The 57,569-nt window shown below is 67.5% G+C and carries 53 protein-coding genes and 1 tRNA gene; 45 read left to right on the plus strand and 9 right to left on the minus strand.

Translation table 11 applies throughout. The features are described from left to right. The 18 genes from AC36XV_RS01620 to AC36XV_RS01705 form a co-directional block, all read left to right on the plus strand. On the plus strand, positions 1–860 hold an 860-nt coding region (locus tag AC36XV_RS01620), incomplete at its 5' end, for a PorV/PorQ family protein (RefSeq protein WP_492201933.1). Positions 861–919: 59 nt separating this feature from the next. Beyond that, positions 920–2,410, plus strand: coding sequence for a GWxTD domain-containing protein (locus AC36XV_RS01625; RefSeq protein ID WP_492201934.1), 1,491 nt, complete (start codon positions 920–922; stop codon positions 2,408–2,410). Between the two features lie 54 nt (positions 2,411–2,464). Beyond that, positions 2,465–4,144: an IPT/TIG domain-containing protein gene (locus AC36XV_RS01630; RefSeq protein ID WP_492201935.1), complete on the plus strand. Its 1,680-nt coding sequence runs from the start codon at positions 2,465–2,467 to the stop codon at positions 4,142–4,144. 101 nt (positions 4,145–4,245) lie between these two features. Further along, positions 4,246–4,779 carry a 2-amino-4-hydroxy-6-hydroxymethyldihydropteridine diphosphokinase gene (folK, locus tag AC36XV_RS01635; protein WP_492201936.1) on the plus strand — a complete coding sequence of 178 codons (534 nt, stop codon included), beginning with the start codon at positions 4,246–4,248 and terminating at the stop codon, positions 4,777–4,779. Continuing rightward, complete coding sequence (locus AC36XV_RS01640) at positions 4,779–6,146, plus strand: hypothetical protein (protein WP_492201937.1); 1,368 nt, start codon at positions 4,779–4,781, stop codon at positions 6,144–6,146. Before folK ends, AC36XV_RS01640 begins: the two co-directional genes overlap by 1 nt. Then, positions 6,143–7,282, plus strand: coding sequence for a 3-dehydroquinate synthase (gene aroB, locus AC36XV_RS01645; RefSeq protein ID WP_492201938.1), 1,140 nt, complete (start codon positions 6,143–6,145; stop codon positions 7,280–7,282). The genes AC36XV_RS01640 and aroB overlap by 4 nt, the downstream gene beginning before the upstream one ends. A gap of 84 nt (positions 7,283–7,366) precedes the next feature. Further along, positions 7,367–8,953, plus strand: a complete 1,587-nt coding sequence (locus tag AC36XV_RS01650; protein ID WP_492201939.1) for a class I adenylate-forming enzyme family protein — start codon at positions 7,367–7,369, stop codon at positions 8,951–8,953. A 120-nt stretch (positions 8,954–9,073) separates the two neighbouring features. Next, positions 9,074–11,068: an NYN domain-containing protein gene (locus AC36XV_RS01655; protein WP_492201940.1), complete on the plus strand. Its 1,995-nt coding sequence runs from the start codon at positions 9,074–9,076 to the stop codon at positions 11,066–11,068. Positions 11,069–11,093: 25 nt separating this feature from the next. After that, the gene (locus AC36XV_RS01660) at positions 11,094–11,693 is read left to right on the plus strand and encodes a DNA-3-methyladenine glycosylase (protein WP_492201941.1); all 600 of its coding nucleotides are present in this window, start codon (positions 11,094–11,096) and stop codon (positions 11,691–11,693) included. 291 nt (positions 11,694–11,984) lie between these two features. Further along, positions 11,985–13,196, plus strand: coding sequence for a Na+/H+ antiporter NhaC family protein (locus tag AC36XV_RS01665; RefSeq protein ID WP_492201942.1), 1,212 nt, complete (start codon positions 11,985–11,987; stop codon positions 13,194–13,196). A gap of 302 nt (positions 13,197–13,498) precedes the next feature. Then, entirely contained in the window at positions 13,499–13,912 is a 414-nt protein-coding gene (locus AC36XV_RS01670; protein ID WP_492201943.1) for a 6-carboxytetrahydropterin synthase, read from the plus strand. Positions 13,913–13,929: 17 nt separating this feature from the next. Further along, on the plus strand, positions 13,930–14,538 hold the full coding sequence (gene folE / locus AC36XV_RS01675; RefSeq protein WP_492201944.1) for a GTP cyclohydrolase I FolE: 609 nt from the start codon (positions 13,930–13,932) through the stop codon (positions 14,536–14,538). 12 nt (positions 14,539–14,550) lie between these two features. After that, positions 14,551–15,231: a hypothetical protein gene (locus AC36XV_RS01680; RefSeq protein ID WP_492201945.1), complete on the plus strand. Its 681-nt coding sequence runs from the start codon at positions 14,551–14,553 to the stop codon at positions 15,229–15,231. 100 nt (positions 15,232–15,331) lie between these two features. Then, a complete protein-coding gene (locus AC36XV_RS01685; protein WP_492201946.1) occupies positions 15,332–15,631 on the plus strand; it encodes a hypothetical protein in 300 nt (99 codons plus the stop codon). 2 nt (positions 15,632–15,633) lie between these two features. Next, entirely contained in the window at positions 15,634–16,080 is a 447-nt protein-coding gene (locus tag AC36XV_RS01690) for a tetratricopeptide repeat protein (RefSeq protein ID WP_492201947.1), read from the plus strand. Further along, the gene (locus AC36XV_RS01695; RefSeq protein ID WP_492201948.1) at positions 16,070–17,956 is read left to right on the plus strand and encodes an AMP-dependent synthetase/ligase; all 1,887 of its coding nucleotides are present in this window, start codon (positions 16,070–16,072) and stop codon (positions 17,954–17,956) included. The genes AC36XV_RS01690 and AC36XV_RS01695 overlap by 11 nt, the downstream gene beginning before the upstream one ends. Further along, complete coding sequence (cutA, locus tag AC36XV_RS01700) at positions 17,949–18,296, plus strand: divalent-cation tolerance protein CutA (RefSeq protein WP_492201949.1); 348 nt, start codon at positions 17,949–17,951, stop codon at positions 18,294–18,296. Before AC36XV_RS01695 ends, cutA begins: the two co-directional genes overlap by 8 nt. A gap of 85 nt (positions 18,297–18,381) precedes the next feature. Beyond that, a complete protein-coding gene (locus AC36XV_RS01705; RefSeq protein WP_492201950.1) occupies positions 18,382–19,236 on the plus strand; it encodes a tetratricopeptide repeat protein in 855 nt (284 codons plus the stop codon). Positions 19,237–19,272: 36 nt separating this feature from the next. On the opposite strand, the gene AC36XV_RS01710 is transcribed toward AC36XV_RS01705, so the two are convergent. Both AC36XV_RS01710 and AC36XV_RS01715 read right to left on the minus strand, forming a co-directional pair. Continuing rightward, a complete protein-coding gene (locus tag AC36XV_RS01710; RefSeq protein ID WP_492201951.1) occupies positions 19,273–20,850 on the minus strand; it encodes a DUF445 family protein in 1,578 nt (525 codons plus the stop codon). Next, positions 20,843–21,790 (minus strand): hypothetical protein, encoded by a 948-nt coding sequence (locus tag AC36XV_RS01715; protein ID WP_492201952.1) that lies wholly within the window; start codon positions 21,788–21,790, stop codon positions 20,843–20,845. Before AC36XV_RS01715 ends, AC36XV_RS01710 begins: the two co-directional genes overlap by 8 nt. 143 nt (positions 21,791–21,933) lie before the next feature. Between AC36XV_RS01715 and AC36XV_RS01720 the strand changes: the two genes are divergently transcribed. Further along, positions 21,934–23,217, plus strand: coding sequence for a dicarboxylate/amino acid:cation symporter (locus AC36XV_RS01720; RefSeq protein ID WP_492201953.1), 1,284 nt, complete (start codon positions 21,934–21,936; stop codon positions 23,215–23,217). 37 nt (positions 23,218–23,254) lie between these two features. Here AC36XV_RS01720 and AC36XV_RS01725 read toward each other — a convergent pair whose 3' ends face one another. Further along, positions 23,255–23,650 (minus strand): hypothetical protein, encoded by a 396-nt coding sequence (locus AC36XV_RS01725; protein ID WP_492201954.1) that lies wholly within the window; start codon positions 23,648–23,650, stop codon positions 23,255–23,257. 120 nt (positions 23,651–23,770) lie between these two features. Between AC36XV_RS01725 and AC36XV_RS01730 the strand changes: the two genes are divergently transcribed. The 8 genes from AC36XV_RS01730 to AC36XV_RS01765 all read left to right on the plus strand — a co-directional run bounded on the left by AC36XV_RS01730 (position 23,771) and on the right by AC36XV_RS01765 (position 30,313). Continuing rightward, positions 23,771–24,757 carry a sugar nucleotidyltransferase gene (locus AC36XV_RS01730; protein WP_492201955.1) on the plus strand — a complete coding sequence of 329 codons (987 nt, stop codon included), beginning with the start codon at positions 23,771–23,773 and terminating at the stop codon, positions 24,755–24,757. Positions 24,758–24,798: 41 nt separating this feature from the next. Continuing rightward, positions 24,799–26,088 (plus strand): LeuA family protein, encoded by a 1,290-nt coding sequence (locus AC36XV_RS01735; RefSeq protein ID WP_492201956.1) that lies wholly within the window; start codon positions 24,799–24,801, stop codon positions 26,086–26,088. After that, positions 26,081–26,278: a hypothetical protein gene (locus AC36XV_RS01740; RefSeq protein WP_492201957.1), complete on the plus strand. Its 198-nt coding sequence runs from the start codon at positions 26,081–26,083 to the stop codon at positions 26,276–26,278. Before AC36XV_RS01735 ends, AC36XV_RS01740 begins: the two co-directional genes overlap by 8 nt. Before the next feature lie 50 nt (positions 26,279–26,328). Next, positions 26,329–27,048: a hypothetical protein gene (locus AC36XV_RS01745; protein ID WP_492201958.1), complete on the plus strand. Its 720-nt coding sequence runs from the start codon at positions 26,329–26,331 to the stop codon at positions 27,046–27,048. Then, positions 27,045–27,563: a hypothetical protein gene (locus AC36XV_RS01750; protein WP_492201959.1), complete on the plus strand. Its 519-nt coding sequence runs from the start codon at positions 27,045–27,047 to the stop codon at positions 27,561–27,563. Before AC36XV_RS01745 ends, AC36XV_RS01750 begins: the two co-directional genes overlap by 4 nt. Then, positions 27,563–28,597 carry an isocitrate/isopropylmalate dehydrogenase family protein gene (locus tag AC36XV_RS01755; protein WP_492201960.1) on the plus strand — a complete coding sequence of 345 codons (1,035 nt, stop codon included), beginning with the start codon at positions 27,563–27,565 and terminating at the stop codon, positions 28,595–28,597. Before AC36XV_RS01750 ends, AC36XV_RS01755 begins: the two co-directional genes overlap by 1 nt. After that, positions 28,581–28,916, plus strand: coding sequence for a hypothetical protein (locus tag AC36XV_RS01760; protein WP_492201961.1), 336 nt, complete (start codon positions 28,581–28,583; stop codon positions 28,914–28,916). The genes AC36XV_RS01755 and AC36XV_RS01760 overlap by 17 nt, the downstream gene beginning before the upstream one ends. A 212-nt stretch (positions 28,917–29,128) precedes the next feature. Then, positions 29,129–30,313 (plus strand): acyl-CoA dehydrogenase family protein, encoded by a 1,185-nt coding sequence (locus AC36XV_RS01765; protein WP_492201962.1) that lies wholly within the window; start codon positions 29,129–29,131, stop codon positions 30,311–30,313. Positions 30,314–30,361: 48 nt separating this feature from the next. Here AC36XV_RS01765 and AC36XV_RS01770 read toward each other — a convergent pair whose 3' ends face one another. Next, positions 30,362–30,667: a hypothetical protein gene (locus AC36XV_RS01770; RefSeq protein WP_492201963.1), complete on the minus strand. Its 306-nt coding sequence runs from the start codon at positions 30,665–30,667 to the stop codon at positions 30,362–30,364. Between the two features lie 126 nt (positions 30,668–30,793). Between AC36XV_RS01770 and AC36XV_RS01775 the strand changes: the two genes are divergently transcribed. The 3 genes from AC36XV_RS01775 (at position 30,794) to AC36XV_RS01785 (ending at position 33,404) form a co-directional block, all read left to right on the plus strand. Further along, positions 30,794–30,867 (plus strand) — tRNA-Arg (locus AC36XV_RS01775). A 333-nt stretch (positions 30,868–31,200) separates the two neighbouring features. Then, a complete protein-coding gene (locus AC36XV_RS01780) occupies positions 31,201–31,878 on the plus strand; it encodes a M23 family metallopeptidase (RefSeq protein WP_492201964.1) in 678 nt (225 codons plus the stop codon). Between the two features lie 32 nt (positions 31,879–31,910). Beyond that, positions 31,911–33,404, plus strand: coding sequence for a serine hydrolase domain-containing protein (locus AC36XV_RS01785; protein ID WP_492201965.1), 1,494 nt, complete (start codon positions 31,911–31,913; stop codon positions 33,402–33,404). A 69-nt stretch (positions 33,405–33,473) separates the two neighbouring features. Here the strand turns inward: AC36XV_RS01785 and AC36XV_RS01790 are convergent, their stop codons facing one another. Continuing rightward, on the minus strand, positions 33,474–34,091 hold the full coding sequence (locus AC36XV_RS01790) for an NADPH-dependent FMN reductase (protein ID WP_492201966.1): 618 nt from the start codon (positions 34,089–34,091) through the stop codon (positions 33,474–33,476). Further along, positions 34,088–35,647 carry a M20/M25/M40 family metallo-hydrolase gene (locus tag AC36XV_RS01795; RefSeq protein WP_492201967.1) on the minus strand — a complete coding sequence of 520 codons (1,560 nt, stop codon included), beginning with the start codon at positions 35,645–35,647 and terminating at the stop codon, positions 34,088–34,090. The genes AC36XV_RS01790 and AC36XV_RS01795 overlap by 4 nt, the downstream gene beginning before the upstream one ends. Before the next feature lie 203 nt (positions 35,648–35,850). Here AC36XV_RS01795 and AC36XV_RS01800 point away from each other — a divergent pair, with 203 nt between their 5' ends. Next, entirely contained in the window at positions 35,851–36,300 is a 450-nt protein-coding gene (locus AC36XV_RS01800; RefSeq protein ID WP_492201968.1) for a copper chaperone PCu(A)C, read from the plus strand. Positions 36,301–36,393: 93 nt separating this feature from the next. Continuing rightward, on the plus strand, positions 36,394–36,939 hold the full coding sequence (locus AC36XV_RS01805; RefSeq protein WP_492201969.1) for an HdeD family acid-resistance protein: 546 nt from the start codon (positions 36,394–36,396) through the stop codon (positions 36,937–36,939). An 84-nt stretch (positions 36,940–37,023) separates the two neighbouring features. Here the strand turns inward: AC36XV_RS01805 and AC36XV_RS01810 are convergent, their stop codons facing one another. Together AC36XV_RS01810 and AC36XV_RS01815 are read right to left on the minus strand one after the other, a co-directional pair. Further along, positions 37,024–38,067 carry an aldo/keto reductase gene (locus AC36XV_RS01810; protein ID WP_492201970.1) on the minus strand — a complete coding sequence of 348 codons (1,044 nt, stop codon included), beginning with the start codon at positions 38,065–38,067 and terminating at the stop codon, positions 37,024–37,026. Then, on the minus strand, positions 38,064–38,750 hold the full coding sequence (locus tag AC36XV_RS01815; RefSeq protein ID WP_492201971.1) for a DUF6962 family protein: 687 nt from the start codon (positions 38,748–38,750) through the stop codon (positions 38,064–38,066). The genes AC36XV_RS01810 and AC36XV_RS01815 overlap by 4 nt, the downstream gene beginning before the upstream one ends. A 260-nt stretch (positions 38,751–39,010) precedes the next feature. Here AC36XV_RS01815 and AC36XV_RS01820 point away from each other — a divergent pair, with 260 nt between their 5' ends. Together AC36XV_RS01820 and AC36XV_RS01825 are read left to right on the plus strand one after the other, a co-directional pair. After that, the gene (locus AC36XV_RS01820) at positions 39,011–41,500 is read left to right on the plus strand and encodes a sulfatase family protein (RefSeq protein ID WP_492201972.1); all 2,490 of its coding nucleotides are present in this window, start codon (positions 39,011–39,013) and stop codon (positions 41,498–41,500) included. A gap of 16 nt (positions 41,501–41,516) precedes the next feature. After that, positions 41,517–43,979 carry a sulfatase family protein gene (locus AC36XV_RS01825; protein WP_492201973.1) on the plus strand — a complete coding sequence of 821 codons (2,463 nt, stop codon included), beginning with the start codon at positions 41,517–41,519 and terminating at the stop codon, positions 43,977–43,979. 49 nt (positions 43,980–44,028) lie between these two features. Here AC36XV_RS01825 and AC36XV_RS01830 read toward each other — a convergent pair whose 3' ends face one another. Beyond that, entirely contained in the window at positions 44,029–44,646 is a 618-nt protein-coding gene (locus AC36XV_RS01830) for a sulfotransferase family protein (RefSeq protein WP_492201974.1), read from the minus strand. A 182-nt stretch (positions 44,647–44,828) separates the two neighbouring features. Between AC36XV_RS01830 and AC36XV_RS01835 the strand changes: the two genes are divergently transcribed. The 11 genes from AC36XV_RS01835 to AC36XV_RS01885 all read left to right on the plus strand — a co-directional run. Continuing rightward, entirely contained in the window at positions 44,829–46,847 is a 2,019-nt protein-coding gene (locus AC36XV_RS01835) for an alkaline phosphatase family protein (protein ID WP_492201975.1), read from the plus strand. Next, on the plus strand, positions 46,844–48,823 hold the full coding sequence (locus tag AC36XV_RS01840; RefSeq protein ID WP_492201976.1) for an alkaline phosphatase family protein: 1,980 nt from the start codon (positions 46,844–46,846) through the stop codon (positions 48,821–48,823). Before AC36XV_RS01835 ends, AC36XV_RS01840 begins: the two co-directional genes overlap by 4 nt. A 15-nt stretch (positions 48,824–48,838) precedes the next feature. Continuing rightward, on the plus strand, positions 48,839–49,030 hold the full coding sequence (locus tag AC36XV_RS01845; protein WP_492201977.1) for a hypothetical protein: 192 nt from the start codon (positions 48,839–48,841) through the stop codon (positions 49,028–49,030). A 43-nt stretch (positions 49,031–49,073) separates the two neighbouring features. Continuing rightward, on the plus strand, positions 49,074–49,898 hold the full coding sequence (locus AC36XV_RS01850) for a hypothetical protein (protein ID WP_492201978.1): 825 nt from the start codon (positions 49,074–49,076) through the stop codon (positions 49,896–49,898). A gap of 150 nt (positions 49,899–50,048) precedes the next feature. Continuing rightward, a complete protein-coding gene (locus AC36XV_RS01855) occupies positions 50,049–51,413 on the plus strand; it encodes a sigma-54-dependent transcriptional regulator (RefSeq protein WP_492201979.1) in 1,365 nt (454 codons plus the stop codon). Positions 51,414–51,418: 5 nt separating this feature from the next. Beyond that, positions 51,419–53,062 carry a sensor histidine kinase gene (locus AC36XV_RS01860; RefSeq protein WP_492201980.1) on the plus strand — a complete coding sequence of 548 codons (1,644 nt, stop codon included), beginning with the start codon at positions 51,419–51,421 and terminating at the stop codon, positions 53,060–53,062. A 191-nt stretch (positions 53,063–53,253) separates the two neighbouring features. Beyond that, positions 53,254–53,589 carry a hypothetical protein gene (locus AC36XV_RS01865; RefSeq protein WP_492201981.1) on the plus strand — a complete coding sequence of 112 codons (336 nt, stop codon included), beginning with the start codon at positions 53,254–53,256 and terminating at the stop codon, positions 53,587–53,589. A gap of 61 nt (positions 53,590–53,650) precedes the next feature. Continuing rightward, on the plus strand, positions 53,651–55,543 hold the full coding sequence (locus tag AC36XV_RS01870) for a TolB family protein (RefSeq protein ID WP_492201982.1): 1,893 nt from the start codon (positions 53,651–53,653) through the stop codon (positions 55,541–55,543). 58 nt (positions 55,544–55,601) lie between these two features. Further along, complete coding sequence (locus tag AC36XV_RS01875; protein WP_492201983.1) at positions 55,602–55,760, plus strand: hypothetical protein; 159 nt, start codon at positions 55,602–55,604, stop codon at positions 55,758–55,760. A 102-nt stretch (positions 55,761–55,862) separates the two neighbouring features. Further along, entirely contained in the window at positions 55,863–56,843 is a 981-nt protein-coding gene (locus tag AC36XV_RS01880; RefSeq protein WP_492201984.1) for an ABC transporter permease, read from the plus strand. Further along, positions 56,830–57,569 (plus strand): ABC transporter permease (locus tag AC36XV_RS01885; RefSeq protein WP_492201985.1); only part of this gene is annotated, 740 nt, incomplete at its 3' end. The genes AC36XV_RS01880 and AC36XV_RS01885, both read left to right, overlap by 14 nt.

Raw genomic sequence — 57,569 nt, forward strand, 5'->3', positions numbered from 1 at the left:
ACACCGACTATTACTGGGCGGGCCTGGCCTTCCCGTTTTCCGACAACGACTTCGGGGTAGGTTTCTTCCTCGGTCACTTCGGTTTCGGGAACCAGCCCATCTACACGGAGGCGGACCCGACCGGAATCTCCGGTGAGACGTACGGCGTGAACGAGACCGTCGCTGGTCTGTCGTTCGCCCATGCGTTCATCGATCGGTTCTCGGCCGGGATGACGTTGAAGTACATCAGCGATGACCTGGCGACGGGCGCCCTCGGTGGCGCATCGGCGTCGACGTTCGCCCTGGACTTCGGCGTCAACTTCCACAGCGAGCTGGGCAACCGGCCGATCCGCCTGGCGTTCGTCGTCCAGAACCTGGGGGGATCGCTCGCTCACGAGGGTGAGGCGCTGCGGTTCCGGGACGTCAACTTCAGTGATGACGACCCCTCCGTGCCGAATCAGCGTGTCGACCCGCCGGCCGCCCGGCTGGTCACGGATCCGTTCCCGCTGCCGAGGTTGTTCCGGGTCGGCCTGAACTACGACATCATCTCGAACGAGACGACCGGACTGTCTCTGATGTCCGAGTTCATCGAGGCCAACAACACGGGCGCCTCGTTCGGTTTCGCCGGCGAGTTCCGCTGGCGCGGGGAGGATGTCCCGATCGGTGTCGCGCTGCGGGCGTCGTACCAGACGCAGCCGGACAACACGGATTCTCTCGGTGCGACGTACTCGACCGACGAGGGCGTGGACGGATTGGGTCTCGGTGGCGGGCTGTTCTACAAGTTCGCCGACCGGTACAAGGTACAGTTTGACTACGCCTACAAGAACTACGGCGTGCTCGGGAGCGCGGATGCGTTCACGGTCACGTTCGGAGTCGATTGAGCGGAGTCGCGCGACGAATGTCCGTACGCACTCCTCCGGGGAGTTGGGAGCTTAGAGGCATGAGCGCTGCCCTTCGGCAGTGGGTGGCGCCATGCCTCATGGTCACGGCCGCGACCATCGCGTCGTGGACGTGGGCTTCCGCTGTCGTGGTCGTTCCTCAGCAAGCGGACGGCGACAGTCTCGAGGTCACGCTCCTCAGGACGTGGGCTCCGGAGGACCTCACGATGGTCGACGGTCTGGCAAACGTGCCCCTCGCGATGCTGGCGGGAGGAACCACGGGCGCCTACCGGTTCGAGCTATCGGTCTTCGATGCGACGGACACGCAGCTCTATCGGGATAGCTGGGAGAGGCAGCTCAGTACGCAGGCTGCTGCATACGTGGAGTCCGGAACTTCCTATCTTCTTGAGCCCTTCCGGTTCGGGGTGCGGCCCGGCGAGTACGAGGTCGAGGTGAGAGCGTATCCGACGGATGCGCCGGATCTCGGCGAGCGGGTGCGCCTGCCCCTTGTCGCGTACGGTGGGCAACCGACGGCGTCGGACCTGTTCCTGGCGTCGCGGGTCGAGCCCATCACTGAAGGTGCAGGAGGCGGGAGCTGGTCAGTGACCCACGGAGGCTTCGGGATCGCGGCGGCAGCTCGCACATCGGTGCTGCCTGCTGAGCCCGACCTCTACTACTATCTGGAGCTGTACGGAGCGGATGAAGAGACAACCCGGATCAGCATCCACGCCGAGGTCGTGTCGGGTGAACGGGTCGTATACCGGACGCCCGTGAGCGACGTGGAGGTCGGTGTGGGCGGGGTCCCGTTCACGGGACACCTGACCCTGGCCGGTCTTCCGCCGGGCCAGTATCGACTGGCCATGCGGATCGGCGGCGACGGTGAGGGAGAGGTCCGATGGGCCTCCTTCCAGATGTTGAGCCCGGATCATGCGGTAGCCGCTGGCACCGCTTCCGGGAGTTACGAGGCGAAGTACTTCGCCTCCCTCTCGGCCGACGAGTTGGAGCAGACCTTCGGCGGCGTCGCGCTCCTGATCACCAACACGGAGCGAGTCACCTTCGAGGCGCTTCCGCCCGATGCGAAGCGGAGATATCTGACGGAGTTCTTCCAGCGTCAGAATCCGGACCCGGGCGCTCCCGGAAACGCGTTTCTGGATGACTATCTGAACCGGATCGCGACGATTCGGGCCCGATACGATGAGAACGTGGGGACGGAAGAGCGAATGCCCTGGTTCACTGATCGTGGCCGCATCTACTTGAAGTACGGCGAGCCACAGGACCGGGTCGTCAACTATGCACCTTCCGATCTCGGAAGTCCGACCTCCACGCTGGGGGCCGGAGGATACGCGGGGGAGCCCCCGTACGAGATCTGGCAGTATCAGACGACCAGTTTCGTCTATCTGTTCATACAGGATGATCGATTCGATCACTGGCGACTGATCTACAGCTCGGACCCGGAGGTCCAGTCTCTGGCCGACTGGTACCAGCGCTGCGGGCCTTCCGCGCTGAACGATCTGCGGACGAACTTCGGAGTTAACGTAAGGTTCACGGAATAACGGATGCCGGCGGAAACCCGCTGTAAACGGTGTCACATCGAGAGAGAGGGTATCATGAGAGTTGGCTTGGTGCGTAATGTCGGGCTCAGCATTACCGCGCTGGCTGTCCTCGCGCTCACGGCTTGCAACGACGACCCCCTGGACTTCGACGTCAAGGACACGACCGGGATCGAGGCGAATCCGACCCAGATGGTCGTGGCGGCAGGGCGGACGGCGGAGCTCGCGAGCCGCGCGGTCAACCAGGGCGGCGAGCCCACCTTCGACGAAATCGCATGGGCGATCGATCCGACGTGCGGACCCGGCGCGATTACGGTGGAGCCGGATCCCAACGCGCTCGAGATCGATCCGCCGGGCGAGTTCCTGGTGACCGGAGGGGCGACCCTCGGACCGACCTGCATCGTGCTGACCTCAGGGTCGAACACGGCGCAGATCGACGTGACCGTGGTCACGAACGCGATCGCGATCACGGAGCCGACCGAGGGCACGGTGCCCAGCGAGGACGGGGTCATCTACCGCGCAGGCGATTCGGATCAGGTCGTGGCCCAGCTCGTGGACAACGACGGGTCGCCGGTCGGTCCCTATACGCCGGAAGACGCGGTGTTCGAGTCGAGCGACACGGACGTGGCCGCGTTCACGGACGAGGTGGGGAACTTCGAGACGGACGCCAGCGGGACCTCGACGCTCAGCGTCACCTGGGTGGGCCAGGAGGCGAACGGTACCGCCGGCCTCGGCGTCGTGCGGACGGACGAGATCGTGATCGAGGTCGTGGCGAACGTCCCGGCCTCCGCCGAGCTGGACAACGGCGACGACTTCGGAGCGATCGCCGGCGGAGCGGAAGCCGAAGCCGAGGTGCTGGTTCTCGACGATCTGGGCAACCAGAACACCGACGAGAACGAGATCAGCGCCTGCACGGCGGTCTCCGATGCACCCACCATCGCCGCGGCGGCTTGCGAGCTCGTTCCGGGCGCCGAGGGCCAGGTCAACGTGATCGTCACGGTCGAGGGCTTGACTCCGGGTGGTGCGAACATCTCCGGGACGGTGACGACCTCTGAGGGCATCTTCACCTACGGACCGGCCACCGTGTTCGTGCTCGCGCCGAGCGTCACCGGGATCGCTCCGGCGGACGGATACGTGGGATCAGCGATCACGATTTCCGGAACCGGCCTGGCCGCGGCGGGCTTCGACACCGAGGTGCTCGTCGACGGTGGGACGATCAGCGGCGATGTCGCGGCACCGGGATTCGTCGTGTCGGCGGATGAGACGTCGGTCGTGGTTCTGATGCCGGACCTCGGGAACGCGGGTGACGAGTTCGAGGTCGGGGTGTCCGTGGGCGGTGTCGTAGCTCCGGAGACCTTCACGTACACGCAGCTGGCCAATGCCGCGCAGGATGAGCCGGCGAACGACAATCCGGCCACAGCGACCCCGATCACGTTCCCGCTCGACCTCGTGGGCTCCTACGAGGGAGCCGATATCGACGACTTCTACCTGTTCAGTGCTACGGCAGGTCAGACGATCGTGATCGATCTGGATTGGGATGATCACAGTGTGGATCTCGACATCCTGATCGTCGACGAGGGCGTCACGGCGTTCGTGTGCTTCGACGGAGCCACAGGCGCCGCGCCGGAGCAGTCGGTCTGCGAGATCCCGGCGGACGGTAACTACCAGCTGTGGCTGAACAACTACTCGGGCGCCGACCACCCGACGTCGTATCGGGTCCAGGCGGAAGTTCAGTAACCTGATCTAACGGCGCTACGGCGCCTGCGATGTGCACGGGAGTCCCGGTTTCCGGGGCTCCCGTGTCTTTTTTCCGGAAGGTGGAGCGATCGGATCGACGTATGGATGCGACCGGAGCGGCGGGGCAGGCGACCGGGACCCCGGTGGCGATCGGTCTCGGCAGCAACCTCGGAGACCGGCTGGCTCACCTCAGGTACGGGACCGCGCGCCTGCGGCGAATCGTGGATGACCTTCGCTGTTCCAGCGTATTTGACACCGTCGCCCGGCACCTCGAGGAGCAGCCCGACTTCCTGAACGCCTGCTGCGTCGGAAGGACGCGTCTTCGCCCGAGGCAGATCCTGTCGGAACTGCAGGATGCGGAGCGAGCCGCCGGACGTTGGAGACGGGGACCCCGGTACGGTCCCCGGAAGCTGGATCTCGACCTCCTTCTCTACGGGGATGTGATGCTCGAAGGTGAGCTCCTTACGATCCCGCATCCGAGACTGCGGGAGAGGGCGTTCGTGCTCCTTCCACTGGCGGAGATCGCCGGGGACTGGCCGGTTCCTGCGTCGGGAGGGAGCGAGGCGACCACCGTTGCGGAGCTGGCGCATCGGATCGATCCTGCCGGAGTGCGAAGAACCGACCTGGAGCTTTGATGAAGAGACGCTCGATTGGGAATTGCCGGCGATGGCCGTGGCACCCCGTACTGTGGGTCGCTCTGGCGGGCGTCGCCCTGATGTCCTGCTCCGGGGCGGATGGGGCGAGCCGTGAGGGCGGGGGGGGCGAGGCGGCAGCGGGACGGCCCGACACCGCATTGCAGCGTCTCGCGGCCGACCTGCTCCCGTCCGCGGAGCTCCATTCCGGACTTCCGGCGCGCGCCCCGATCCGTCTGGCGAGGCGCTCACGGGACGACCTGGAGGCCTTTCTCACGGCCGAGCTGGCGCGACAGCTACCGCCGGCCCGGATGGAGGCCGTCGTGCGCACCTACGCTCGTCTGGGCCTCGTGCCCGACACGATCGAGCTCGAGCCCCTCCTCACCTCGTTGCTTCTCGAGCAGGTGGTGGGCTACTACGACCCGGCTCGCGACACCCTCTACGTGGTCGACCGGGCCGATGCGACCGAAGTGGAGCCGATCCTCGTGCACGAGATCGTCCACGCCCTGCAGGACCAGTACGTAGATCTGGATTCCCTCATGCAGGCGAACCTGGACGCGAACGATCGGGGCACGGCCGCTCAATCGGCGCTGGAGGGCCACGCGACGTTCGCCATGCTGGAGTGGCAGCTGGAACAGCTGACCGGGACCCAGGCGGACCTCACGGCTTTGCCCGGGCTGAAGGGGCTGCTGGGAGAGGACCCCCTGGCGGCGGCCGGACTCGGAATGCCGGTGCTCGAGGCAATTCCTACCGTGATCCGCGAGTCCCTGCTGTTCCCGTACCTGGGGGGCGTCGTGTTCGTGCAGGAGTACTGGCGATCGGCCGGACGGGTCCCGCCTCTCGGATCGCACATGCCCGTGTCCACCGAACAGGTGATCCACCCGCAGAAGTTCGCGGAGGGAGCGACCGACGCACCCCTGATCGTCCGATTCGAGCACCCGGCCCCATCCGGTTGGGAGCCCATCTACTCGGATGACCTGGGTGAGCTGGAGACGCGGACCTTCCTCCGGGAGTTTCTCCAGGAGAGGGAGACGGCGGATCGCGCCGCCGCCGGTTGGGGGGGGGACCGGTTCCGCCTGCTGGACGGACCGGACGGCGAGGTGTTCATCTGGAGCACCGTGTGGGATTCGGATCGCGACGCCCTCGAGTTCGAGACGGGCGTCCGCCGGGCCTTCGAGGAACGGTACGAAGGAGATCCCGCGGCCCGGCAGCGTCAGCTTCTCGTCGTGCGTGGATCGGCGGGACGTCACCCGAGCGTCGTCGTGTGGGACTGGCCGGTGGGCGCACCATGGACGGATGAGCTCCAGGCGCTGGGGGGCATCGACGTGGAGGCGTCGCGCGCCCCGGCGGTCGGGGACGAAGACGATTGACGTCGCTACGGGTTTGCGTGCCGGAGCGGCCACGAACGGAATACGAGATTCGACTCGATCCGGGCGGACTCGAGCGGCTCGGGGCGCTGTGCTCCGGGATCGGAGTCCGCCGGTTCGCGGTGATCGCGGACAGTCACGTGGCCGAGCTGTACGGGAAGCCGGCCCTCGCATCGCTGGCCGCGGCGGATCTCCAGGCCGACCTGTTCACCTTTCCCGCCGGCGAGTGGAACAAGTCGGCCGTGGAGTGGGCTCGCCTGTGCGGTGAGCTCCGGATCGAGGGGTACGGTCGGGACTGCGCCGTCGTCGGACTCGGCGGAGGCGTTTCCGGGGATCTCGCGGGGTTCGTGGCCTCCACCTACATGAGAGGGGTCCCGGTCGTCCAGGTGCCGACCACGCTGCTGGCCATGCTGGACAGCGCGGTCGGAGGCAAGACGGGGATCGACTCGGGACAGGTCAAGAACGCGGTCGGGACGTTCCATCATCCCTCGGCCGTCCTGATCGATCCCGAGCTCCTGGGCACCCTTCCGCGATTTCATCGGATCGCAGGTATGTCCGAAGCCGTGAAGGCGGCTGCCATTCGCGATCCAGCCCTGTTCGAGTGGATCGACCGGAACGCGCACAGCCTGCGCGACGGGAGCGTGGTGGAGACCTCGGAGCTCATCCGCCGGAGCGTGCGCATCAAGGCGGACATCGTCCAGGAAGACCCGGAGGAGCGCGGCGTGCGGGCGATCCTCAACTTCGGACACACGTTCGGGCATGCGCTCGAATCGTTGAGCGGCTTCTCGCTGCTCCATGGAGAGGCGGTCGCCGCCGGCCTCAGGATGGAGGCCCGTCTCGGCGAGCGGGTCGGAGTGACGGAGGAGGGAACGGGTGGGCGACTGGACGAAGTCCTCGGCCGCTGCGGCCTGCCCGAGGTGCTCGAACCGGAGCTCGACCTCGACGGGCTCCTGGCGAGGGCGAAGCCGGACAAGAAGGCGCGGGACGGCGAGATCCGGTGGGTCCTTCTCGAGCGAATCGGCCAGCCCGCGACCGACCCGGACGGCGGTTTCACGCACTCCATTCCGGAGACGGCGTGCCGCACCGCGCTGAGCGCGGCTTTACGGGAAGCCTGCGAGGCCGCAGATTCTCCCCGGTAAGAAGCACAAGGAGCCTGTTCTGAACCGCACATCAAACCCCGCTCGACCGGTGCACCGGTGGGTCCCGTGGAGGTGAGACCCGCCATGTCGGTCGTCTCTTCGGCCTTCCATGCACAGCGGGAGGCACGCCCCGACGAGAACTTCCTGCGTTTCCGGGGACGTTCCTGGACGTGGGCGGAGGTTGCGTCCCAGTCGCACGCGCTCGCCTGCTCGTTCCAGGACCTGGGGATCGAGAAGGGAGACCGGGTGGCGATCACGATGCCGAACTGGCCCGAGTTCGTCATCGCCGCGCTCGCGGCCGCGGAGGTGGGGGCGGTCGTGGTTCCCCTCAATCCTCTCTATTCCGCGCGCGACCTCCAGTTCGTGCTCCGGAACACCGAGGCCGCCCTTGTGGTCACCGCCGAACGGTACGCGGGGGTGGAGTACCTGGAGATGTTCGAGGCGCTCTTCTCGGAACTCCCGGGTCTGCAGTACCTGGTCACGGTGGGCGAGGAGGATCTGTGGTATGACGACCGGATCTTCCAGTTCGAGGACCTCGTCTCCGCGGGCCGCGGGTACGAGCTGATCCCCAGCGAGATCGATCCATCGGATCCCTTCGCGATCCTGTTCACGGCCGGGGCGTCGACCAAGTTCAAGGGGGTCGTGCAGTCGAACGAGGCCATCCTGAGAACCGCGGCCGCGAGCGCCGCAGGGCTCGGCATGACGGAGGACGACACGACCCTGTGCACGGTCCCCCTGTTCAACATCTTCGGTCTGGGCGTCGCGCTGCTGACTTCGATCGTGACCGGATCGGGCCTCGTGCTGCAGGAGAGCTTCGACGCGCTCGACGCGCTCGAGCTGATCGAGTCCGAATCGCCGACGGTCCTGCACGGCGTCCCCACGATGTTCGTGATGCTGCTTCGGGAAGGGCGCCTCGAGGAGCTCGAGGGTCGGTCGCTCCGTACCGGAATGATCGCGGGAGCGCCCGTGTCGCCCGAGCTGGCGGACGAGATCCGGGCGCGTCTGGTTCCGGAGATCGAGATCGCGTACGGCCTGACGGAGACCGGTCCCACGGTGACGATGACCTCTGCGGAGGATGAGGGAGACCGGCGGTCGACCACCGTGGGGCGCCCGCTTCCCGGAGTGGAGGTTCAGATCCTCGATGAGTCCGAGAAGCCGGTCCCCGCGGGTGCCGAGGGAGAGGTGGCGGTTCGGGGGTTCAACCTCATGTCGGGGTACTTTCGACAACCGTCGGCCACCCGCGCCGCGATGACGGCGGATGGGTTCCTGAAGACGGGTGACCTTGGAACTCTGGACGAAGACCGTTATCTTCGTATCGAGGGTCGCAAGCGCGACCTGATCATTCGCGGGGGATACAGTGTCCATCCGCGAGAAGTAGAAGACCACCTCCGATCTCTTCCCGCGGTCGCCGATGCGGCCGTCGTCGGTATTCCGAACGAGGTGCTGGGAGAGTTGGTATGTGCCTGCGTCGTCCTCATCGAGGGCGCGCTGGTCACCGAGGAGGAGATCCGCGAGATGTGCCGGCCGGCGCTCGCGGAGTACAAGCTGCCGGACCTGGTGCACTTCGTGGAGGAACTGCCACGGGCCACGACCGACAGCTCACGGCGCGCCGAGATCGCACGCCGCATGCGGCTCGAGATCGCGGCCCGCCGTGGAGAACAGGCCGACTGAGTTGGAGAGACTCTTTGCACCATCCCCCTCGGGAGAGACCCGGGGGCGAGGTCGAAGGGCCTCTCGCCCGCCCGGAGAGGCGGGTTCTGCAAAGATTCACTGAGCAGTAGAAGAGAGGACATGAACGACCCTTATCTGCGCGCGCCGCACAGACCGGCCGCGTCCGCCGACGCGCATTCACCGCACGCGGCCCTCCTGATCGACTTCGACAACGTCACCATGGGCATTCGCTCCAATCTGGGGCAGGAGCTGCGTAAGCTCCTCGACTCGGACATCATCCGGGGCAAGGTGTCCGTGCAGAGGGCCTATGCGGACTGGAGGCGCTACCCGCAGTACATCGCGTCCCTGTCCGAGGCATCGATCGACCTGATCTTCGCCCCGGCCTACGGATCCACCAAGAAGAACGCCACGGATATCCGGCTGGCGATCGATGCCCTCGAGATCGTGTTCATCCGTCCCGAGATCGGGACCTTCATCCTCCTGTCGGGGGACTCGGACTTCTCGAGCCTCGTTCTCAAGCTCAAGGAGTACGGGAAGTACGTGATCGGGGTCGGGATCCAGGAGTCGAGCTCCGACCTGCTCGTCCAGAACTGCGACGAGTACTACAGCTACAACAGCCTGTCGGGGCTGACGTCGGCCTCCGAGATGGCGAACATCGAGAAGCACGATCCGTGGCAGCTGGCGGCGAAGGCCATCCGCCGAATGACGGATCGCGGCGACGTCATGCGTTCCGATCGCTTCAAGCAGGTGATGCTCGAGCTCGACCCCAGCTTCAACGAGAAGTCGATCGGATTCAGCAAGTTCAATCGATTCCTCACCGAGTCGGCCTCGCGGGGGATCCTCGACCTCAAGAAGGCCTCGAACGGACAGTACGAGGTGGCCCCCGGCGCGCGGATCGGTCAGTTCACCAACGGAGGCGGGGCCGGGGCCAGCCCGGATTCAAACGCTGCGCCCGTGCAGCAGGACAAGGAGTCCGATTCGGGTCGAAGCCGGCGACGTTCCCGTGACGACCGGGGCCGAGGTTCCGGTGGCCGTGGGCGGGACCGGCAGGAGCGATCGGAAGGCTCGAGTCGGGCGAGCTCGCAGGGGGAGGCCCCTCCTGCCGTCGACGAGGACAGGCTTCGCGCCGCGTATGACCTTCTCCAGTCCGTCGTGGCGGATCGGGCCGGCGACGAGGGCTCCGTGCGCGATTCCGAGGTCAAGAGACAGATGGTCGAGCGGGACGCCGACTTCGACGAGGCGGCCCTCGGGTTCAGGAAGTTCTCCCGCTTTCTTCGCCAGGCACACGATGAAGAGGTGATCAACCTCGAGCGAACGCCTCAGGGGAACTACACGGTCGCGCTCGTGGAGGGCGCCGCGCCGCCTCCCCCCGAGAAGGAGAAGGGTGGCGGGGGCGCGGGGCGATCGTCGGAGGAGCGCAGGAGCGGTCGCGGGCGCCGGGATCGGAAGTCGTCGAGCCGGCGCAGCCGGGAGTCGGAGCCGCGAGCCGAACGGACCTCGGATTCCAGCGATGACGCTCCGGACGAGGATGTGACCGGAACGGCGGACGCCGGCCACGCAGGAGCGGCCGACGACTCTCCGGCACTGGAGGCGGCTGCGGAGAGCGCTCCGGCCGGCCCGTCCCGGAGCCCTCTCGCCGGTCGCAAGCGCCGCGCGGCCCCATCGCGTCCTGCGGCCACCGTGGTGCCCGGTCCGGTCGATTCCGAAGAGGCGGGTGAGAGCCCTCCCGCGGAGACGACCGAGCCGAAGTCCGCGCCTCCGAAGCCGTCGACACGGACCATGGGTCGGTTTCGCCGTGGATCGCGGGGGCCGAGCGGGCCGGCGGTGCCGGCCGCCGAGACCGGCAAGGCCAGCGAGGGATCGGGCGCCGGCGATTCGGACGGAGGGGAGTCCCGAGCGGACGGACCGGATGCGTCGGATCTCGTCCAGCGAATGGCCCGCGGCTACCAGGGCGTCGGACGCCGAACGGCCGAGCGCCTGGTGGACGAGTTCGGAGACCGGGTGCTCGAGGTCATCGACCACGAGCCCGAGAAGATCGAGGACGTGCTTCCGAGGGGGCGTGCCCAGGCCGTGATCGAGGGTCGGAAGGCCGAGCTGAAAGAGGACGCCGGGTAGGCCCGTCGATGACGGATCCGTCGACGTGACGGAGGCTCCGCAAGGTGGAGAAAGGGCGCTTCGAGCGCCCTTTTTCGCACGCCCGGCGAGCGTCGTGGCCCCGGAGCTGCTCGGGGCCCTGCTCGTATCGGAGATCGAAGGCAGGCGGACTTCAGGCCGCATCGTGGAAACGGAGGCGTACGAGGGTCCCGAGGATCCCGCCTCGCATGCCGCGGCGCGCATCGGCCGGACGCGCCGGAACGCCGCTCTGTACGGCCCTCCAGGCACCGCGTACGTGCACCTGAACTACGGGGTGCACTGGTGCTTCAACGTCGTCACGGGCCAACTGGGTCAGCCGCACGGCGTGTTGATTCGGGCGCTCGAGCCCATGGAGGGCCGGGAAACCATGCGGGAGAGACGTGGCAGGGATGACCTCACCAACGGTCCGGGCCGCCTGGCCCGCGCGCTCGCCATCGGCCCCGACCTCCAGGGCCACGTCCTGAGTGGGCCCCCGGTGTGGATCGAAGCCGGTCCGGCCGTGCCGGCGGCCGCGCTTGTCCGGACCACGCGCGCGGGCATCTCCAGGGGAACCGATCTACGGTGGAGGTTCTACGACGCGCGAAGCGACTGGGTGTCACGGCGGTGACGGCGGTTCGGCGCGGCGACGTTTGACGAAACCGACCGGGCGACGTTTCTTGGAGCGGTTCCCCATCTCGGGCCACGGGAGGTTGCGATAGAATTCGGCGCCCTGTCTCTGCTGCCGCCGCTGCTCGCCATCGGCCTCGCCATCTACACGCGCCAGGTCTACCTGTCTCTCGCGGCCGGGATATGGATCGGCTGGACCCTTCTCCTCGGCTGGAACCCGATCTCCGGTCTCGCCGGGGCGGTCGATGCGACGGTCACCACGGTCACGGACCCGGGCAACGCCCGGGTGATCATGTTCACGTTCGCGATCGGGGCCCTCATCGCCCTGGTGGAGGCGAACGGCGGCGTGCGCGGGTTCGTCCGCTGGGTCGAGGAGCGGCGGTGGGTGGACGATGGCCGGAAGGCGCAGGTGCTCGCCTGGGTCCTGGGCCTGATCATCTTCATCGAGTCCAACATCACCGTGCTCGTGGCCGGGTCGATCAGCCGCCCCCTGTTCGACCGCTACCGGGTCTCGCGCGAGAAGCTGGCTTACCTCATCGATTCCACTTCGGCCCCGGTCTGCATCCTGATCCCGTTCAACGCCTGGGGAGCGTACATCCTCGGCGTTCTCGCCAGTCTCGGGGTGGCCGAGCCGGTGGGGGTGCTCGTCGCGTCGATCCCGCTCAACTTCTACGCCCTGGCCGCGGCCACCGTCGCCGGCGTCGCCGCGTTCCGCCAGTGGGACATCGGTCCCATGAAGGCTGCACAGCGTCGCACCGCGGAGGGGATGCTGCACTGGGAGCACTCCGTGGCCCTCGCCGATCCCGAGGACATGGCGCCGCCGCCGCGGGAGGGGATGCCGCTCCGGCCGGTGAACATGGTCGTTCCGATCGTCGTGATGGTGCTGATGATGCCGGTGTCGATGTACGTGACCGGCGATGGGGACCTGATGGCCGGTTCGGGTTCCACCTCGGTGCTGTGGGCCGTCCTGACGGCGGTGGGCGTGGCCTGGATCCTCTCCCTCTCGCAGCGGCTGCTCGACCTCGAGGCGCTGAGCAAGACGAGCCTGCAGGGGGCGGGAGCGCTCACCGGTATGGCCCTCGTGCTCCTGCTCGCCATCACTCTGGCCGGAGTCACGGTGGAGATGGGAACGGGAGCCTACGTGGCCGGTATCGTGGGTGGCCGCGTACCGCTCTTCCTGCTCCTGCCGCTGCTCTTCCTGGTGGCCGGCGGGATCGCGTTCGCCACCGGGAGCAGCTGGGGCACGTTCGGGATCATGCTTCCGATGGCCGTCCCGGTGGCCGAGGCGCTCGGCCTGCCTGCCTCTCCCTTCATCGCGGCCGTGCTGTCGGGTGGCGTGTTCGGAGACCATGCGAGCCCGATCAGCGACACGACGATCGTGTCCTCACTCGCCTCCGCCTCCGACCACATCGAGCACGTGAGAACGCAGATCCCCTACGCGCTCCTGGCCGGCGGGGTGGCGGCGATCGGGTTCGCCCTGACGGGCGCGTGGCTGTCCCTGTAGGTCCGGCGCGTCCCGTGATCTCGCGCGGATTTCCCCGCGGGGGGCGATACCCGACGGGTCGGATTGACCCTCACCGCAGGGGCCGTTAGGTTCACGAAGGGCGGATGTGAGGCGTGTTTTTTGAGCCAACACATGGGTGTGAGAGCCATTGTCTCCCGGCGGACGTCAGGCCCGCTCGCGGGAAGACGGAAAACCGGTAGGGATGGCAAACCGTAGCTGACGGGTCTCACAAAAACCCCCTCATGTCAACCTCAGGGGCGGCCCGCGGGTCGCCCCTTTTCTTTCCCGGAAAGGACCACGACATGCCGATCGCCCGCGTCACCCGGCGGGTGCACTTCTCCGCCGGACACAGACTCCACAATCCCCGTTTGTCCGACGAAGAGAATCGGGAAACGTACGGCCTGTGCAACAACCCGGCCGGCCACGGTCACAACTACGACCTCGAGGTGACGGTCGAGGGACCCGTCGATCCGGAGACCGGCTACGTCATGGACCTGAAACGGCTCAAGAACCTGCTCGAGCGGGAGGTGCTCGGAGACGTGGACCACGCCAACCTCAACGTGGATGTCGAGTGGATGGCGGGCGTGATTCCGACGACGGAGAACCTCGCGGTGGCCATCTGGCGGAGGCTGGAGGCCGGCCTTCCGGGGGTCCGGCTTCTCTCGGTGCGACTGTGGGAGACGGACCGGAACTCGGTGGAATACCGGGGCGAGTGAGAAGAGGAGACAGACAGATGACGGATTCAGGGGACCCCTCCGCAGGCCTCGATCTGAGCCAGGTTCCGTACGCCGAGCTGGTGCGCGAGCAGCTTCGACGTCTCGGGGAGGATCCGGATCGTCCGAGCCTTCGCGGCACGCCCGAACGCGTGGCCAAGGCCATGATGTGGCTGACCCGCGGCTATCGCTCCACGGTCGAGGACGCGCTCGGCAACGGGGTGTTCTCGGAGCAGCACGACAACATGGTGATGGTCAAGGACATCGAGCTGTACTCCCTGTGCGAGCATCACATGTTGCCGTTCTTCGGCAAGGTTCACGTGGCGTACATACCGGACGGCCGACTGCTCGGGCTGAGCAAGGTACCACGGCTGGTGGACGTGTTCGCGCGCCGGCTGCAGGTGCAGGAGAGGCTCACGGACCAGATCGCCGATGCCATCCAGGAGGCGGCCCACCCGGCGGGTGTCGGCGTGGTCGTCGAGGCCTACCACCTGTGCATGATGATGCGCGGCGTCGAGAAGCAGAACAGCAAGACGATCACGAGCGCGGTACGGGGCCGCTTCCGCTCGGACAACCGGACCCGGGAGGAATTCCTCCGCCTGGTGACGGCGCCGCAGTTCATCTCCTGAGTCACGGGACCGATGCGGCTGGAGCTGTCCGAGATCATCGCCTGTCCGACGTGTGGACCGCCCCACGTCATGGTGGCCGTCGTGGGGGAGGCGAGCGGCCCCCGGGTACGACGCGGATTCCTCGGGTGCCCGGCCTGTCAGTCGCGATTCCCGATCGAAGACGGTGTGCTCCACCTTTCGAGCCCGGGGGACCCCTCGGCCCGGGAGGAAACGACCGACCGGATCCACCGGACCGGCCCGGCGATGGGTGCTTCTCCGGCCGCCTCTGCGGAGGAGGCGATCCTCGTGGCGGCTGTCCTCGGTCTGGGTGAAGGCCGCGAATGCGTGCTGCTCGGTCCCGGACTCGCTCCGATCGCTGCCGAGGTCGCGTCGATCGCGGCCAATTGGGAAGTCCTGTCCCTGGTCACCGACGCCTGGCCTCCGGCCGGTGGTCCCGAGAACCTGAGTCGCGTGGTGGTGAGCGGGGCCGGGCACGTTCCGGTTCTGAGCGGGCGATGCGCCGCCGCGGCCATGGCTGGAGATTCAGACGGATCTGCGGACGGACGTGTTCGGGCCTATGCCGCGGCGCTGAGACCGCTGGGGCGGCTGGCCATCGTCCGTCCGGGCCCGGAAGCGGAGCGGGAGACGCGAGAGGCCGGCCTGCGTGTCGTCTCGGCCGATCCACGCGTTCTCCTCGCCGCCGTCGAGGCCTGATCGGGTGCGCGCGTTCGTTGCCACGGTTTCGCGGCGTGTCTAGTTTTGCCGGTGCTCGTGCTTCGAGCTGAGCTCCACGAATTCGAACGGAATGGACCCGATGCGGCTTCAGACCCGAGCGTTCGCGATGGCGTCCGGTGCGCTCATCAGCGCGGCGGTGTTCGCGTCCACGCTCCTGGTGCTGGCAGTCTTCGGAGGCGGCGTGGATCCCGGCCTCCTGGCGGGGGTGCTGTTCGGATACTCCATCACCGTCCATGGAGCCTTCATCGGCGCCATGTGGGGGTACGCGTGGGGCTTCCTGCTCGGCGCCATCTTCGCCTTCGCTTATAACATCGCCGTGATTCCTCCCGCGCCTCCCGTTCTGGATTGGGATGGGGCGGAGCCGGGGGAGGAGGGCTGATCATGCCCTGGTGGAGCTTTCTGACCGGGGCTACCGGCAAGGAAGAGAACCGTCCCGACTACTATCGGGAGGGACTCGAGCTGGCGGCCGAGGAGCGGTATCACGAAGCCCTCACATCGCTGCGTCTGGCGCTCCGGGAGCATCCCGGAGACGTGGCGACGCTCGAGCAGATGGCGATCGTCTACACCCGCATGGGGATGACGGACGAGGCCATCAAGATGTATCAGCGCGCGCTGGAGAAGGACCCGAGCAGCGCCGGTGCGCACTACGGGATCGCCTTCCTGTACCTGAACCGCGGACGTGAAACGGAAGCGGCGGTCCATCTCGACGCCTTCCTGCGGTCGGGTGCCGACATTCCCGGCTCCGAGAAGCACGTGAGCCATGCGAGGGAAACACTCGAGCGCCTGCGGGAGGAAGATGCCGGGGAGGCGCCGCCCGATGCCGGCTGACCCCGGGGCGCCGATTCGGCAGGCCGGACGTTCCCACGATTTCGGAAGCGGCACCCTGGTCGACGTCTTCACGCGCGGCCTCGCGCTGAATCCGGACCGCAAGGCGCTCACCGCGCGGACGGAAGACGGCCGGTGGCACCCGCTGACTGCACGCGAGGTCGCGGATCGTGTCGAGAGTCTCTCCCGGGCGCTGCTGGCCGGAGATCTCGAGAGAGGCGATCACGTCGCCATCCTCTCCAACACGCGGCTCGAGTGGGCCCTCGTCGACTGGGCGTGCATCATGTCCGGCCTCGTCGTGGTGACGATCTATCCCACGCTGCCGCCGGACCAGGTGCTGTACATCCTCAGAGACTCGGGCGCCCGGGCGATCTTCGTGGAAGACGGGGATCAACTCGCCAAGGTGCTGCAGGTCCACGACCGGCTGGAGCATCTCTCCGAGGTCTGCGTGTTCGACCCGCCAGACGAGCATGCCGCCACGGATCACGCCGGGATCCGGGTGCGGTCGCTCGACCGCATGCTCCGCGACGGACGAGGCGCCGGGAGGGAGGGCGACTGGATCGAGGCGGCACGCCAGGCGCGTCCCGAGGACACGGCCACGCTGATCTACACGTCGGGGACCACGGCGGAGCCGAAGGGCGTGATGCTCAGCCACCGGAACCTGTATTCGAACACGGTGGCGTGTTCGATGGTGCTTCCGATCAGCGAGACGGATCGCTCTCTGAGCTGGCTTCCCCTGTCGCACGCGTTCGAGAGGACGGCGGGGCATTTCCTGATGTGGTTCACGGGGGCCGAGATCGCGTACGCCGAGTCGGTCACCACGGTCGCGCGGGACATGGTCGAAGCGAGGCCGACCTTCGTGATCGGGGTGCCGCGGCTGTACGAGAAGTTCTACGACGCGGTCGTCGAGTCCGTCCAGGCCGGTGGAGCCCTGAAGCAGTGGATCTTCCGCCTCGCCAAGTGGGTCGGCGACCGCCGCTCGGAGCGCCTGCTGGTCGGAAGACCGGTGGAGCGCTGGCTGGAGGCCGCGTACGGCCTCGCCCATCGCCTGGTGTTTCAGAAGCTTCATGCGCGGACGGGCGGGCGGGTCCGGTACTTCGTCAGCGGGGCCGCACCCCTGTCGGCGAACATCGCCCGGTTCTTCTACTCCGGAGGTCTGGTGGTGCTGGAGGGATACGGCCTCACGGAGACGTCCCCCGTCACGAACGTGAATCCACCGGGCGCGATTCGTTTCGGGACCGTGGGACCGCCGATCGCCGGCACCGAGATCCGGATCGCGGACGATGGTGAGATCCTCATCCGCGGTCCGCAGGTCATGAAGGGCTACTTCCGGCATCCGGAGGTCACCGCCGATGTGATCAGCGAGGATGGCTGGTTCCGTACCGGTGACATCGGCGAGCTCGATGCGGACGGATACCTCAAGATCACGGACCGGAAGAAGAACCTCCTGGTCACCGCGGCCGGCAAGAACATCGCCCCGCAGCCGATCGAGGAGCAGATCCTCCGGTCTCCCTTCGTCGAACAGGCGGTTCTTCTCGGCGATCGCAGGAAGTTCCCTCTCGCCCTCGTCGTTCCCAGCTTCCAGGCCTACAAGTCGGCCTTTCCCGGCCGTCCGCTCTCGGATGCGGATCGGGAAGCCCTGTCGGACCGGGAAGAGCTGCAGCGGCTGATGGACGACGAGGTGTTCGGCCGCGTGGCGGGCTGCGCCCGATACGAGCGTCCGAAGCGCGTGCTCATCGTGGGCCATCCGTTCACGGTCGAAGGGGGAGAGCTCACGCCGACGCTGAAGGTGAAGCGCCGGGTGATCGAGGAGCGGTACGCGGATCGCATCGAGGAGGTGTACCGAAGGGTCGAGGCGGAGGAGGAGCCCTGTGCCTGAGCCCGGAGTCCGGATCATCTTCGTCACCGGCCCGGAAGCCGGGAGCCTCGAGACCATGGGCCGATCGCTGGTGGAAGAGCGCCTCGCCGCCTGCGTGAACGTGATCCCCGGTATCTCGTCCGTGTACCGCTGGCAGGGCGACGTGCAGACCGATTCCGAGGCCATCGCCATGATCAAAACGACGGACGACCGGGTGGAGGCGCTGCGAGAGCGGGTCGTCGATCTGCATCCGTACGACGTGCCGGAGTTCCTGGCCGTGCACGTGACCGAGGGCTCTCCGGCGTACCTGAACTGGGTCCGCGATTCGGTGCGAACGGAGGCGTCCGATGTCGAGGCGTAAGAGGAGAGGCGCCCGGGAGAATCAGGCGCCGGCGTCGGGTGCCGGTCCAGGTTCCGGGCCGGCGGATCCAGGGGAGTCGGACGCGATGGACGAGAAGAGCGATGCGGAGCGGTCGAGCCCGGCAGGGGAGCAGCTAGACCTGACACCCTCTTCCGAAGAGATCGCCGTGCGGGACGACGAGGGGGCGTCAGAGGAGAGCGACCGGACCGAGACCTCCGTGCAGGCGGCCGACACGCCGCCATCCGACGAAGAGCCCCAAGTCGAGGCGGACGACCCGTTCGGCGAGGGCGATCTCGATCGCATCTCGTCGGCCGACCGGGCCGAGATCGAAGCGCTGTACCGACGTGCCCGAGCGGCGGCCGAGGAGGGGCGCCTGGTCGAGGCGGAGAAGGGATATCGGGAGCTGCTCTTCCGTGACCCCGGCCATCTCAAGGCCCGGAACAACCTCGGCTATGTGTACGATGCGCTCGGCGAGCCCGCCCGGGCGCTGGAGGAGTACCAGGCGGCCCTGGCGATCGAGCCCGAGAACGTCCAGCTGCTAAACAACGTCGGCGCGGTGCTCGGCACGCTCGGCCGGTACGCCGAGGCGGAGCAGATCCTGCGTTCCGCCCAGCTTCTCGCCCCGGAGGACCCGGACGTGCACCTGAACCTCGGGCTCGTCTTCTTCCGAAAGGGCCTGTACAACGCCGCCAGGGAGTCGCTTCAGCGCGCGATCACGCTGGACCCGGAGGCCGAGTCCGCCCACTACTACCTCGGAGAGGCCTGCAACCGCCTCGGCCACATCGACATGGCGCTCGAAGCCCTCGAGCGTGCGGTGGAGATACAGCCCGGAAACGGAAGAGCCTGGTACACCATGGGCATCCTGTTCGATCGCAAGCGCGAGCCGGAGAGGGCGTCCGAGGCGTATCGGCGCGCTCGCGAGCTTCTGGACGGGGAGTAGGCGCGGACGGAAGGTCGCTTCGGCCGACTGCGGGGACTAGCCGATGAAGCGGCGCACCACCACCAGCAGGAAGCCGATCCCGGCGCCGAGGAAGTAGCCGAGGCGCACGATCAGGTTGAGTTCCTTCTCGGTGATGGACCGGACGAGCCGTTCCAGCTCGGGAATGGGGAACTCGAGGATCTTCGCCTCCACCCGGTCGGCCACGCGCACGTTGGCGGCCACCTGCGGCACCTTCCCGGTGATCCACTCCCACACGGGGTCGGCGAGCGCCCCCGTGAGCCTCTCGGCGGCGCCCTCCCGTCCGTACCGCTCGAGGGATCCGATCGGCTGGCCGAGAATGCGGTCGGTCAGCCAGATCTTGAACCGATCGAATTGCTCACGGCCCGCCTCCGTACGAAGCCCCGCGGCCACCCACCGGCCGGCCCTTCGAGCCGGGACGAGACGGACGACATCGGCCCAGCTTCGTTCCCCGGCCTTCAGAAGGGCGGTCTCGACGCGATCGAGCAGGAACTCGCGGACCTCCGGGTCCTGCGCGGCGTCGACCGTCCAGGCCGTGATGGAGTCGAGAGCGCTTTCGACCTGTGGATCGCCGGGCCTGCCGAGCACTTCGATCACGGGGCGCCGCAGGAAGTCCACGATCGCCTCGTTGACGCTGCGGGCCATGGCGTCCTGCACCTCGCCTTCCCGCAGGAGGTCGCCGAGACGATCGGCGCCTTCGGCCTCCAGGGTGTCGATCACCCGGTCGACCGTTTCCTCGGTGATGATCAGCTTGGCCACCACCCGCTGATGAAACCGGAGGTCTCGCATGAACCGGTCCAGCAGGTCGTGGATCGCTCCCTCCACGCGGGATCGGGCAGCGGGGTCCTCGAGCAGCCTGCCGAGGCGCTCCATGGCGAGCGGGAGATAATCGCTGATCGCGTGTTCCAGCGCCGCGACCAGTCCGATCGGGAGCAGCTCTTCAAAGGACCGGCCCGGCCTCAGCAATCGGCCGGCGGCTCGCTCCAGGTGGCCCCGCACGGTGGTGGAGAAGGACTCCGAGTCCACCAGGCGGGTCATCCAGTCGCCGGCCTGGCCGCGCAGTGCAGCCACCCGTTCCTCGCCGAGCGATTCGGCGAGCGACTCGTCCTCGAGCGAATTCGCCAGCGTCTCGAGGATGCGTGACGCGTCTTCGGAGAACTCGTCCGAGGCAAGGGAGTCCACGACCCGATCCCGCACGGATTCCAGGAGCGTATCGAGGATGCGGCGGACCTCCACCAGGGCGCTGTCCGGAAGGAGCTCCTCGATGGACGGCTTCTCCCCCGCGAGCAGCTCCTGGACCAGGCCCTCGAGCTGCTCGTCGAAGGCCTCTCGGAGCCGCTCGTCCCGCAGCTCGGCCGCCACGTCGCCCGGAGTGAGAAGGGTCGTCCCGACCGTGTTCCCGATCGTCCGGGCCATGCGATCCCGGTTCTTCGGGATGGCGCCCTGGAGCCACCCGATGGTCCGGCCGAACAGCTTCGGCGGCCGATACGGGTGGAAGAGCATGGTGATCGCCACGCGGTTCGTGATGCCGCCGGCGAGAGCCCCGAACAGTACCGTCAGACCGTCACGGAGCCACTGGAGGACGGGTTCACTCAAGGCTCAGCTCCTGGAGCCCCACGCCCCGCATGGTCCAGGACTGTCCATCGAGAACCAGGGCCGCCTCGACCCGAAATAGCTCGAACCCGGGCGGAGCGGCCGACATCTCCGTCAGCAGCGGCTCGGTTCCGCGGATCTCGGCCAGAAGACCCGCTTCCGGAAGCTCGAAGGACCAGCGTCCGGGCGAGTCGGGAGCCGCTGCGAGGGAGAGCAGCAAGCCATCGTCCCACGCGGTCTCCGTGTCCTCGAACCAGGTCCACGTGGTGACCGGGGCGTCGGGCGCCGTGCTCTCCCTCATGATCAGAATGCCGGCACCGGTGGTGTCGGTGACCAGGAACAGCTGCTCCCTTTCCTCGGACAGCGTCTCGTCCAGACGCCGCGCGCTCTGCCGGGCAAGGAGGAGCCCCGATTCGGCTCCCGATTGATCCAGCAGATCGGCCAGACGAAGGGATTCCCTCTGACCGGCGCTGCTGTTCCAGGTCGCGATCGCCCCGCGCGAGTCGAGCCGCAGTCTGCCTTCCGGCAGGGCGAGGATGACCGAGGACGGGTCGCCGCCCTCCCCCGCCATCACGCGCACCGGACCGGAGGGGAGAACCCGCCACGCGGCCCTCGGGACGGGCAGGGAGTCGGCCAGATCCAGGAGCTGGCTCCACTCCCGACCGCCGAACCAGCCCCGGTAGCGGAGATGGATCGAGGTCGTGTCGGTTCGATTGTCGAAGCGGAGATGCAGCACGGACGGCGCCTCTCCGGTCCCGACGAAGGTGAATTCCGTGTGATACAGGGCGCCGGGGATCGGATCGGAGCTGAGCTTCGGCTCGGGCGGCGCCGCGGTCGGTTCCGGTCCCGGTTCTTCCCCACCGCCGCAACCACCGAGCGTCGCGGCGGAGATCACGGCTGCCCCGAGGGCGAACCGAGCGACGAGTGATCCTGTTCTGTACAAGTCGACTTCCTTCGTTTCCCCGTGCGGCGGCTCTCGTGATCCTGAAAAGGTACCGGAGGTCGCGAGACCTGTCACCGTCCAGCGGCCCGTCCTATCTTGGGCTACCGCCGCTGGGGGCGCCGTTCCACTCAACCGTTTTCGCCATGCAGCTCTATACGAAGATCACCATCGCGTTGATTCTCGGAGTCGTGGCCGGCTTCGTCGCCAACGCCCTCGACATCGACATGCTGACCCGCCTCCTGGTGGCCATCGAGCCGGTGGGGACGGCGTGGATCCGGCTCATCACCATGGTGGTGGTTCCGCTCGTGTTCGCCAGCCTGATCGTCGGCACCGCGAGCCTGGGCGACATCACCAAGCTGGGCCGGATCGGCAGCAAGACGGTCGTCTACTACCTGGCCACCACGGCGGTGGCCGTCTCCATCGGACTGCTCCTGTCGAACCTGGTGCAGCCGGGCAGCCGCATGAGCCCCGAGGCCCTCGAGTCCCTCCGCTCGACCTACATGGTCCAGGGGGCGAGCCAGGTCGAGCTGGCCCAGGACGCGCCGGGTCTCGTCGACGTGCTGCTCAACCTGATCCCGCGCAATCCGGTGGAGGCGCTGGCCAGCGGGGACATGCTTCCGATCATCTTCTTCGCGATCTTCCTCGGGGCCGCCGTGTCGGCGCTGCCGAGGGAACGACGGGACCACATCGTCGGCTTCTTCGACGGTCTCAACGAAGCCTGCATGGTGATGATCCACTGGATCATGAAGCTGGCGCCGTACGCCGTGTTCGCCCTCATCGGTGCGGTCATCGCCCGCTTCGGGCTCGATGTGCTGGGGAGCCTGCTGATCTACGTGGTCGTGGTGATCGTCGGGCTCCTCCTGCACGTTCTGATCACCTACACCTCGGCCCTGAGGTTTCTTGCGCGCCGCCCGCTGCTGGAGTTCTTCCGCTCGATCCGCGGCGTGCAGCTGATCGCCTTCTCCACGTCGAGCTCCAACGCCACGCTTCCCCTGACCATGGAGACCGCCGAGGAGGAACTCGGGATCGAGAAGGAAGTGTCGAGCTTCGTGCTTCCGCTCGGGGCCACCATCAACATGGACGGCACCGCGCTCTACCAGGCCGTGGCGACCATGTTCATCGCCCAGGTGCTGATCGGGGACATCGCGCTGTCCGCGCAGTTCGGCATCGTGCTCACCGCGACCCTCGCGTCGATCGGAGCGGCGGGCGTGCCCTCGGCGGGGATCATCATCCTGGTGGTGGTGCTGAAGGGGGTGCTCGCCGGATCGGGCATCGATCCGGCGGCCGGGATCGCCCTCATCCTCGGCGTGGACCGGATCCTCGACATGTGCCGAACGGCCGTGAACGTCACCGGAGACCTCACGGCGGCGGCCGTGATCGAGCGCTCGGAGTACGACCGGGCTCTGCGAGGAGAAGACAGCCGGTAGGTCGCCGACGGAAGGTCTCGGAAGGTCCCGGCAGGTCTCAGGAGCGGACGCGGGCGCCCGGACCGAGGGCCCGGTCCATGCCCTGCACGAAGTCCCGCACGAGACGGTCCCCGGGCCCGGCGGCCCGCCGCGCATCGGGAACGGCCCGGAGGTCGAGGCGCGTCAGCCCGTTGTCGTCCAGGCTTACCCAGATCGTGAGCAGGGATGCGCTTCCCGGCAGCCAGCCCCGGCAACGGGCGGTGACCATCCCGAGCTCCTCGTCGTGGTGCACGAGCGACCACCGACTCTGCCCCCGCACGGCCTCCAGTACCCGATCCCACACGGCCGCGAAAGATGCCACGTAGAGACGCCCCTCCGGGCCGGCCGGGCGACGGGTGTCCACCGCCTCGCCTGCCGCGGGCTTTCCCGCCTCGCTGGAAGACCTGGTCGTCATGCCGATTCCGACGGATGAGCCGGCGCTCGCGGCACGCGCGCCGGATGTTGCCCGGTTCGGGGGCGCCCCGTACCGTTCCGGGGTCGATCCACCGTGGATGAGAACCTCTGAGAAGGTCGCATGCAAGCCATACTCCCGCTCGCGGGCAAGGGTACCCGACTCCGCCCGCACACGCACACCCGTCCGAAGCCGCTCCTTCGAGTGGCCAATCGCCCGGTGCTGGACTACGTGATCCGCCAGCTCGAGGAGGCCGGTGTCGACGAGATCATCGGGATCACCGGCCACCTTTCGGACACCATCGAACGCTGGCTGTCGGACGAGCATCCGGAACTGGCGTTCCGGGCCGTTCCCCAGGTGGAGCAGCTGGGGACGGCCGACGCGATCCGCCTGGCCGCGCCCTATGTAGAGGGGCCGGTCCTGATCGTGTTCGTCGACACGCTGTTCGACGCGGATCTCGGCCTGATCGAGACGATGCCGGATGTGGACGGCATCGTGTGGGCGAAGGAGGTGGAGGACTATCAACGCTTCGGCGTGATCGTCACGGATGAGGACGGCTTCATGCGGCGCATCGTCGAGAAGCCGTCCGAGCCCATCTCCCGTCTGGCCAACATCGGCCTCTACTTCATCCGGGACTGGCGCCTCATGTTCGAGGGCATCGAACACGTCATGGCCCAGCCGCCCAAGATGGGGGAGTACTTCCTCACGGATGCCTTCCAGTACATGATCGACCGGGGAGACCGGCTCTTCACGGCCGAGGTAGAGCACTGGTGGGACTGCGGCAAGCTGGAGACGATTCTCGAGACCAACCGGCAGGTGCTGCTTTCCGGTGCCGCGACCCCGCCTTCGGCGGTCGAAGGCGCTCGGGTGATTCCTCCGGTGTGCGTCGCTGCGGATGCGGTCCTGGAGGATGTCGAGATCGGTCCGAACGTCAGCATCGGCCGCGGGACCACGTTGCGCGGGGGGCGTCTCCGAGACTGCATCGTCGGCGAGGCCTCGCTGCTCGAAGGGTGCGACCTCGAACATTCGATGATCGGCGACCACGTGGAAGCCAGCGCGCTGAGAGGATCGGTCTCGGTGGGCGACCACTCGACGATCGAAGCCCTGTAGGCTCGCCGGCAGCACGACGGCCGGGCGCACCGGGAGGTGTCTTGGAACCCAACGACCTGATCTACGACTGGAACCGGCTCCCGGGCAGCTTCGCCTATGCGGGGGCGCACGTCGAACTCGACGACGAGACGCTGCGCGACGGGCTTCAGAACCCGACCGTGAAGGACCCCCCGATCGATCGCAAGATCGAGATGCTCCACCTGATCGCGGAGATGGGCATCCAGTCCGCGGACATCGGCCTTCCGGGCGCAGGCCCACGCGCTCAGGAAGCCGTCATCGCCCTCGCCCGGGAAATCGTCGAGCAGGACCTGCCGATCGCTCCGAACTGCGCGGCCCGCACGGTGAAGGCCGACATCGCGCCCATCGTGGATGTGGCCCAGGCCACCGGACTGAGGATGGAAGTCGGGGCCTTCATCGGGTGCTCGCCGATCCGCCAGTACGCGGAGGGCTGGGATCTCGACATGCTTCTCCGCACCACCGAGGAGGCGGTCCGATTCGCGGTCGGAGAGGGTCTCGACGTGATGTACGTCACCGAGGACACGACCCGGTCCCGGCCGGAGACTCTGAAAGCCCTCTACACCACGGCGATCGAGTGCGGAGCTCGCCGGATCTGCCTGGCCGACACGGTGGGACATGCGACGCCGTTCGGCGTGCGGCAGCTGGTGAGGTTCGTGCGGAAGATCATCTTCGACTCGGGCGAAGACGTGAAGATCGACTGGCACGGACACCGCGACCGGGGGCTGGCGATGCCGAACGCCCTCGCAGCCATCGAGGAGGGAGCGAACCGCGTCCACGGCACGGCACTGGGGATCGGCGAGCGCGTCGGAAACACGGCCATGGACCTGCTCCTGGTCAACCTCAAGCTGCTCGGAGTGCACGACGTGGATCTGCGCCGCCTTCCGGACTACTGCAGATTGGCGGCCGAGATGTGCGGAGTCGAGATCCCTCACTCGTACCCGGTGGTCGGTAGCGATGCTTTTCGGACGGGCACCGGCGTGCACGCGTCCGCCATCATCAAGGCGATGAGGATGGGCGACGAGTGGCTGGTCGATCGGGTGTACAGCGGTGTGCCGGCTGCGCTGTTCGGGCTCGAGCAGACGATCGAAGTGTCCCCCGTCTCCGGATTGAGCAACGTGCGCTACTGGCTGCGGGAGAACGGATACGATCCCGAGGACGACCGGCTGTGCGATGCCGTGTTCGCGCTCGCCAAGCGAAGCGATCACACGCTGACCCGAGAAGAGATCGAGGACGAGATCGCCGCCTGCCGGGAGGAAGCCGCGGGACTCGCTCCTCCCGTCTCGGAACCTTCGGCCGGGGGGCCGGATGCGTGAGCGTGACCGGACGTCGTGGCGGAAGCTGGCCTGCCTGTCCGCGCTCATGCTCGGACTCACGGCCGTGTTCGCCTCGCTGACCCTGATCGCGATCGATCGGCCGGCGGCAGCGGCGGTCCTCGCCGTCGCCGGCCTCGTCGCGGCCGCCGTCGGCCTCCGGTGTCTGTCCGCAGGTGGCCGAACGCCCTGAGCCCCGATAGGATGGTACCTTTTCCGACCCCCGGTGTAACCACGCGTATCATGAAATCGACACGATGGACGACCTGCAATCGGCCGCGAGATGCGGCACGGGCCACGGCTCGTGTCGCCGTTGCGGTTCTGGGCCTCGCGCTCACGCTTCCCGGGATCGCGACGGGCCAGGACGCGGTCCCGCACCTCCCCAACGGGACGACCGTGATCCTGACGCCGGTACAGTCGACGCTTCCACTCGAGGATGGGAGCTGGCCCGGGCTGGCGCGGACCGAGGAAGACGCGCTGCGGGCGATGGACGCCGAGCTCGAGTTCGCGCTGGGCGAGCGGCGCTCGGGAGAGGACTGGGTGCTGCCGTCCGATCTGCGGCGCACGATGGAGCGGAATCCTACGCTGGACATCAATCCCGACCGGATGGCCTACCGTCCCCTGCTCGTTCCGATCGAGGACCGGAAGTACATCCCGGAGCCCCTGCACTCCGAGCTTCGCAGTCTCGCGGCGCTCTACGACACCCGCTATCTGGTCGTCCCGATACGACTGTCCGTGGAGACGGAACCGACGGACGAGGGCCGCTCCGGATCCGAGGTGGCGTACGCGGGTGGGGACGCAGTGGCGCCGGCCCGCCGCGCCTACCTGCTCACGGCGCTGGTCGACATCCGACGCTCGGATGTCCTGTGGCTGGGAGAGTTCGCGGGAGACCCCGGAACGCCCGAGTCGGGTTCGCTCCTCGCCACCCTGGCGGCCCGGATGGCCGAGCAGCTGGCGCCATGAGGGGAATGCTGCGATCCGGGGGGCTCGCGGGACTGCTCGCCGTGACGGCGCTGTCGCTGACCGCCTGTTCGACGTCCGACGAGCTGCGGCTCCCGGCCGATTCCGACCTGGCCGGGCTGTACGGGGAAGTCCCGAAGGTCTCGCTGAACGGAAACGTGGTGGATGTCGAGGTCCGCCAGTCGGCCGATCAGCTGCGCCGAGGAGGCGCCACCTGGGCCAAGGTCGGTCCGTTCATCTACCTCTTTTCGCCCCAGACGCAGGACGTGTTCGAGTCCTGGTCGGGAGTCGGCGGAGTCAGGGTCACCACCGTGGACGGACGGGGCCGCATGGTTGCCCGTGCCATGCTTCCGCGGTCCACGCTGAACAGCCTCACGTGGCCGCGAGCGATCAATCTCGTGGCCAAGGCGAGGCTCGAGGGCACGCAGCGGCCGAGCTACATCCTGGACCTGATCGAGTACGGCGAGGAAACCGCCGACTACGAATACAGCCCGCAGTACGTGAAGGGCGGAAACTGATGACACACACGGTCACCGTGGTGCCGGGGGACGGCATCGGGCCGGGCATCACCGAGGCGACGCTTCGGATTCTCGAAGCCGCCGGGGCGCCGATCGAGTGGGACCGGCAGGAGGCAGGCCTGACGGCCGCGGAGCACGGACACGACCTCCTTCCGCAGGAAACCCTGGACTCGATCGAGAGGAACCGCGTCTGTCTCAAGGGGCCGCTGACGACGCCGATCGGGGCGGGCTTCCGATCCATCAACGTCGCCCTGCGCAAGCACTTCGATCTGTACGCGAACGTGCGGCCGACGCAGAGCTTCGTGCCGGGCGGGCGATACGAGGACATCGATCTGGTGATCGTGCGGGAGAACACGGAGGGCCTGTACGCGGGTATCGAGCACTTCATCGGCATGCGGCAGGACCCGCGCGCGGTGGCGGAGTCGGTCATGCTGATCACGCGGTACGGCTCCGACCGTATCGTTCGATATGCGTTCGAGTATGCGCTGCAGCACGGCCGGAAGAAGGTCACCCTCGTGCACAAGGCGAACATCCTCAAGTACACGCAGGGGCTGTTTCTCGAAGTCGGTCGGGACGTGGCCAAGAACTACGCCGGTGCGATCGAGTTCGAGGACCGGATCGTCGACGCGACCGCCATGCAGCTGGTGCTCGATCCATACCAGTTCGACGTGATCGTGACGGAGAACATGTTCGGGGACATCCTGTCCGATCAGACCTCGGGCCTCGTCGGCGGCCTCGGCTTCGCCCCGGGCGTCAACGTCGGCAAGGACGTCTCGATGTTCGAGGCGGTGCACGGATCGGCTCCGGACATCGCCGGCCGCAACATCGCGAACCCGACGGCCCTGCTCCTCGCCGGCTGTCTCATGCTCGATCACCTGGGCCTCGGTGAGACCGCCAGCCACATCCGGGACTCGGTGAAGTCCGTCATCGTCGAAGGGGCGACGCTGACGCGGGACCTCGGGGGCACGGCGAGCACCACCGACTTCGCCGACGCGGTGATCGAAGCCATGCAGGCCGATGTCGAGACCGTTTGACGTCCAGGCGCGCGATCCGGACGATGCGGAGAGCGGCGCCTGCCGACGGTGTGGAGGGCGGGAGCCACTCTCCTCCCTCGATCGCTGGGGGTGGTGTTCCTCGTGTGGCGCCGAGCTCGAGAGAAGAGCGCGCCGCGGGCAGCACCTGATCGCCGGGCTCATCACCCTGCCGTTCCTGATCTGGATTCTCATCGGAGACACGGGCGGAGTCCTTCCCGTCTACGCCTGGGCCCTCCCGCTGCTGGCGGCCTACTATCTCGGCTCCCGGATCGGGCGGGTGCTGATCCGCAACTACCTTCGGAGCCAGCGCGGAGTCTGAGGCGCCAGGGCTCGCTGGAAACGGCCGCGCGACATCCCCGACGACGTCTGGCTCCGAGCCCGCGAAGCCGTCGGGTAGCCGAGAGAATACCCTTTACTCCGTTCTCCCCCTCGATTCCGGCGCCGATGCTGGCCGCCGGCCGCGTCCCGCGATAGGATTTGCGCACCGAGGAATTGCCTGAGATCGACCTTAACAGCTGTGAAGAGGGTGAAATGAGTTTCGAGGGCGTGGATTTCTACGATATCGACGGCCTCCTTTCCGAGGAGGAGAGGGCCGTTCGGGACATGGTGCGCGACTGGGTGGACGAGGAAGTGATGCCCATCATCAATCGCCACTACATGGAGCACACGTTCCCGACGGAGCTGATCCCGAAGATGGGCGAGCTCGGCTTCTTCGGAGCGAACCTGCCGGAGGAGTACGGGTGCGCCGGCCTCAACAACGTGGCCTACGGGATCATCAACCAGGAGCTCGAGCGCGGAGACTCGGGGCTTCGATCGTTCTCGTCGGTGCAGGGCGCCCTCGTCATGTATCCGATCTATGCCTTCGGAAGCGAGGAGCAGCGAAAGGAGTGGCTCCCGAAGCTGGCGACGGGCGAGAAGATCGGGTGCTTCGGCCTCACCGAGCCCGACTTCGGATCGAATCCCGGCGGCATGCTCACCCGGGCCGTGAAGGACGGAGACGAGTGGGTGCTGAACGGCGCGAAGATGTGGATCACGAACGGCTCGATGGCCGACGTCGCGATCATCTGGGCCAAGACCGGCGAGCTGGACGACCCCTCGTCCATTCGCGGCTTCATCGTCGAGACGGATCGGGACGGGTTCAGCGCCAAGGACCAGGAAGGAAAGCTGTCCCTCCTCGCTTCGGACACGAGCGAGCTGGTCCTGCAGGATGTGAGGGTGCCCGATTCCGCACTTCTCCCGAACAGCGGGGGCCTGAAGAGCCCGTTGATGTGCCTGACGCAGGCCCGTTACGGGATCGCATGGGGCGCGATCGGGGCGGCCATGGCCTGCTTCCGGGAGGCCGTGGACTACGCCGGGAACCGGGTGCAGTTCGGGGGGAAGCCGATCGCGGCGACGCAGATTCAGCAGATCCGGCTCGCTGAGATGCTCACCGAGATCACCAAGGCCCAGCTCCTGGCGCTGCAGCTCGGCCGTCTGAAGGACGCCGGCACCTTCACGCCGCAACAGGTCTCGATGGCGAAGCGCAACAACGTGGACATGGCCTGCGAGTGCGCGCGGGAAGCGCGGCGTTTGCTCGGCGGCAACGGCATTCTGATCGAGTACCAGTCGATGCGGCACATGGCCAACCTCGAGTCCGTGTACACGTACGAGGGGACGCACGACATCCACGGGCTGATCCTGGGGATGGAGATCACCGGGATTCCGGCGTTCGAGTAGGGATCTCGAGGACGGGAACAGCTTACGGGTCCCCGAGGCCCCGGAAGACTAGTCCGAGGCGTCCGGTGGCAGTGCGGTGCGGCGTTTCTGGTCGATGAGAGATTCGGTGAACTCCTGACGCTCCGCCAGGAAGTCGACCCGCTGGTCCAGGGCATCGAATTGGTTTCTCAGCTCCAGGAGCTCCACCTCGACGCGGGCGAGGAGGTCACGCTCCGGCGAGTTCTCCCTGCGGATCTTGATCCACTCCTCGATGGCCCTGCCGAGGCGGCGACTGATCGGGAATAACAGGATGAACGTACCGATCAGGAATACCATCGTGAGAATCGCAATCAGCTCTGCGATCGCGTACGGCATGCTGACTCCCTTCCCGCAGGCGCCCCGGGGGCTCTCGTCGACGACGGATCCTACGCCTCGCGTCCCGCGGGAGTTTCATCCGCTTGTGAAAAGCGGACACGAAACGTAGCATCCAGTCGCCTCCACGCGCCCGTAGCTCAATTGGATAGAGCGTCTGGCTTCGGACCAGAAGGCTGGGGGTTCGAGTCCCTCCGGGCGTATCAGAACGTGGTCGTACCACCCTCCTCCGTTCGGTGCATCGGGGGTGGTCCTGCGCTCGCCTTCGGCGATGCTCGGAATGCTGCGCGTTGCGCAGCGGCGAGTCCCTCCGGGCGTACTTCGAGGACACCCCCTCCTTGCGCGAGCGGCGCGGTGGGAGGTGTTCAGCGGGCTCCGATCCGATCTGCCCACCGATGCTCGCTCCAGGAAGAGGTGCCCTCGAGAGCGGGATCCTGCGCTCGCCTCGGCGGTGCCGCTTCCTAAACGTGTCCGCGGCGTCGCGTGTCCTTCCGGTTGGCCCCTGCGCCATTGGCTCTGGAAGAGGGGAGGTCGGGATGTGGACGAAGATGAGGCACCCGGCGAAGGCGGCATTCATTCTCGGCTGGAGTCTCACGGTCGCCGCATGCGGCGGCGACTCTCCGGGCGATCCGGAGCCGCAGGCCGTCGCTCCGGCCACGCAGCAGCAATGCCTCGCCCAGGCCGTGTTCGACGATCCTGTCGAATCGCCCTACTGCCTGCCGTGGGAGGAGGGCGAAGCGCACGAGGTGAGTCAGTCGTACTGCTCGCCTTCGGGGTGGAGTCACCACATTCGGCACGCCTACGACTTCCTCATGCCCCTCGGCACCGAGATCCGTGCGGCCCGGGCCGGGCGGGTGGTCGAGCTTCGAGAGCACTGGCCGGATGACGATCGGACCGGAGGCCACGAGAACATGGTCTCGCTGCGTCACGAGGACGAGACGATCTCGCTGTATCTTCACATGCAGCAGGACGGGATCGTCGTCGAAATGGGCGACTGGGTTCCAAAGGGCGGACTTCTGGGCTATTCGGGGAGCTCCGGCGACACCCAGGGGATCCCGCACCTCCACTTCCAGGTCTGCCTGCGGTCGGGGATGTGCTCGTGGCAGACGGGCGAGTACACCGTGCCCGTGAGCTTCAGCAACGCGGACGGGGCCCTGGACTCGCGGGGAGGGCTCGCCGTGGGCTCGTCCTACTCCGCGGGCGTCTGCAACTGAGGCGTAGTCGGATCTGATCGCTGGAGTCTCCGATGAGGCGCCATCGTGCGCAGAGCTCGATCCTGTGTGTTCGGGGTCTGAGACCGAGTGTCCTGCTGTACGCTCTCGCGCTGGCCTTGCCGTGCACGTTCTTCCAGCCGTGCCATGCCCAGGACGGTTCACAACCGGCGATCACCGGGGGTGTGTGGCGGCTGGAGGCAGGAGGAGATGAGTTTCTCTGGGAGTTCTCCCGGACATCGAGCGGGACGCTCACCTGCGTGGTGCACAACGTTCGGGGGCGTCTGAAGGTCACCGAGACGCCCTGCCGCACCGCTTCGTATACGGACGGCGAGCTCCGGGTGTCGATGGGCAGCGGCGTTCGGATGGTAGGGACGATCCGCTCGGATGGGCTTCTGGATGCGCGGCTGGAGTATCCGGACGGGACTTCCGCTGACGCAGAACTTCGGTTTCGACCCCGTGAGCGCTATCCAGCACTCCTTGCACGTTCAGGGGAGATCGGGGGCAGCTACCAGTATCGCACGCCCGCCGAGGGGTCGGACGGATGGCCTGTCGCGACCGCGGACGAAGTCGGAATCTCTTCGGAAGCCCTAGAGGCTCTGGTCCGCGACGTCATCGCCGGCGAAGCGGGCATCCTTCACTCCCTGCTCGTCGCTCGCCGGGGTGCGCTGGTGCTCGAAGAGTACTTTCACGGCTATCGATCCGACGATCTTCACGCCCTCCGCTCGTGCACGAAGAGCGTGTCTTCGCTGCTGGTCGGTCTCGCCATCGAGTCCGGCGCGATCCCGGATGAGAGCGTACTCCTGGAGCACTTCTTCTCCGGCCCCGAGTACGAGATCACCCCCGGCGGGGGCTGGGAGGCGTTGACGCTCAGACACCTGCTGACGATGACCATGGCCCTGGACTGGAGCCCGCGCGAAGCCGCCGATTTGCATGGAACGGGTCCTGATTTCTTCCGGCGGGTGCTTTCTCGCCGGGTCTCCGGGATCCCGGGGGAGGACTGGGACTACGTGAGCGCCAACGTGGACCTGCTCGCCGGGGTGCTGCGCCAGGCCACCGGTGTGCACGCGGAGGAGTTCGCGCGGACCGCCCTGTTCAGGCCCCTTGCCATCGACCGCTGGGACTGGGACGGACTCAAGACGGACGGCTACAACCTGATGGACGGCAGCCTCGAGCTCCGTCCCCGGGACCTGGCGAAGGTGGGGCAGCTGGTGCTGGACGGCGGCGTGTGGGACGGAACCCGCCTGATGGCCGAGGCCTGGATCGAGCGGTCCACGGCATGGGTCGCGGAGACGGGCGAAACCTTCGAAGGCTACGGCTACCTGTGGTGGAAGACGCGGGTAGCGGGCCCTGGCGGCGAACGCCTCGACGTGACCGTAGCGAACGGTTGGGGCAGCCAGTTCATCTTCATCGTTCCCGCACTCGACCTGGTTCTGGTCACGACCGGTGGGAACGACTACAACGGCAGGCACCTGGCCATCGCACGACTCCTGAAGGGGCTGGTCGCTTCGGGAATCGAGCCCCTGTAGGCCGTTGATGCGGCAGGCGAATCGGGCGGCTAACGTCAACGGTCGCCGGATCCGCTGCGCAGGGTACCCTCACACCGGCGACATCTCGCGGGCCATCGCTTCGATGGTGACCAGGGGACACACGTGGCGGTGCAGGTAGTCGAGGAGGTTTACGGCCAGGCCCCGCACGCTCTTCTCGACGGCGGCGTCGAGCACGTGGCCATCCTCGTCGAATACTTTCCGGACGTTGGCGACCGAGATCGTGGCCGGCATCACGTGGCAGCCCACGTGCGAGCAGATCGAGCGCAACATCTCGAGTGACTTGATCGCCCCGATGCGTCCCTGGGCCACGCCCAGCAGGGCGGCCGGCTTCCCGCTCATGGCGGACGGGAACCCCATGTTCTCGATCAACAGTTTGATGACGCTCGAAAGGCCTCCGTGATACTCCGGCGTGCAGACGACGAGAGCCGTCGCGTCGCGCACGAGCTTCTGCATGTGCTCGGCATCCGGTGTCGCATCTCCTCCCGGGAGGTTGAGCTCCATCTCCCGGGGGTCGATGACGTCGACTGCGATGCCCCTCTTCTGCAGTTCGTCCACCACGAGGGCGGCGGCCTTGCTCGTGTAATTCCCGGGCCGCACGGATCCAAGCAGGACCGCGATCCGGATTCCTTCCTCTGCCATCGGCTGGCCCTCCACGTTCGCGTTCACCCTCGTGGGCTCCGTCGCGCGGTGCCGCACTGCATCCACGCTCTCGGCTCGCCCGTCGCCGGATCGATCGGCAATAGGGCCCGATCCGTCGGCACGCGGCCGGGGTCCTCGGAGGCGGCGTAGGCCAGTATCGCCGCGAGCGTTGCGTTCTCCTTCAGGTCATCGAAGACGATCTTGTCGTACGTGTCCCGGTTCGTGTGCCAGGTGTACTGCCGATATTCCTCGTAGTCGGACTGCAGCCGGAAGGCCGGCACCCCCATGCAGACGAAGGAGGAGTGGTCGCTGCCCCGGTTTTCTTGTGCCCCCGGGAATTCGAGCGTCACGTGTCGGCTGATCTCCGATGGGACCAGCGACATCCACGCGGCGATGTGAGCGCCGGCGCCCAGGAAGCCCTGGCCCTCGATGCGCTCGATCCGCCACGTGCCGTTGTCCTGGTTGAACGCGACCTGCAGGCCCTCGATCACCTCCGGGTGGTCCTCGACGAAGGCCCGGGACCCGATGAGACCCATCTCCTCCGCGCCCCAGTGCCCGACCAGGATGGTTCGCCGCGGCGACGGATACGCCTCCTTCAGGATCCGCATGGCCTCGAGCATCATGATCGTGCCGGTGCCGTTGTCGGTGGCGCCGGTGGCGGCGTGCCACGAATCGAGATGGGCCCCGAGGATCACGTATTCGTCCGGCAGCTCCGTGCCGCGCAGCTCCGCGATGATGTTGAACTGGGGCACCTCTCCGAGAAACTCGGCCCGGGCGTCGACCTGGATTCGCGGAGACTGGCCGGCTTCCGCCATCCGGTGAAGCATGCCGAAGTCCTCGCAGGACAAGTCGATCGCGGGGATATCTCGGGAGGGCGCCGAGAAAATCTTGTTGACTCCCCACCCGCCGGACCAGTACGAGACGAGAATCCCGGCCACGCCGGCCTCCTCCAGCATCCGTCCAGCCTCCCGGCGACCCCCGAGGGCCCGCAGGCGATTCGCGTAGTCACGCTGCAAGGCCACCCGGGTGGAGTCCAGCCTCTCCACCGTTTCCGGCCGCGCGTGGGCTTCGAGCTCCTGCCGGGCGCGGCACATCGGTTCCGGCGGCGACGCCAGCACGTATTTGCCCGCGAGCGTCGCCAGCCAGTCGGCCCGGTTCTCTTCCGAGAGGTCGGAGGGCAGCGTCACGACCGCTCCCTCCACGGAACCCTCCGTGCCCGCGCTGTAGGCGAGAAGTTCCGCCTCGAGCGTCTGGGTGCGCGGTTCCACCAGGTCCGCGTGCAGAATGCCCTGCCTCCACCCGGTCCACGTCCCGTAGTCTTCGCGATTCGCCGGCACCCCCCAGCGCTCGTACAGGGCCAGCAGCCAGTCGCCGGCTGCCTCGAATCCCGGGGACCCCGCCAATCTCGGACCGATCGAGTCCATGAGGGCCTGGGCGAGGACGGGAGTCCGGGAGTTCTCCATACCTTCTATCCAGATCCGTTCGATGACGGGATCATCGGTCGGAAACGTCTGGGCCGGGGCCGACGTCGCCGCGACGGACAGCAAGAGGCCCACGGCAAGCGCATTCAGACACAATCTCATGCGGTCAGTGCTCCAGTTCAGGATGTTGACTCCGGCGAATGTCGCCGGATCCCGGTACGAGGTAAAGGCCGGCCACGCGGTCCACACCGGCCGCTGGGTTCGGGCTCGTACCCCGGGTGAGCGAACGATACACTGAACGGGTGAAATGGATCGCGCCGGCCGCGAGAGTCGCGATCGAACCTCGAAACCGGAAGGGGCCTCCGATGACCGGACTCGCGAAGTCGAGATGGGTGATCTCAGCCGGCGTCTGTCTCCTGCTCGCTGCCTGCTCCGGCCCGCCACCGACCGCCACGTCCGTCGAAGTGCAGGGCGCATGGGCGCGCGCGAGCGCCGGAGAGGGTGCGAACAGCGCCGCCTACATGATTCTCCGCAACCCGACCGACGCCCCGTGGCGCCTGACCGGAGCGGACTGCGATCGGGCCCGGGAAACGCAGCTTCATCGGACGGTGATCGACGAGTCCGGTTTGGCCCGGATGGGAGAGGTCGAGAGCGTGGAGATTCCGAAGGGAGGGGAGCTGACCCTGGAGCCCGGGGGCTATCACCTCATGCTCCTCGGGGTCGGGCCCCTGACCCAGGGCGACACACTGGAGCTCGTTCTGCGTTTCGACGATGCGGATTCCGTGACGATTCGGGCCCCCGTCCGACCCCTGTGACGGGACAACCGCGGATGACGGCCTTATCTTGGACTGTCCGGCGTGCGGGGATGGGACGGGCGGTCATCTCAGACCCTCGAGAGGGAGAGGCTCATGCTCAAGGCTCTCGTTGATTCCTGGTGGTCCTTCGCGATTCGCGGCGTGCTCGCGCTGCTGTTCGGTCTCGGGGCGCTTTCGTTCCCGGGACTGACGCTCCTCGTGCTGATCGTGTTCTTCGGGATCTGGGCGCTGATCGATGGTTTCGCGGCCCTGATGATGGCGTTCGGCGAGAAGAAGCGGCTCCCCTACATCCTCCTGGGGCTGCTCAGCGTCGTGGTGGGCCTGTACGCCCTGGCGAGGCCAGGGGCCACCGCGCTGGCGCTCGTGTGGCTGATCGGCATCTGGGCGGTGATCCGGGGAGTCGGCGAGATCATGGCCGCCATCCAGATCCGCAAGGAAGTGGTCGGCGAATGGGCCATCGCCCTGAGCGGGGTGATCTCGATCGTGTTCGGGGTCTTTCTCCTCGTGCGGCCGGGCGCGGGCGCACTCGCCGTCGCCTGGCTGATCGCGCTCTACGCGTTCATGAGCGGGATTCTGAAGCTGATGCTGGGCTTCCGGCTCCGCCGCATGAAGAAGGAGCTCGACGCGGCCACGGTCTGACGCGGGCTCGAATCGGGCAGGCCACGCCGGGGCCGCGAGCGGCTCCGGCGCGCCTGCCCAACGGGTACCTGGCGAGGCTCAGTCTCAGGCGCCGGACCGATCGATCCGGTGGTTGTCGATCCGGTCGAAGGTTCCGCCGGTCATCAGGTCGCGGATGTACTCCTGGGCGAGGAAGTCGTGAGGAAAGCCCGGGTCGATCCGGCTCGCCTCATCGAGCCGCGCCAGCTGATCTCCGTCGAGCGTGACGTCCAGGCAGCCCAGGTTGTCCCGCAGCTGATCCAGGTTGCGAGCGCCGACCAGAGGCACGATCACGCCCGGTTGCTGCCGCACCCAGCTCACGGCCACCTGGGACGGAGTGCAGCCGATCTCGTCGGCGATCTCGACCACCGCCGCCGCGATGCCGAGGTTGCGCTCGTCCGTTGCCGCCCCATCCTTCGCGCGCCCTTCGGACGGCTTTTCCTCCCGGTTGTACTTGCCGGTGAGCGTTCCGGCTCCGAGGACGCTCCACGGCGTGACCGCGAGGTCCAGGGCGCGGGCCATCGGGAGGAGATCACGCTCCGCCGTCCGGTCGATCAGGCTGTACCTGAGCTGCAGCGCGGTGAACGGGCTCCAACCGCGAAGCTCCGCCAGGGTGTTGCCGCGAGAGACGATCCATGCCGGCGTGTCCGAGATCCCCACGTGCAGGATCTTGCCCGCCCGGACCATGTCATCCAGGGCCCGCATCACCTCGGCGACCGGCGTGGTCGAGTCCCAGGCGTGCACCCAGTAGAGATCGATATAATCGGTGCCCAGCCGCTTCAGGCTGGCCTCGAGCGCCTGCACCATGTTCTTCCGATGATTGCCGGAGAAGTTCGGGTCGTCCCGCCGGGTCCACAGCGTGTACTTGGTGGCCACGACCCAGTGGTCCCGGTCGGAGGCGATGAACTCGCCCACGTACTTCTCGCTCGTGCCCTCCGTGTAGCGGTTCGCGGTGTCGAGGAAGTTGCCCCCGGCCTCGGCGAACGCGTCGAACATCTTCCGACTCTCGGCCTTCGTGGCCCCCCAGTCCCACTCCGTTCCGAAGGTCATGGTGCCGAGAGCGAGCTCCGATACGCGGAGTCCGCTTCTTCCAAGCAGCTTATACCTCATCGAGCTTCTTCTCCCATCGGTGGTGTGCTTTCCTGCCCGGCTTGCTGACCGCGCGCGACGCCTGCTACGAGCACCAGGATCGCCGCCATCTGCACGATATGAAACACTCCGTTGTGATCGAAGGGGACGACCAGCGTCAGGCGGACCGTTCCGGCAGCCTGGATCCCCGCCGCCACGATATTGAGCGCGATGCCGACGACCATCAGCCACGCCCACGGCTCCCCGTCTTGCACGGCGAGCCGCGCATAGACCGCCAGCGCGAAGAGCATGGCGACCGCCTCGTACAACACGAACACGCGGAACGTGCCGGGGAACGCCAGGGTGACCAGATAGAAGGCCGCGCCGACGACGAGCGCCGGAATCAGCAGCCGGTGGGCCGGCTCGGGTCCGATCCCGTCGTACACCGAGGCGACCGCGAACAGGGCGACGACGAGGCCCAGGCAGAGGTAGAGCGGCTGCCAGAGCCAGAAGGTCGCGCGATCGGAGAGGTCGAAACCGTGTGCCACGGCTCCAAGCGCCGACGCCACGGCGAGGAGCCCCAGAACCAGGACCCAGAGCGTGATGCGCGCCGGGTCGGGTTCGCGACGGTTCCAGAGCCATCGGATGCACCCGAGGGCCAGCAGGGCGAGGACGGCGTCCGTCGCTCCCGTCGTCAGCTCGGTGGGGATCGGATTCAGGTTCACGGGTCCTCCGGTTCAGCGCCTCGGACACGACGCGGAGGCGAAAGTACTGGCGACGGGCCATACGTGCGACCGCCCGGGCGAGTGCCTCCCGAGTCGCATCCTCTGCAATATGGCCATATTATGACGCGTCGGGGAGATCTCTCGAGGCCCCCGGTATCCCGAGGCATTGCGGGTGGGACCACGCCGAACGCGGCGAACATCCCACGTGGAAAATACGCCCCCCACGCTACTTCGGCCGAATCTCCGGCAGGAGGACCCGTATGCGCTCGTTCGAACTGTCCCTGCATGGGGCGATCCTGGTGCTGTTGCCGGTCGTTCCGCTCCTCGGCTGTGGCTCACAGGAAACTGGCACTCTTCTAACCGCCGACGTCGCTCTCCATCTCGAGGACCAGCTACCCGCGGCCCGGATCGAGGGGTCGGAGGTGCCCGAGGAGTATCAGCGGCCCGTCGAGTGGAACTTCGAGGAACCGCAGCCGGATTGGAAGGTGCTGGAGCCCTGGGCGCCCGACATGCGCCGGCCGGAGCTTCTGCAAACGGAGGACGCGCTTCGGCTCACGCTGGCCGAGATGGACACGGCCAATGAGGAAAACGACCGGACGCTCGGCGTCATCTACGTCGATCTCCCCGACTGGACGCGGGACGATTGGGCCTGGATCCAAGTGCGCGCCCGCTCCGAGGCCGACGTCGAGGGTATGCGACTCATGCTCGGGTTCAACGTGATCGATAGCGGGGAGGGCGACGAGGGTGCGCGGCCCGTCGAGTACACGGGCGAGACTGCCCCCGTCATCCACGACGGAACCGTCCAGACCTACAACCTGCGCGCGGACTGGTCCGGAGGCCGCTGGAAGGGGCCGTGGAGACAGCTCGTTCTCGGAGTCCGGGCGTCCGGGCCGGCCAGCGTCGAGATCCTCTCCGTGGCGGTGGTCCCGAAGGAGGCCACCTACGCCGGGCAGTCCGCCGGCGTGCACAGCGAGGTGCGAGATCGGGTCTACCGGCGCCTCTTGTTCACCCACACGCCGGGACGCGTCACGTACCGGGTGCGGGTCCCGGACGACGGCCGGCTGGACCTGGGACTCGGAGTGCTGCGTGAGGACGCGCCGGTGACCTTCCGGGTCACCGCGGCGTCCGGCGGCGGAGATCCGGAGCCGGTGTTCGAGGAGACCTACGCGGACAAGGAACACTGGGGTCAGCGCCGGATCGATCTCTCCGCCCTGGCGGGTCGCACCGTGGACCTGTCTCTGGAGGCCGAGTCTCCGAGGCCCGGCACGGTGGCGATGTGGGCTGCGCCGACTCTGACCGGAGCGACGACTCAGGCCAGGCCCAACGTGGTCTTCTACGTCATCGACGGCGGGGCGGCGGACTTCATGAGCCTGTACGGATACAACCGCCGTACCACGCCGAACCTGGAGCGGTTGGCGGCCCAGGGAGCCGTCTTCGAGAGGGCGTACAGCAACTCGACCTGGACGAAGCCGTCGACGGCCTCCTTCATGACCTCGCTCCAGAACAGCGTCATGGGCGGTCAGACGGGCCTGACCGATCCCGTGCCCGAGCAGATCACGACGATGGCCGAGCACATGCACGGGGCCGGCTACCAGACGGGAGTGTTCATCGCCAATCCCAACGCCGGCACGCTCAGCCACCTGCAGCGCGGCGTCGACGTGATGAAGGAGAGCTGGGAAGAGTTCAGCTATTACGGGCGCGAGAACCACAAGCAGGGATCGAAGGTCCTGCACGACCGGTTCTGGGAGTGGCGGGACACGTATCCGGGCCACCCTTTCTGGGTTCACTTCCAGACCACCGATACCCACCGACCGCAGGGCGCGTCCGCCGGCGCGCGGTTCGCCGGCCTGTTCGTCAGCCCCGAGCAGCGGGAGATGTGGCTGGCGTGGAGCGACAGCCTGAGGGAGACCGAGGATGGCCGATGGCTGCGGGGCGCGGGCTGGGAAGAGACGGGGATTGACCGGGTCGCGTTCTTCGAGGTGTGGCAGGGTCTGTACGACGAGTCCATGGCGTTCACCGACTACCAGATCGGCCAGCTGGTGGAGCGGCTGCAGGCGGCCGGCGAATGGGACAACACCCTGCTGATCGTCGCGGCGGACCACAGCATCCAGGCGGCGGGCAGCAACCAGGGGATCGCCATGCAGGACTCGCTGCCGCCGGCCTGGAATCGACCGATGCTCTCAGCCACGGTCACCCGCGTTCCCCTCATGTTCATCTGGCCGGGTCACATCGCCGGCGGAAAGAGATTCAGCGATCCGGTCTCGATGCTCGACGTTCTGCCCACGCTTCTCGACCTGCTGAACCTGCCGCGGCCCGAGGTCGCCATGGGGCAGTCGCTGGCCCCCCTGTTGCTGGGAACCGGGAACTGGGAGACCCGGCCGGTGATCCTGGACGAGTTTCGCGTCGATGAGGCGGCGGGCGGGGTGCTCAGGGGCCACATCGAAGTGATCGACGGTCGCTGGGGGGCGTCCCTCGAGGTGAATCCGTGGCCCCCGGAAGAGGACGAGACCGAGGAGGATGCCGAGTGGAGGCGCCCCGTTCCCCTGCTGCTCTACGATCTGTGGGATGACCCGTTTGCTCTGCACAGCCTGCACGAGAAGAGGCCGGAACTGGTCGAGAAGTACACCGCGTTCCTCGAAGCGCAGTGGGAGGCCCACCAGGCCCTGGCGCAGCGGTTCACTCCGGGCAGCGAGGTACAGTTCACCCCCCAGCAGCTGAAGACCCTGCAATCCCTGGGCTACATTCAGTAGGAGAAACGGAGAACCCGTGAAGCCGAATCCGATGGCAGGCCTGCTTCCCCTGCTCTTCCTCGTCGCTTCCTGCGAGCGCGGACCCTCAGCGCTCGAGGCCGACGGCCGCGTGCTCCACCTCGACGAACATCTGGGAGACGCGACGATCACGGGTTCCGTGGTGCCCGCCGACGTCGTACGCTCGGTGGACTGGTTCGGTGACGACCTGATCGGGAGCTGGGTCGGCATTGCCAACGAGGGGCGGGCACGGTGGTTACCCGAGGAGCCAGCGCGTCTCGAGGCCGGGCAGGACGGGCTCCTGATCACGGCCGGCGAGGGTCAGCGGGTGGAGGGCCTGGGCTACTCCGCCGTGGCGACCGTGCCCGTCGATGGGTGGATCGCCGCCGACTGGTCACACGTCGTCATACGGGCCCGGGCGACGGAGGCGGTCGGCCGCGTGGGCTTCGTCGTCCAGGCCGGCGACCGCGTGCTCGTAAACGGAGACCCCCTGATCCGGGACGGGAACGTCCACACCTACAGGCTGGAGGTGCCCCGGCAGTGGTCGGACGCTCCACCGATCGAGTGGATCGGCGTCGGCTTCCTCGCCGAAGCTCCGGGGTCTCTCGAAGTCCTGTCGGTCTCCGCGGTCTCGCAGAGGGGCGAGTTCGCGGAGTTTGGCGGGGCGGGCGTCAAGGCAGAATGGAGAGAGGGTCGTCGCCGGCCCGCACTGTTCGCTCACGCCCCGGGGAGGATCGCGTTTCCGGTACGTCTGCCGGAGGACGCACGACTGGATGCCGCCCTGGCCGTTGTGTTGTCCGGGGTGCCGGTGACCTTCCGGGTGAGCGTTCTCGACGGAGACGAGGAAGAGACCGTCACCGAGCAAACGGTTTCGGATCCCGAGGCGTGGAGCCACGTCTCGGCCGATCTGTCTCGCTGGGCGGGCGAGCGCGTGGACGTCGCCCTCGAAGTCTCTGCGGAGACCCCTGGCGCGATCGGACTCTGGGGCGCGCCGACGCTGAGCGGCCGTCAAGAGCCTGGAGCGCTACCCAACGTGATCCTGTACGTGATCGATGGCGGCGGCGCCGACTTCATGAGCGTGTACGGGTACTCGCGTCCGACGACTCCGAATCTGGAACGTCTGGCTTCTGAAGGCGTCCTGTTCGAGCGCGTGCGCAGCAACAGCGCATGGACCCGGCCCTCGACTTCCTCCTTCCTGACCTCGCTGCACCAGAGCGCCTTCGGGGCCGGCAACTGGGACTCTCTCCCGGCGGCCGCGACCACCATGGGACAGCACTTTCACCGTGCGGGCTACCAAACCGCAGTGTTCACTTCGAACTTCTGGTCCGGCATGGCCAGCACCGGCGGACGGGGAATCGATGTGTTGCGAGAGCGGAGGACGAATCCGAACTCGGCGTCATCCGAGGAGCTGAGCGGCGACTTCTATCGGTGGCGGACCGCGTTCCCGGGGCAACCGTACTTCGTCCATTTTCAGACGACGGACGTCCACGAACCGCACTGGCCGGTGGCGCCGTACGCGGGCCTGTACGTCGAGCCGGAGCGTCGCGACAGCTTCGAGATCTGGTGGGAGAAGCTGTGGGAGGAGCTTCGCCGGGAGGGTCTGTGGTACGAGGAGACGGGCGACGTCTCCGGGGCCTTCCACGCGGGTCTCGATGCGATCGGGGTCGACCGGCGGACGTTCTTCGCCACGCAGCGCGACCTGTACGACGAGACGATGACGCACCAGGACGCACAGATCGGCCTGCTGGTGGACTCCCTGAAGGCCAGCGGCGAGTGGGCGAACACGATCCTCATCGTCACCGCAGACCACGGTCACCCGGCGGGCAGCTACTCGCGCTTCGGGCGTGAGCTGATCGAGCCTGCCCCCGACCCGTGGGAGGGCGCCTTCCTCGACTCGTACCGCAGCCGGGTACCCCTGCTGATCATCGCGCCCGGGCGTCTCGAGGGCGGCCTGCGTGTGACGGAACGGGTTTCCCTGATCGATCTCCTTCCCACCGTGCTGGAGCTGGCGGGCCTTCCGCCGCCCGACGTCATGCAGGGCCAGTCGCTGGTACCCCTGATGACGGGTGGTAGTGGCTGGGAGGAGCGTCCCGTCATTCTCGAGCAGTACCAAAAGGACTTCGAGTCCGGTCTCCAATGGGGGCACATCGAGGTCATCGACGGCCGTTGGGGGGCCTCGCTCGAGGTCTATCCCGACATCCCCGACTCGGTGGAGTTCCGACCCGACGGGCCGCAGCGGGCCGCGCGGCTGCACGACCCGCAGGTTCCCCGCCTGCTTCTGTACGATCTGGATGCAGATCCGCTGGCTACCCACAACGTCAACGAAGAGCATCCTGAGCTGGTGGCAAAGTACACCGAGTTTCTCGAGAGGCAGCGCGCGGCCCACGAATCCGTTCGGCGGCTGATCGCTCCGTCCGAAGGGCAGGTGGAGCTCACACCCGAGCAGCTGGAGACGCTCAGATCCCTGGGCTACATACAGTGACGATGAGGTCCTGGTGACGCGCAGCGAGAACTCGGTACACCGTAGTGGCTCAGGGGCCCGCCCGGTTCCGGTACAGATCCGGGTTCACGACCGCCGCCATGGCCGCTTCGTCCAGCGAACCGCCGAGGAATCGGGCGATCGCGGCCGCGGCGCTCACGGGGTCCAGGATCGTCGCTCCGTACTGCACATCGAGGGTGTCGAAGCACGGCCGCGCCGCGAGCTCTCGGGCGGCCCTGGCCAGATGGTCGATGTAGAGCTCCTTCAGGCGCTCGTCGTCGGTCCCGGCAGGTTCGCCGCGTCGACTCAGCATCTTGGACTGGGAGGCGAGGATCTCGTCCAGGTGCCGGTGCACGAAGATGACGCGGTAGTTGTTGGCGTCGGGAAGGTAGGGCAGGTAGTGGGAGACGATCTTGACGGCCTTGCCTCGAACGCCCGCGAGCCAGTCCGTTTCCCGGCCGTGGTCGAGGCTCTTGACCCGCTCGAGCTCGTAATAGCCTGCCGGGTTGTCCCGGTCCGCCTCCCGCTCGAAGTCTGCGGCGATCGGCACTCCACCCGCTTCCAGCATCTGCATCAGCATCGAGGTGCCGGAGCGCGGAAGCCCGGAGACGACCGTGAGGGGCTCGCCGTACCTGAGGCGCCTGTACAGCTTGCGGGCGATCGATGACACGAGGATCTCCCCTCCGTTTCGAGCGTCGGACTCCGCGCCCTGATGATAGGGGTCGCGCGGCACGGTGCGCGAGCGCGAGACCCGGTCCAGCGGGATACCTCGCCGGTCTGGCGGTCGTCGTCCTTCTCATCCTCGCGACCCCCTCGACCGCCTTCGCCTACGTCGGACCCGGTGCCGGCTTCGTGTTCATCACGTCGTTCCTGGTCCTGTTCGTCAGCTCCCTGCTCGCCTTCCTCTCCCTGCTGGCGTGGCCCGTCCGGGCCCTGTGGCGTCTGATGCGCCGGGCGCGGCGGCCCAAGCCGCGCGTGCGGCGCCTGGTCGTGGTCGGATACGACGGGCAGGATCCGCGTCTCACCGACCGCTTCATGGAGGAGGGAAAGCTTCCGAACTTCAGGGCCCTCGCGGAGGAGGGCTGCTATCATCGACTCGCCAGCACCTTTCCCTCCGTGTCGCCCGTCGCGTGGTCCTCGTTCAGCACCGGGACCCACCCGGCCAAGCACAACATCTTCGACTTCCTGGACCGGGATCGGCGCACGTACCTGCCCGTCCTCTCGTCGACAAGGATCGGGAGGCCGTCGCGGATCCTGAAGCTGGGGAAGTGGAGAATCCCCATCGGAAGCCCGCCCCTCCGGCTCCTGCGGAGATCGAAGCCGTTCTGGACGATACTGGGCGAGCACGGAATCTGGAGCACCATCCTGCGCGTTCCCATCACGTTCCCTCCGGACCGGTTCTATGGGGCCCAGCTCGCCGCCATGTGCGTGCCGGATCTTCTGGGCACGCAGGGCACGTTCACCCTGTTTACCACGCGTCCCTCCGGAGCTGGATTCAAGGAGGGGGGACGGCGCGTGCCGCTCCAGTCGGCCGACGGCTCCGACGACGCATGGGAGGCCACTCTCGAGGGTCCCGAAAACGAGCTGCTCGAAGGCTCGCCGGCTCTTTCGGTTCCCCTGCGGCTCGAGCTCGCCGGGCCCGGAACGGTCGCCGTCGAGCTGAACGGGGAGAGGCACGAGCTGCGCCAGGGACAGGTGAGCGACTGGATCGGCGTCCGCTTCCGCGCGGCGCCGGCCGTCACGGTGCGCGGCCTCTGCCGCCTGATCCCCACGGAGGTGGGGGAGCATGTCTCGCTGTACGTGACGCCCATCCAGCTCGACCCGGAGAAGCCCGCGATGCCCATCTCGCATCCCGGCTACTACGCCACCTACCTGGCGAAGAAACTGGGTCCTTTCGCCACGCTGGGCCTGGCCGAAGACACGTGGGCCCTCAACGAGGGAGTGATCGACGACGGCGCTTTCCTGCGCATGACCTACGACGTCGACCGCGAGCGCGAGGAGCAGTTCTTCGCGGCCCTCGATCGCCTCCGCAGCGGCGCCCTGGTATGCGTGTTCGACGCCACGGACCGTATCCAGCACATGTTCTGGCGATACCTGGAGGAGGGTCACCCGGCCGCCAGCGCCACGAACGGGAGCGGTCCGCCGGAGCACGCCGAGGCGATCCAGAGCCTGTACCGCCACAACGACGCCATGCTGGGCCGCATCCGCTCCAGGCTGCGGGATGGAGACCTGCTCGTGGTTCTCTCGGACCACGGCTTCAACTCCTTCCGACGCGGGGTGAACCTCAACGCCTGGTTGCACGCCAACGGGTATCTCGCCCTCAAGGATGGTGGGGACGGGTCCGCCGAGTGGTTCCGGGACGTCGACTGGTCGCGCACGAAGGCCTACGCGCTCGGGCTGACCGGCCTGTACCTGAATCTGGAGGGGCGCGAGGCCCGGGGGACGGTGGCCCGCGGCGAGGACGAGGCCGCGCTCAAGCGCGAGCTGATCGAACGGCTGAGCGGATTCGAGGACGTGCAGAGCGGTGAGACGGCCATCAGGGAGCTGTTCGACACCGCCGCTCTCTACTCGGGGCCCTACCTGGAAGCTGCCCCCGACATGCTGGTCGGCTACAACGCCGGCTACCGCATCTCGTGGGACGGGGCCACGGGAGTGGTGAGCGGGGCGGTGATCGAAGACAACGTGAAGCCGTGGAGCGGGGACCACTGCATCGACCCGCGCCTGGTTCCGGGCGTGCTGTTCTGCAACCGGCCGATCGATTGCGAGGATCCGGCGCTGATCGACCTGGCGCCCACGGCCCTGTGGGCCTTCGGGCTCGAGGCACCCGCGCACATGGACGGGAAGGTGCTGTTCGGGGAGCGCGAACGATGAACGCGTGGCGACGGCTGGCCCTGACGGTCCTCGTCACGGCGCTCGCTATGGGCTCGGCGGCATGCGGGTCCGATGAACCGGAGCCGCACGACACGAGCGTCATCGTGCTCGGGTTCGACGGGATGGACTGGGAGCTGGCCAACCGTCTGATGGACGAGGGAAGACTTCCCGCACTGGCCAGTCTCGCGGCGGCGGGGCATGCGCAGAAACTCGCGACGTCGCTCCCTCCGCAGAGCCCCGTGGCGTGGTCCGACTTCATCACCGGGCTCGACGCCGGTGGACACGGGATCTTCGACTTCATCCAGCGCGATCCCGAGACGATGGTGCAGTATCTCTCCACGTCGGTCACCGAGGAACCGACCGCAACGCTGGCGCTCGGCGCGTGGCAGATCCCCCTGAAGGGTGGAGGCGTGAAGCTACTGAGGCGCGGAACGCCTTTCTGGGAGGTGCTCGAGACCGCGGGCGTGCCCACCACGGTGGTCCGAATCCCGGCGAACTTCCCACCCACCGGCACGGCCGGACGGGAGCTCAGCGGCATGGGCACCCCGGACCTCCTCGGAGGCTACGGGACGTTCACGCTCTTCACGACGGACCCCGAGCGGCTGCCCGGAGATCTCTCGGGTGCCCGAATCGTGCCCGTCGCCTTCGAGGGCCGGATGTTCCACGGGAGCCTGACCGGGCCGCCCAATCCGTTCCGGATCGATGGGGAGGTCGTGACCGTGCCGCTGGAAGCGTACCGCGATGCCGATCGACCCGTCGCCAAGATCGTGGTGGACGGGACGGAGGTGCTTCTGAACGAGGGCGAATGGAGCGCCTGGATCCCGGTGGAGTTTTCCGTGCTGCCGCTCATCGGCGGCCTCAAGGGGATGGTTCGCCTGTATCTGCGGCAGGTCCACCCCGAATTCGAACTGTACGTGAGCCCGGTCAATCTCGATCCGCTCGAGCCGGTCATGCCCATTTCCCACCCGGTGCACTTCTCCGCCGATCTCGCCCGCGCCACGGGCCTCTACTACACGCAGGGGATGCCCGAGGACACGAAGGCGCTCACTTCCGGAGTGCTCGACGAGGATGCCTTCCTGGCCCAGGCCGCCCTGGTCCGGGATGAGCAGGTTCGTCAGTACGACTACCTGTTGGGTCGATTCGAAGGAGGGTTGCTCTTCTACTACTTCGGCTTCCTGGACCAGGTCTCGCACGTCATGTGGCACCCGATGGATCCCGGGCATCCCGCCTACGACGAGCCCCGCGATTCTCGATACGCGACGGTGATCGAGGACCTGTACGTGCGCGCCGACTCCATCGTCGGGGCCACGGTCGAACGCCTCGAGCCCGGCGCGCTGCTCGTCGTGATGTCCGACCACGGCTTCACCTCCTGGCGAAGGGCCATCAACCTCAACACGTGGCTGCTGGAAGGCGGCTACCTGACGATCCGGGACCCGGCCGCACGGGGCGAGGGGCTCTTCCTGTCGAACGTGGACTGGTCGCGCACGCAGGCATACGCGCTGGGGTTCAACGGGATCTACATCAACCTCCGCGGGCGGGAGAGCGTCGGCACGGTCCCGCCGGCCGAGTACCGACTGCTCCGGGATGAGATCGCCCGACGCCTGTCGCGTCTCGTCGACCCCCTGACCGGTGAGCGGGCGGTGGCCGAGGTGTTCGTGCGCGACGAGGCGTACGCGGATGCGGGCGAGCGGGGCCTGGGACCCGACCTCGTCGTCGGGTACGCGAAGGGGGTCCGTGCCTCGGACGCCACGGCGGAAGGCCAGGTCCCGCGCGAGGTGTGGGAAGACAACACCGCCAAGTGGAGCGGCGACCACCTCATGCACCCCGACGCGGTGCCCGGCGTCCTGTTCTCCACTCGGCGCCTCGGAAAGCCGGTCGTGTCGCTTCGCGACCTGACCGGGGCCGTCGTCTCGGAGTTCGGGATCGCGGGGTTTCCCGCACCGCCGGCTGCGGAGTCGGCCGCCGGCGACCGCTGACACCAGGGAGGGATGATGTTCGGATCGAAGGTGAAGCTGGATCGCGATCTGCTGACACGCGTGAGGCGGTACTCGGAAATCGCGGGCTACAGTTCCGTCGAGGAGTTCATCACGCACGCGCTCGAGAAGGAGCTGGCGCAGCTCGAGGAGGCGGATTCGGAGGACGAGATCCGCAAGCGCCTGCAGGGGCTGGGATACATCTCGTGACCGGGCGTCCTCCGAAGCCATCGAGTACCCGGGACAGGCCCGCGTGCGCTGGCTGAACGTGGCGCTGGGAAGCGCCGTATCGGCAATCCTCTACCCGTTCCGAGGACTTCCCCCGATCGTGGGGCTGACGTTCGTCTCGCTGCTCACGGCGGTCGGGATCCTGCTCGTCTTCCGCGCCACCTCCGACCAGAAGGCACTCCGTCGCGTGAAGAACCGGATCACGGCGGGAATTCTCGAGATCCTGCTGCTGCGCGACGACCTGCGAGCCATCTTCCGGGCGCAGTGGGACATCCTGCGGCACAGCCTGACCTACATGCGGCTCTCCCTCGTACCGATGCTGTGGGTGATCGTCCCGATCGTCCTGCTGATGATCCAGCTCCAGTTCCACTACGGGTATCGGCCGCTCCAGCCGGGCGAGAGTGTCATCGTGCGAGCCTCGTGGATCGGCGAGCTCCCGGCCGGTGAGCTCCGATTGTCGCCGGGCGCCGTCGGCTCGGTCGAGGTGGAGACCCCGCTCCTGCTGCTTCCGGAGTTCGGAGAGGCGAACTGGCGGGTAGGAGCGCGAGCGCAGGGGAGGCAGCAACTTCTGCTGGAGGCGGGCGATGTCGAATTGGCGAAGACGCTGTCCGTCGGTCTGCCCGCCGGCCCTCTGTCGCCGCGGCGGCCCTCGACCGATCTCATCGACCAGCTGCTGTATCCGGTGGAACCACCCGTCCGTGACGGAGCACCGATCGTCTCGATCGAGGTGAGCTATCCTCCGGCGACCGTGAGCCTGCTGGGATGGGACGCAAACTGGATGGTCGTGTTCTTCATTCTGACGATCGTCTTCGCGTTCGCGCTCCAGAAGCCACTCCGGGTCACGATCTGACCCGCGAATCGTAACGCCTCGTGCCGCTGCTGTAATGAATCGTTACATTCCTGAGCCGTCCAGTATTCGGTGGACCGAGCGTTTGTCCCTGACTTCAGGCCACATTCGGGCCATGACCGTCATGGCCCGCCAATTGAAGAGGACTCCTTCATGAAGCGATCGCTTCTGATCGTAGACGATGATGCGAGGGTCCGTACCTCGCTCCTTTCGGCCCTGAAGGATACGGACACGAGCGTCCACGCGGCCGAGGACGCGGAAGCCGCCCTGGCCGTGCTGGGCGAACGGTCGGTCGGAGTCGTGCTGACCGACGTGAAGATGCCGGGAATGAGCGGCCTCGAGCTGCTGCGGGTGCTCAAGGATCGCTCGCCCGACCTGGACGTGGTCCTGATGACGGCCTACGACGATCTGCCCACGGTCGCCGAGGCCATGCGGGAGGGGGCGGCGGACTTCCTGGTCAAGCCGCTCGATCTGCACCAGCTGCGGGGCATACTGGCCCGGGTGTTCGAGGACCGGCGTGCCCGAAATCGATTCAAGGCCGGCGAGGCGGATACACAAAAGCGTGGGGCCGCTGACCGTCTCGTCGGCCGAGATCCGCAGATGATCCAGATCTTCAAGCTGGTCGGGCAGGTGTCCTCCACACGAACCAGCGTGGTGATTCGGGGGGAGAGCGGCACCGGCAAAGAGCTCATCGCCCGCGCGATCCACGAATCCTCGCCGTGGGCGGAAGAGCCGTTCGTCGCGGTCAACTGCACGGCCCTTCCGGCCAGCCTGCTGGAATCGGAGCTCTTCGGCCACGTGCGCGGCTCCTTCACCGGAGCGACCTCCGACCGGAAGGGACGCTTCGCGATCGCCGGCCGGGGCACGATCTTCCTGGACGAGATCGGAGACACCCCTCCCGAGTTTCAGGCGAAGCTCCTCCGGGTGCTTCAGGAGCACGAGTATTATCCCGTGGGCGCCGAGAGACCGGAGCGCACGGAGGCGCGCGTGATCGCGGCGACCCACAGGGACCTCGAGAAGCTGGTGGCGGCCGGGCAGTTCCGCGAAGACCTGTACTACCGGCTTCGTGTGGTCGAGATTCGACTGCCCCCTCTACGGGACCGGATGGGCGACGTCTCCCCGCTCGCCGAGCACCTTCTCGAGCGCGCCGCCGCGGCCACGGGCGGACGTCCGCTGCTCCTCGCGCCCGAAAGCACGGAGATCCTGCTGGCCCACGACTGGCCGGGGAACGTCCGCGAGCTCGAGAACACGCTGACCCGGGCCGCCGTTCTCGCTACGGGCAACGTGATCCGACCCGAACACATCGAGGTGGGGGCCACGCCGGAAAGCGAGCCGGCTCGCCTCGTGTCGTTGGAAGAGATGGAACGTGAGCACGTCGCCCGCGTCCTCGAAGCCACGGGCGGTCACAAGTCGAGGACGGCGGAAATCCTGGATATCTCACGTCCCCGGCTCGATCGCATGATCGAGCGGTATGGGCTCGGGGCGCTGATTCCCGCTCGCGGCGAAGACGCGGGCTGACGACCATGTCACGCCCCCTGTCCTTCCGGTTTCGAATCCTCGCCCTCGTGCTCGGGGTCGCGATCGTACCGCTGGTGCTCAGTGGAGTGGTCCTGCTCCGCGGGGCGTCGCGCTCGGGCGAGCAACTGCTGTCCGAGCGGCTGGAGCGCGCCGCGAGGGAAACACGCACGGCGCTGATCGGATACTGGCTCCCGCTTCGCTCCTCTCTCCTGGACGTTTCGGAGTGGCCGGAGGTGAGACAGGCAGCCGGGGGCGGACCCTGCGATCCGCTGATGCACCGCCTCGCGACCACGGATTCCCGGGTGCTTCAGGTGACGGTTCGCCAGGGCACCGGGAACGTTCTCTGCCGTTTCGACCGGTCCGCGCTCCCTCCGGAGCAGGGCGGACTGCCGGCCGCCACGACGCCGCTGATGCGGGTGGCCGCTGACTTGTTCGACCCGGAGTCACCCGGGGCGACCATCGAGTTCGGACTCCAGGGCGAGATGGTGCTTCCTCCGGACATCCTGCCGCCGTCCACTGCCGGGATGGTCGTCACGCTTCTCGATCCTTCCTCCGGTGCCTCGCTGCTGCCCGTGCCTCTCGAAGCCTACGCCCTGACGGGAGATCGCTTCACGTGGGGGGGCGAGGAATGGCTCGCATCCTTTCAACGGTTCGAAGATCCGCCCGCAGAGCTCGTGGTGGCGGCGCCGCTGACGCCGTACGTGGCTCCCTTCCGGCGGTCCGTGAGAAACGGTGCCTACCTGCTGGCCGCGGTGGCCCTCGGAGGACTACTGGCGGCCATCGTGTTGACTTCGCGGATGACCCGGTCCCTTCGCAGTCTCGTAGCCGGAGCCGAGGCTGTGTCCACAGGAGAGCTGCATCACCGTATCCAATACCGGGTCGGAGATGAGATCGGTCGGGTGGCAGAGGCCTTCAACCAGATGACGGACAGCCTCCAGCGAACGCTGAGAGAGAAGGCAAGCCGGGAGTCGCTCGCGGCGATGGGGGAGTTTGCGGCATCGCTGGCCCACGAGGTGCGAAACCCGCTCACGGCGGTGAAGATAGACTTGCAGAGCCTGCAGGAACGGCTCCCGGAGGATGACGATCTAGCCGTTCCGCTCGCTCGGGCCCTGGAGGAGATTGACCGCCTCGATGCGACGGTAGGAGATGCACTCTCCGTGGTTCGGCGGGGGGACGGCGACCGGACGCTCGACCTCTCGCAGCCGATTCGGGCCGCGGCCCACTCGGCAGGGCCCGCGTTCTCGAAGGCCGACGCCAGGCTGGAGGTGATCGGGGAGGGCGACGAGCTCACGGTGCGAGGAGACGCCGCCGGACTCGAGCAACTCTTCCTCAACCTCCTGCTCAACGCGGCGGAAGCTCTGCCCCCGGGAGGGCGTGCAACGATCGGCGCGCGACGGGAGCGCGGATCCGTGCTCGTCCGCGTCGAGGATGACGGGCCGGGAATCCCGCAGGAGGTGCGGGAACGGATCTTCGAACCGCTGTTCTCAACCAAGGAGACCGGAACCGGGCTCGGCCTGACGATCTCGCGGCGCATCGTGGAGGCGCACCGGGGCGACCTCAGCGTGGGCGACGTCGAAGGTGGCGGGACCGTGGTCGAGATCCGGCTCCCGTTCGCGGACGCGGGTACGTCTCCGAGGCCCAGCCTGTAACGCTACCGGCCCGGAATCGTAACGCAGAGTTGCAATGGCCCCCGTCTCGGCACTCCGCTTTCATTGCCATAACTCTCCACTTAACAATCGCTTAAGTATCGAAACAGACTCTGGTACGGGGCGTGCCATGGAGATTGGCAAGAGCGCGCTGCGGAGCGCTCCTTCCGATGCCCAGGAACCGGAGGCGAACGGTGAACACGGCAATCATGGCGACGGCAGCTTCGATGACGCTCCTGCTCTCCGTCGGATTCCTCGGTCAGGGCCCGTCGGGTGAGTCCGCGTCAGCCTGGCCTTCGCACCGGCCGGCGCCGACGGTGAGGGTGTTCGAGGTCTCGCGCTTCCGGTGGACGAACCCGTCCGCCGCGTGCCGTGAAGATGTGGCCGGCCAGCCCGGCGCCCCCGACTGTGCCTTCGTCGAGGCGGCGTGCGGAGTCGGGCCTGCGGGTCACTCCTTCGTACCGATGGTGCGGATCTCGAGAGCGTTCACTCTCGTTTGCGTAGGGCTGGTGATCGATCCGACGAGATAGGCCGCAGGGTAGATGTCCCGGTCGTCGCTGATCCGGCGGCCTTCACGATGGGAGGAAGATCATGTTCAAGATTCGAGCGAGCATCATCCTGGCCGTGCTGTTCTCGACGGCGTCGCTCGACGCCACGACGGCGCTCGGCCAGCAGACGGCGGGCGACGACGAGGTGACGGTGCAGCGGGTGTGGGTCGGGGATGACCCGGCTTGGAACCTGATGCGTCCTTCGCCCGACGGCCGGTTCCTCACCCAGGGCTGGTACAACTGGGACCTCGGCATCATCGATCTCGTGACCAAGGAGCGGAGGGTCTACGGGATGAAGGACGAGGACCTGAGCAAGGATCCCGGCTGGTCCTACAGCGCCTACTACTCCCCGACCGGTGATGAGATCGCGGTCACGTGGCGCGAGTGGCGGGACGAAGAGGACACGGGGCCTGCCGGGATCAGCCTTCGAATCGTGCCGGCGGCCGGCGGCGAGCAGCGGATCGTGTTGCCCGCCGAGGGCGATCGGTGGATCTGGCTTCGGGGCTGGTTCCCGGACGGCGAACACCTGCTCGTCAGCACCTGGGGCGGCGGAACAGACGGGTGCTTCTGCCGGCTCCGGGTGTCCGACGGGACGCTGGAACCGATCCTCGACCCGACGGACCTTCCGGGAGGATCTCCGCTGGTCGGCTTCTCTCCGGACGGCCGCTACATCGCCGCGGATAGCCCAGGCCCGGATGGCACTCGTGATCTGTACGCAGTCGACGTGAACACCGGGGAGGTCCTTCCCGTGCTCGCGGGTCAGGCCAACGACCGGTTCATGGGGTGGCTTCCCGACGGGTCCGGACTGGTGTTTCTGAGCGACCGCGGAGCCACGAGCGGGATCTGGCTGCTTCCACTCGGAGCGGATCTCGCGCCGGGAGAGCCGCGGCTCCTGAAAGCGGACGTGTGGGGCGCCGTGCCCCTCGGGATGTCGCGCGATGCGGCGTTCTATGGGGTCACCGTAGGATATCCGCAGGTCTACACGGGGGCGATCGACGTCGAGAACGGCGGCTACCTGGCGCCCCCTGGCCCCGTCCAGGCGGCCAGTGAGCCGAAGAGCTACCGGGGTGAGTTTTCTCCCGACGGTCGCTACCTGGCGTACGGCGTCATGCAGAGCGACGGCGTCGACATCGTGGTGCGTGCGGTTGGCGGCGATGATGTCAGGGAATTCCCGACCGATCGTGCCCAGAACGTGATTGGATGGACGCCGGACAGCCGCGGCGTTCTCCTGTTCGCAGAGTCGGGCAACGGGACCGAGGCCTGGGTCGAGCGCCTGGATCTCGCGACCGGCGAGTTCGAGGAGCTCAACCGTCACGAGGGAGCGAACCGCCCGAGCCGCGTCGTGCAGGTGGCGAGGGATGGTCGCTCCATGTTCATGATTGAGCCGATAGACGATGTCAGTGGATGGGCGGGCAACCCCTGGGAAGGCGATCCCGAGGCCGGCCTGTTCGAGCTTGGAATCACGGATGACTCGAGACGGCTGATCGCGCCGGTGCGCTTTCCCGGCCGTCCGAGCCTGTCTCCGGATGGACGCACGCTCGCCGTGCTGGAGGTGGATCGGGACGGTCTGCGGACCGGCAGTCTGTATACGGTCCCGGTGGCGGGCGGCGAGCCGACCACGGTGCTCGAATTCGAGGGCGACCTGACCGTCATGGGCCAGGGCCTCGGTTGGGCCTCCGGGGCCCAATGGACGCCCGACGGCCGCTACCTGCTGTTCCAGCACGAGGGTTTCCTGAAGAAGGTCCCGGTGGCGGGCGGCCCGGTCGAGAATGTCGTGGAGCTGCCCAGGGGGGAGCACGGGTCCCCTCCGTCCCACTTCCGGCTGCACCCGGACGGCTCACGCTTCGTGGCGGACGCGGGGACGCAAAGGGGGGAGATCTGGATGGTGAAAAACCTGCCGGGGACGCGCGCCTCGGCGAGCGCCTCGGACGACTGACCTTCATCGCGCAGGGGCGGGCCGCCTGAGAGCGGTCCGCCCGGCGCCGGAGGACACCATGAGTCAGCTCTCCATCGTCCAGATCACGGGTCTCTTCGAAGCCGCCGATCCGGTCATCCACTTCGTGCTGCTCGCCGGAATCATCCTGGTGCTCTTCGAAGTGGCCACGTTTCTCGGCGACCTTCTCGGGTCCCGGCAGGAGAGAGGCCCGCGCTAGGATCACTCCTGTTGCCGCAAACTCCCCCGTCCACGCACCCAGCCCGATAGACGAAGCCCCACCGCCCGCCTAGCTTACGCAGGGCCCACGAACGGGGACTGCATGCTCGCATTCATAACCCGACGTCTGCTGCTGGCCGTGCCGCTGATCTTCGGAGTCGTCACGGTGACGTTCTTCGTCGCCCACCTGGCTCCCGGCGATCCGGTGGATCTGTACATTCAGCCGCGGGGGCAGGTGGATGCGGACCTGCGAGAGCGGGTGCGGCAGGAACGCGGGCTCGATCAGCCGCTGCACGTCCAGTACGTGCGCTGGCTCTCCGCTTCGGTTCGCGGCGACTTCGGGGAGTCCTTTCTCCTCCGCCGCCCGGTGCGGGACGTGGTCGCGGAGACCCTCCCGTACACGCTCCTCCTCATCCTGGCGGCCCTCCTGGTGGACGCGCTGCTCGGGATCGCCCTCGGCATCGTCTCCGCCGTGAAGCGCGGAACCCGCGTCGACCGCGCGATGACGTTCGGCTCCCTGGTCGTGTACGCGATGCCCGGGTTCTGGCTCGCCCTCATGCTGGTGCTCGTGTTCTCGGTGCAGCTCGGGTGGTTTCCGACCTCGCACGCCACCTCCCTCGACTACGAGAGCCTGGGCGCGTGGGGGAAGCTGGCCGACCGGTTGTGGCACCTCGTGCTTCCGGTGAGCGTCCTCGGCGTGGCCGGGGCGGCGGCCACCGCGCGCTACCTGCGCGGCCGGCTGCTGGATGTGCTCGGGGAGCCGTACATCACGGCCGCCCGGGCACGGGGCTTCCGAGGCTGGACCATCGTCCGGCGTCACGCCCTCAAGAACGCGCTCATACCGATCATCACGATCTACGGGATGAGCCTGCCGTTCATGCTCGGAGGCGCCACCATCGTGGAGACGATCTTCGCGTGGCCCGGGATGGGACGGCTCACCGTCGATGCCGTGCTCGGCCGGGACTACCCGGTGATCCTCGCGACCACGATGGTCGCGGCCGTCCTCACGGTGCTCGGCAGCCTGCTGGCCGACGTGGGGTACGCGGCGGCCGATCCCAGGGTGAGGTACGATGGCCGGCGCTGAAGACCGGTCCGGCACGGGCGCCGGGGTGACGGATGCGGCCCTCGGACGCGGGGACGCGGTGAACGGGCCATGGGGCCGCTCCGTACGGCGTTTCCGGTCGAATCGGCTCGCCCTGTGGGCCCTGTATCTCATCGCGGTTCTCCTGCTGACCGCTCTCCTCGCTCCGCTCCTCGCGCCCCACGATCCGCTCGCCATTGGCGACGTGATGGCGACGCGGCTCCAGCCTCCATCGTGGGCGCACCCGTTCGGGACCGACGAGTTCGGCCGCGACGTGCTCAGCCGGTCCCTGTTCGGCGCCCGGATCTCCCTGACGATCGGTATCCTGGCCATGCTGCTGTCGACCGCGGTGGGCACGGCGTACGGGTCGATCTCGGGCTATCTCGGGGGCGCCGTGGATGGGCTCATGATGCGGATCGTGGACGTGTGGATCGCCTTCCCCGCCTTCTATCTCATGCTTCTCCTGGTCGGCGTGTTCGAGGCGAGCGTGCCGGTGCTGATCCTGGTGCTCGCCCTGACCGCCTGGCCCGCCACGGCACGTCTCGTCCGGGGCGAGATCCTGTCCCTGAAGGAACGGGAGTACGTTCTCGCGGCGCGGGCCATGGGCCTTCCGGCGAGACGCATCATCGTCAGGCACCTCATCCCGGGGGCCCTGTCGCCGGTCCTGGTCACCGGGGCCCTCGCGGTGGCCGCCATGATCGGCGCGGAGGCCGGCCTCTCCTTCCTCGG

Source organism: Candidatus Benthicola sp. (assembly GCF_058719085.1).

Excerpts from the sequence above, each read along its gene's own strand:
- AC36XV_RS01625 (WP_492201934.1), top strand. The coding sequence starts at position 920 with ATGAGCGCTGCCCTTCGGCAGTGGGTGGCGCCATGCCTCATGGTCACG.
- AC36XV_RS01630 (WP_492201935.1), top strand. The coding sequence starts at position 2,465 with ATGAGAGTTGGCTTGGTGCGTAATGTCGGGCTCAGCATTACCGCGCTG.
- folK (WP_492201936.1), top strand. The coding sequence starts at position 4,246 with ATGGATGCGACCGGAGCGGCGGGGCAGGCGACCGGGACCCCGGTGGCG.
- AC36XV_RS01640 (WP_492201937.1), top strand. The coding sequence starts at position 4,779 with ATGAAGAGACGCTCGATTGGGAATTGCCGGCGATGGCCGTGGCACCCC.
- AC36XV_RS01650 (WP_492201939.1), top strand. The coding sequence starts at position 7,367 with ATGTCGGTCGTCTCTTCGGCCTTCCATGCACAGCGGGAGGCACGCCCC.
- AC36XV_RS01655 (WP_492201940.1), top strand. The coding sequence starts at position 9,074 with ATGAACGACCCTTATCTGCGCGCGCCGCACAGACCGGCCGCGTCCGCC.
- AC36XV_RS01665 (WP_492201942.1), top strand. The coding sequence starts at position 11,985 with ATGTTCACGTTCGCGATCGGGGCCCTCATCGCCCTGGTGGAGGCGAAC.
- AC36XV_RS01670 (WP_492201943.1), top strand. The coding sequence starts at position 13,499 with ATGCCGATCGCCCGCGTCACCCGGCGGGTGCACTTCTCCGCCGGACAC.
- folE (WP_492201944.1), top strand. The coding sequence starts at position 13,930 with ATGACGGATTCAGGGGACCCCTCCGCAGGCCTCGATCTGAGCCAGGTT.
- AC36XV_RS01680 (WP_492201945.1), top strand. The coding sequence starts at position 14,551 with ATGCGGCTGGAGCTGTCCGAGATCATCGCCTGTCCGACGTGTGGACCG.
- AC36XV_RS01685 (WP_492201946.1), top strand. The coding sequence starts at position 15,332 with ATGCGGCTTCAGACCCGAGCGTTCGCGATGGCGTCCGGTGCGCTCATC.
- AC36XV_RS01690 (WP_492201947.1), top strand. The coding sequence starts at position 15,634 with ATGCCCTGGTGGAGCTTTCTGACCGGGGCTACCGGCAAGGAAGAGAAC.
- AC36XV_RS01695 (WP_492201948.1), top strand. The coding sequence starts at position 16,070 with ATGCCGGCTGACCCCGGGGCGCCGATTCGGCAGGCCGGACGTTCCCAC.
- AC36XV_RS01705 (WP_492201950.1), top strand. The coding sequence starts at position 18,382 with ATGGACGAGAAGAGCGATGCGGAGCGGTCGAGCCCGGCAGGGGAGCAG.
- AC36XV_RS01720 (WP_492201953.1), top strand. The coding sequence starts at position 21,934 with ATGCAGCTCTATACGAAGATCACCATCGCGTTGATTCTCGGAGTCGTG.
- AC36XV_RS01725 (WP_492201954.1), bottom strand. The coding sequence starts at position 23,650 with ATGACGACCAGGTCTTCCAGCGAGGCGGGAAAGCCCGCGGCAGGCGAG.
- AC36XV_RS01730 (WP_492201955.1), top strand. The coding sequence starts at position 23,771 with ATGCAAGCCATACTCCCGCTCGCGGGCAAGGGTACCCGACTCCGCCCG.
- AC36XV_RS01740 (WP_492201957.1), top strand. The coding sequence starts at position 26,081 with ATGCGTGAGCGTGACCGGACGTCGTGGCGGAAGCTGGCCTGCCTGTCC.
- AC36XV_RS01745 (WP_492201958.1), top strand. The coding sequence starts at position 26,329 with ATGAAATCGACACGATGGACGACCTGCAATCGGCCGCGAGATGCGGCA.
- AC36XV_RS01750 (WP_492201959.1), top strand. The coding sequence starts at position 27,045 with ATGAGGGGAATGCTGCGATCCGGGGGGCTCGCGGGACTGCTCGCCGTG.
- AC36XV_RS01755 (WP_492201960.1), top strand. The coding sequence starts at position 27,563 with ATGACACACACGGTCACCGTGGTGCCGGGGGACGGCATCGGGCCGGGC.
- AC36XV_RS01760 (WP_492201961.1), top strand. The coding sequence starts at position 28,581 with ATGTCGAGACCGTTTGACGTCCAGGCGCGCGATCCGGACGATGCGGAG.
- AC36XV_RS01765 (WP_492201962.1), top strand. The coding sequence starts at position 29,129 with ATGAGTTTCGAGGGCGTGGATTTCTACGATATCGACGGCCTCCTTTCC.
- AC36XV_RS01770 (WP_492201963.1), bottom strand. The coding sequence starts at position 30,667 with ATGCCGTACGCGATCGCAGAGCTGATTGCGATTCTCACGATGGTATTC.
- AC36XV_RS01780 (WP_492201964.1), top strand. The coding sequence starts at position 31,201 with ATGTGGACGAAGATGAGGCACCCGGCGAAGGCGGCATTCATTCTCGGC.
- AC36XV_RS01785 (WP_492201965.1), top strand. The coding sequence starts at position 31,911 with ATGAGGCGCCATCGTGCGCAGAGCTCGATCCTGTGTGTTCGGGGTCTG.
- AC36XV_RS01795 (WP_492201967.1), bottom strand. The coding sequence starts at position 35,647 with ATGAGATTGTGTCTGAATGCGCTTGCCGTGGGCCTCTTGCTGTCCGTC.
- AC36XV_RS01800 (WP_492201968.1), top strand. The coding sequence starts at position 35,851 with ATGACCGGACTCGCGAAGTCGAGATGGGTGATCTCAGCCGGCGTCTGT.
- AC36XV_RS01805 (WP_492201969.1), top strand. The coding sequence starts at position 36,394 with ATGCTCAAGGCTCTCGTTGATTCCTGGTGGTCCTTCGCGATTCGCGGC.
- AC36XV_RS01810 (WP_492201970.1), bottom strand. The coding sequence starts at position 38,067 with ATGAGGTATAAGCTGCTTGGAAGAAGCGGACTCCGCGTATCGGAGCTC.
- AC36XV_RS01820 (WP_492201972.1), top strand. The coding sequence starts at position 39,011 with ATGCGCTCGTTCGAACTGTCCCTGCATGGGGCGATCCTGGTGCTGTTG.
- AC36XV_RS01840 (WP_492201976.1), top strand. The coding sequence starts at position 46,844 with ATGAACGCGTGGCGACGGCTGGCCCTGACGGTCCTCGTCACGGCGCTC.
- AC36XV_RS01845 (WP_492201977.1), top strand. The coding sequence starts at position 48,839 with ATGTTCGGATCGAAGGTGAAGCTGGATCGCGATCTGCTGACACGCGTG.
- AC36XV_RS01855 (WP_492201979.1), top strand. The coding sequence starts at position 50,049 with ATGAAGCGATCGCTTCTGATCGTAGACGATGATGCGAGGGTCCGTACC.
- AC36XV_RS01860 (WP_492201980.1), top strand. The coding sequence starts at position 51,419 with ATGTCACGCCCCCTGTCCTTCCGGTTTCGAATCCTCGCCCTCGTGCTC.
- AC36XV_RS01870 (WP_492201982.1), top strand. The coding sequence starts at position 53,651 with ATGTTCAAGATTCGAGCGAGCATCATCCTGGCCGTGCTGTTCTCGACG.
- AC36XV_RS01875 (WP_492201983.1), top strand. The coding sequence starts at position 55,602 with ATGAGTCAGCTCTCCATCGTCCAGATCACGGGTCTCTTCGAAGCCGCC.
- AC36XV_RS01880 (WP_492201984.1), top strand. The coding sequence starts at position 55,863 with ATGCTCGCATTCATAACCCGACGTCTGCTGCTGGCCGTGCCGCTGATC.